The sequence below is a fragment of the Lysinibacillus sp. CNPSo 3705 genome (genome assembly GCF_028674935.1).
Classification (GTDB): domain Bacteria; phylum Bacillota; class Bacilli; order Bacillales_A; family Planococcaceae; genus Lysinibacillus.
In genome coordinates, this window is sequence record NZ_JAQZSD010000004.1 from 57,672 (window position 1) to 115,342 (window position 57,671).

Annotated in this window: 49 protein-coding genes, 2 pseudogenes and 2 riboswitches (2 of these 53 cut by a window edge); of the genes and pseudogenes, 34 read left to right on the plus strand and 17 right to left on the minus strand. The window is 36.4% G+C overall.

Annotated elements, in window-relative coordinates; all coding sequences use genetic code 11:
- The 4 genes from PVA17_RS02600 to panF form a co-directional block, all read left to right on the plus strand.
- Positions 1-202, plus strand: the 3' portion of a protein-coding gene (locus PVA17_RS02600) for a hypothetical protein (protein WP_132360696.1). Its footprint begins 164 nt before the window's first position; the window shows 202 of its 366 coding nt (coding positions 165-366); its start codon lies off the left edge, out of view; its stop codon occupies positions 200-202.
- A 345-nt stretch (positions 203-547) separates the two neighbouring features.
- Positions 548-2,242 (plus strand): methyl-accepting chemotaxis protein, encoded by a 1,695-nt coding sequence (locus tag PVA17_RS02605; protein WP_132360694.1) that lies wholly within the window; start codon positions 548-550, stop codon positions 2,240-2,242.
- Positions 2,243-2,836: 594 nt separating this feature from the next.
- The gene (locus PVA17_RS02610) at positions 2,837-3,100 is read left to right on the plus strand and encodes a YhdT family protein (RefSeq protein WP_132360692.1); all 264 of its coding nucleotides are present in this window, start codon (positions 2,837-2,839) and stop codon (positions 3,098-3,100) included.
- Positions 3,100-4,545 carry a sodium/pantothenate symporter gene (panF, locus tag PVA17_RS02615; protein WP_132360690.1) on the plus strand — a complete coding sequence of 482 codons (1,446 nt, stop codon included), beginning with the start codon at positions 3,100-3,102 and terminating at the stop codon, positions 4,543-4,545. The genes PVA17_RS02610 and panF overlap by 1 nt, the downstream gene beginning before the upstream one ends.
- Positions 4,546-5,143: 598 nt before the next feature.
- On the opposite strand, the gene PVA17_RS02620 is transcribed toward panF, so the two are convergent.
- Positions 5,144-5,926, minus strand: a complete 783-nt coding sequence (locus PVA17_RS02620; RefSeq protein ID WP_274066796.1) for a TSUP family transporter — start codon at positions 5,924-5,926, stop codon at positions 5,144-5,146.
- 124 nt (positions 5,927-6,050) lie between these two features.
- Between PVA17_RS02620 and PVA17_RS02625 the strand changes: the two genes are divergently transcribed.
- Positions 6,051-6,833, plus strand: coding sequence for a TrmB family transcriptional regulator (locus PVA17_RS02625; RefSeq protein WP_274066797.1), 783 nt, complete (start codon positions 6,051-6,053; stop codon positions 6,831-6,833).
- Between the two features lie 73 nt (positions 6,834-6,906).
- Here PVA17_RS02625 and PVA17_RS02630 read toward each other — a convergent pair whose 3' ends face one another.
- Positions 6,907-7,278, minus strand: a complete 372-nt coding sequence (locus tag PVA17_RS02630) for a nucleotide excision repair endonuclease (protein WP_142510422.1) — start codon at positions 7,276-7,278, stop codon at positions 6,907-6,909.
- A 195-nt stretch (positions 7,279-7,473) separates the two neighbouring features.
- Positions 7,474-7,584, plus strand: a riboswitch (SAM riboswitch).
- A gap of 139 nt (positions 7,585-7,723) precedes the next feature.
- Between PVA17_RS02630 and metA the strand changes: the two genes are divergently transcribed.
- The 7 genes from metA to PVA17_RS02665 all read left to right on the plus strand — a co-directional run bounded on the left by metA (position 7,724) and on the right by PVA17_RS02665 (position 13,864).
- Positions 7,724-8,659, plus strand: a complete 936-nt coding sequence (gene metA, locus PVA17_RS02635) for a homoserine O-acetyltransferase MetA (protein ID WP_132360682.1) — start codon at positions 7,724-7,726, stop codon at positions 8,657-8,659.
- Between the two features lie 401 nt (positions 8,660-9,060).
- The gene (locus tag PVA17_RS02640) at positions 9,061-9,192 is read left to right on the plus strand and encodes a catalase-related domain-containing protein (protein ID WP_419150251.1); all 132 of its coding nucleotides are present in this window, start codon (positions 9,061-9,063) and stop codon (positions 9,190-9,192) included.
- Positions 9,193-9,567: 375 nt separating this feature from the next.
- Positions 9,568-10,407: an alpha/beta fold hydrolase gene (locus tag PVA17_RS02645; protein WP_132361102.1), complete on the plus strand. Its 840-nt coding sequence runs from the start codon at positions 9,568-9,570 to the stop codon at positions 10,405-10,407.
- A 207-nt stretch (positions 10,408-10,614) separates the two neighbouring features.
- Entirely contained in the window at positions 10,615-11,331 is a 717-nt protein-coding gene (locus tag PVA17_RS02650) for a carboxymuconolactone decarboxylase family protein (protein ID WP_132360680.1), read from the plus strand.
- 10 nt (positions 11,332-11,341) lie between these two features.
- The gene (locus tag PVA17_RS02655; protein ID WP_132360678.1) at positions 11,342-12,031 is read left to right on the plus strand and encodes a CoA transferase subunit A; all 690 of its coding nucleotides are present in this window, start codon (positions 11,342-11,344) and stop codon (positions 12,029-12,031) included.
- Complete coding sequence (locus tag PVA17_RS02660; RefSeq protein ID WP_132360676.1) at positions 12,024-12,659, plus strand: 3-oxoacid CoA-transferase subunit B; 636 nt, start codon at positions 12,024-12,026, stop codon at positions 12,657-12,659. Before PVA17_RS02655 ends, PVA17_RS02660 begins: the two co-directional genes overlap by 8 nt.
- An 11-nt stretch (positions 12,660-12,670) precedes the next feature.
- Positions 12,671-13,864 (plus strand): thiolase family protein, encoded by a 1,194-nt coding sequence (locus tag PVA17_RS02665; protein WP_132360674.1) that lies wholly within the window; start codon positions 12,671-12,673, stop codon positions 13,862-13,864.
- 39 nt (positions 13,865-13,903) lie between these two features.
- Here the strand turns inward: PVA17_RS02665 and PVA17_RS02670 are convergent, their stop codons facing one another.
- Positions 13,904-14,230, minus strand: a complete 327-nt coding sequence (locus PVA17_RS02670; RefSeq protein ID WP_132360672.1) for a DUF3870 domain-containing protein — start codon at positions 14,228-14,230, stop codon at positions 13,904-13,906.
- Between the two features lie 109 nt (positions 14,231-14,339).
- On the opposite strand from PVA17_RS02670, the gene PVA17_RS02675 reads away from it, so the two are divergent.
- Positions 14,340-15,671 (plus strand): short-chain fatty acid transporter, encoded by a 1,332-nt coding sequence (locus PVA17_RS02675; protein WP_274066799.1) that lies wholly within the window; start codon positions 14,340-14,342, stop codon positions 15,669-15,671.
- Between the two features lie 719 nt (positions 15,672-16,390).
- On the opposite strand, the gene PVA17_RS02680 is transcribed toward PVA17_RS02675, so the two are convergent.
- From PVA17_RS02680 to plsY, 6 genes are all read right to left on the minus strand, one after another.
- A complete protein-coding gene (locus tag PVA17_RS02680) occupies positions 16,391-18,094 on the minus strand; it encodes a GerAB/ArcD/ProY family transporter (RefSeq protein WP_274066800.1) in 1,704 nt (567 codons plus the stop codon).
- Between the two features lie 36 nt (positions 18,095-18,130).
- Complete coding sequence (locus PVA17_RS02685) at positions 18,131-18,364, minus strand: hypothetical protein (RefSeq protein ID WP_274066801.1); 234 nt, start codon at positions 18,362-18,364, stop codon at positions 18,131-18,133.
- A 3-nt stretch (positions 18,365-18,367) separates the two neighbouring features.
- Positions 18,368-19,567, minus strand: a complete 1,200-nt coding sequence (locus PVA17_RS02690) for a Ger(x)C family spore germination protein (RefSeq protein WP_274066802.1) — start codon at positions 19,565-19,567, stop codon at positions 18,368-18,370.
- 14 nt (positions 19,568-19,581) lie between these two features.
- The gene (locus PVA17_RS02695) at positions 19,582-21,129 is read right to left on the minus strand and encodes a spore germination protein (protein ID WP_274066803.1); all 1,548 of its coding nucleotides are present in this window, start codon (positions 21,127-21,129) and stop codon (positions 19,582-19,584) included.
- A gap of 129 nt (positions 21,130-21,258) precedes the next feature.
- The gene (locus tag PVA17_RS02700) at positions 21,259-21,549 is read right to left on the minus strand and encodes a HesB/YadR/YfhF family protein (RefSeq protein ID WP_132360662.1); all 291 of its coding nucleotides are present in this window, start codon (positions 21,547-21,549) and stop codon (positions 21,259-21,261) included.
- 19 nt (positions 21,550-21,568) lie between these two features.
- Positions 21,569-22,171 carry a glycerol-3-phosphate 1-O-acyltransferase PlsY gene (plsY, locus tag PVA17_RS02705; RefSeq protein WP_132360660.1) on the minus strand — a complete coding sequence of 201 codons (603 nt, stop codon included), beginning with the start codon at positions 22,169-22,171 and terminating at the stop codon, positions 21,569-21,571.
- 665 nt (positions 22,172-22,836) lie between these two features.
- Here plsY and parE point away from each other — a divergent pair.
- The 7 genes from parE to PVA17_RS02740 all read left to right on the plus strand — a co-directional run bounded on the left by parE (position 22,837) and on the right by PVA17_RS02740 (position 31,347).
- Positions 22,837-24,813 carry a DNA topoisomerase IV subunit B gene (parE, locus tag PVA17_RS02710; RefSeq protein ID WP_248716018.1) on the plus strand — a complete coding sequence of 659 codons (1,977 nt, stop codon included), beginning with the start codon at positions 22,837-22,839 and terminating at the stop codon, positions 24,811-24,813.
- A complete protein-coding gene (parC, locus tag PVA17_RS02715) occupies positions 24,810-27,242 on the plus strand; it encodes a DNA topoisomerase IV subunit A (RefSeq protein ID WP_274066804.1) in 2,433 nt (810 codons plus the stop codon). The genes parE and parC overlap by 4 nt, the downstream gene beginning before the upstream one ends.
- 320 nt (positions 27,243-27,562) lie before the next feature.
- Positions 27,563-27,672, plus strand: a riboswitch (TPP riboswitch).
- A 151-nt stretch (positions 27,673-27,823) separates the two neighbouring features.
- Positions 27,824-28,819 (plus strand): ABC transporter substrate-binding protein, encoded by a 996-nt coding sequence (locus PVA17_RS02720; RefSeq protein WP_274066805.1) that lies wholly within the window; start codon positions 27,824-27,826, stop codon positions 28,817-28,819.
- Between the two features lies 1 nt (position 28,820).
- Complete coding sequence (locus PVA17_RS02725) at positions 28,821-29,111, plus strand: thiamine-binding protein (protein ID WP_274066806.1); 291 nt, start codon at positions 28,821-28,823, stop codon at positions 29,109-29,111.
- Positions 29,111-29,881, plus strand: a complete 771-nt coding sequence (locus PVA17_RS02730; protein WP_274066807.1) for an ABC transporter permease — start codon at positions 29,111-29,113, stop codon at positions 29,879-29,881. The genes PVA17_RS02725 and PVA17_RS02730 overlap by 1 nt, the downstream gene beginning before the upstream one ends.
- On the plus strand, positions 29,859-30,608 hold the full coding sequence (locus tag PVA17_RS02735) for an ABC transporter ATP-binding protein (protein WP_274066808.1): 750 nt from the start codon (positions 29,859-29,861) through the stop codon (positions 30,606-30,608). The genes PVA17_RS02730 and PVA17_RS02735 overlap by 23 nt, the downstream gene beginning before the upstream one ends.
- Positions 30,598-31,347: a TatD family hydrolase gene (locus tag PVA17_RS02740; protein WP_274066809.1), complete on the plus strand. Its 750-nt coding sequence runs from the start codon at positions 30,598-30,600 to the stop codon at positions 31,345-31,347. The genes PVA17_RS02735 and PVA17_RS02740 overlap by 11 nt, the downstream gene beginning before the upstream one ends.
- A gap of 491 nt (positions 31,348-31,838) precedes the next feature.
- On the opposite strand, the gene PVA17_RS02745 is transcribed toward PVA17_RS02740, so the two are convergent.
- The gene (locus PVA17_RS02745) at positions 31,839-32,027 is read right to left on the minus strand and encodes a hypothetical protein (RefSeq protein ID WP_274066810.1); all 189 of its coding nucleotides are present in this window, start codon (positions 32,025-32,027) and stop codon (positions 31,839-31,841) included.
- A gap of 149 nt (positions 32,028-32,176) precedes the next feature.
- Positions 32,177-33,595, minus strand: a complete 1,419-nt coding sequence (locus PVA17_RS02750) for an aminotransferase-like domain-containing protein (RefSeq protein ID WP_132360642.1) — start codon at positions 33,593-33,595, stop codon at positions 32,177-32,179.
- A 112-nt stretch (positions 33,596-33,707) separates the two neighbouring features.
- Here PVA17_RS02750 and PVA17_RS02755 point away from each other — a divergent pair, with 112 nt between their 5' ends.
- The 3 genes and pseudogenes from PVA17_RS02755 to PVA17_RS25510 form a co-directional block, all read left to right on the plus strand.
- Positions 33,708-34,631 carry a DMT family transporter gene (locus PVA17_RS02755; RefSeq protein ID WP_274066811.1) on the plus strand — a complete coding sequence of 308 codons (924 nt, stop codon included), beginning with the start codon at positions 33,708-33,710 and terminating at the stop codon, positions 34,629-34,631.
- Between the two features lie 246 nt (positions 34,632-34,877).
- On the plus strand, positions 34,878-35,540 hold the full coding sequence (locus PVA17_RS02760) for an MBL fold metallo-hydrolase (RefSeq protein ID WP_274066812.1): 663 nt from the start codon (positions 34,878-34,880) through the stop codon (positions 35,538-35,540).
- A 106-nt stretch (positions 35,541-35,646) separates the two neighbouring features.
- A pseudogene (locus tag PVA17_RS25510) lies at positions 35,647-35,832 on the plus strand (DUF5360 family protein); the annotation flags it as partial.
- On the opposite strand, the gene PVA17_RS02770 reads toward PVA17_RS25510, so the two are convergent.
- The 5 genes from PVA17_RS02770 to PVA17_RS02790 form a co-directional block, all read right to left on the minus strand.
- Positions 35,829-36,011, minus strand: coding sequence for a hypothetical protein (locus PVA17_RS02770; protein WP_274066813.1), 183 nt, complete (start codon positions 36,009-36,011; stop codon positions 35,829-35,831). The pseudogene PVA17_RS25510 and the gene PVA17_RS02770 sit on opposite strands and share 4 nt — an antisense overlap.
- A gap of 544 nt (positions 36,012-36,555) precedes the next feature.
- Positions 36,556-38,100: a solute symporter family protein gene (locus tag PVA17_RS02775; protein WP_132362445.1), complete on the minus strand. Its 1,545-nt coding sequence runs from the start codon at positions 38,098-38,100 to the stop codon at positions 36,556-36,558.
- A gap of 8 nt (positions 38,101-38,108) precedes the next feature.
- The gene (locus tag PVA17_RS02780; protein WP_132362119.1) at positions 38,109-38,447 is read right to left on the minus strand and encodes a DUF485 domain-containing protein; all 339 of its coding nucleotides are present in this window, start codon (positions 38,445-38,447) and stop codon (positions 38,109-38,111) included.
- A gap of 489 nt (positions 38,448-38,936) precedes the next feature.
- A complete protein-coding gene (locus PVA17_RS02785) occupies positions 38,937-40,490 on the minus strand; it encodes a solute symporter family protein (RefSeq protein WP_132362121.1) in 1,554 nt (517 codons plus the stop codon).
- Positions 40,491-40,826: a DUF485 domain-containing protein gene (locus PVA17_RS02790; RefSeq protein WP_274066814.1), complete on the minus strand. Its 336-nt coding sequence runs from the start codon at positions 40,824-40,826 to the stop codon at positions 40,491-40,493.
- 588 nt (positions 40,827-41,414) lie between these two features.
- Between PVA17_RS02790 and PVA17_RS02795 the strand changes: the two genes are divergently transcribed.
- The 7 genes and pseudogenes from PVA17_RS02795 to PVA17_RS02825 all read left to right on the plus strand — a co-directional run bounded on the left by PVA17_RS02795 (position 41,415) and on the right by PVA17_RS02825 (position 50,062).
- Complete coding sequence (locus PVA17_RS02795) at positions 41,415-42,002, plus strand: SCO family protein (RefSeq protein WP_132362126.1); 588 nt, start codon at positions 41,415-41,417, stop codon at positions 42,000-42,002.
- Between the two features lie 272 nt (positions 42,003-42,274).
- A pseudogene (locus tag PVA17_RS02800) lies at positions 42,275-42,694 on the plus strand (2-thiouracil desulfurase family protein).
- A gap of 851 nt (positions 42,695-43,545) precedes the next feature.
- On the plus strand, positions 43,546-44,250 hold the full coding sequence (locus PVA17_RS02805) for an ABC transporter ATP-binding protein (RefSeq protein ID WP_132362128.1): 705 nt from the start codon (positions 43,546-43,548) through the stop codon (positions 44,248-44,250).
- Positions 44,251-44,252: 2 nt separating this feature from the next.
- Positions 44,253-46,577 carry an ABC transporter permease gene (locus PVA17_RS02810; protein WP_274066815.1) on the plus strand — a complete coding sequence of 775 codons (2,325 nt, stop codon included), beginning with the start codon at positions 44,253-44,255 and terminating at the stop codon, positions 46,575-46,577.
- A gap of 391 nt (positions 46,578-46,968) precedes the next feature.
- The gene (locus PVA17_RS02815; protein WP_132362132.1) at positions 46,969-47,928 is read left to right on the plus strand and encodes a 2-hydroxyacid dehydrogenase; all 960 of its coding nucleotides are present in this window, start codon (positions 46,969-46,971) and stop codon (positions 47,926-47,928) included.
- A gap of 42 nt (positions 47,929-47,970) precedes the next feature.
- Positions 47,971-48,354 carry a cupin domain-containing protein gene (locus PVA17_RS02820; protein ID WP_132362134.1) on the plus strand — a complete coding sequence of 128 codons (384 nt, stop codon included), beginning with the start codon at positions 47,971-47,973 and terminating at the stop codon, positions 48,352-48,354.
- Between the two features lie 454 nt (positions 48,355-48,808).
- The gene (locus PVA17_RS02825; RefSeq protein ID WP_132362136.1) at positions 48,809-50,062 is read left to right on the plus strand and encodes an MFS transporter; all 1,254 of its coding nucleotides are present in this window, start codon (positions 48,809-48,811) and stop codon (positions 50,060-50,062) included.
- 181 nt (positions 50,063-50,243) lie between these two features.
- On the opposite strand, the gene PVA17_RS02830 is transcribed toward PVA17_RS02825, so the two are convergent.
- Positions 50,244-51,857, minus strand: coding sequence for a PucR family transcriptional regulator (locus PVA17_RS02830; protein ID WP_248716000.1), 1,614 nt, complete (start codon positions 51,855-51,857; stop codon positions 50,244-50,246).
- A 149-nt stretch (positions 51,858-52,006) separates the two neighbouring features.
- On the opposite strand from PVA17_RS02830, the gene allW reads away from it, so the two are divergent.
- The 4 genes from allW to allC form a co-directional block, all read left to right on the plus strand.
- Positions 52,007-53,452 carry an allantoin permease gene (allW, locus tag PVA17_RS02835; RefSeq protein ID WP_274066816.1) on the plus strand — a complete coding sequence of 482 codons (1,446 nt, stop codon included), beginning with the start codon at positions 52,007-52,009 and terminating at the stop codon, positions 53,450-53,452.
- Positions 53,453-53,467: 15 nt separating this feature from the next.
- Positions 53,468-54,847, plus strand: a complete 1,380-nt coding sequence (gene allB, locus PVA17_RS02840; protein ID WP_274066817.1) for an allantoinase AllB — start codon at positions 53,468-53,470, stop codon at positions 54,845-54,847.
- A 428-nt stretch (positions 54,848-55,275) separates the two neighbouring features.
- The gene (locus tag PVA17_RS02845) at positions 55,276-56,901 is read left to right on the plus strand and encodes a lactate permease LctP family transporter (RefSeq protein WP_274066818.1); all 1,626 of its coding nucleotides are present in this window, start codon (positions 55,276-55,278) and stop codon (positions 56,899-56,901) included.
- A gap of 362 nt (positions 56,902-57,263) precedes the next feature.
- Positions 57,264-57,671: the start of an allantoate deiminase gene (allC, locus tag PVA17_RS02850; RefSeq protein WP_274066819.1), read on the plus strand. 822 nt of this gene lie beyond the right edge of the window; only the first 408 of its 1,230 coding nucleotides appear in the window; its start codon is at positions 57,264-57,266; its stop codon lies beyond the right edge, outside the window.

Below are 57,671 nucleotides of genomic sequence, written 5' to 3' on the forward strand. Positions count from 1 at the left end.
AAACGTTTGGCATCAAAGCCCCCATCATTACTCCCAGGAAGAATTAGCAGAGGCTCGCAATGTTCTTACTAGTTTATTTCCATCAATTGAGAAAGTATATGTAAAGTCAAAGGCTGGTAGTCCCCAAAAAACGCTTTTAGAAAGAAGAATTAAAGCGTTGGAACTAGCTGTTCTAGCGATTGATGAACTTTCCAATAAATAACTTATTCAATGGCCGCTTCTCCAATATATGGGTAAATAATTTAAACTTCCCCAAAAAATACTAGTGAGGATTGATGACAGTGGAGGCTGGACTTCTGCTTAAGGATTAGCGTCACAAATGAGAACTTACAGCGAAGTGAAGCGGCTCATTGTACCCTCTCAAGAATGCGCACAGTCGGAACAAAATCAACCTCACATTTCTCGAAACACCCTATAATGATTAAAAATGTTAATTTATTGATAATATATTGAAACTATTTATAGAATCATGTTTAATATAAATGGTTTACGTTTACATTTTATACATAATATTCCTAATTAATATGAGGAAGGAGAGACAAATTATTTGCGCACTTTTAAAATTAGCACAAAATTTAATTTGCTTTTAGTGGGGGTTATTCTTTTTTTAAGCATTATGATTGGAATTGTATCCCATATACAAGTGAAACAAATTATGCTTAATAATTTTGAGCAGAGTGTAACCCATATTTCAAAGGTCGGCTATGCACTTCTAGAAGAACGATTTAAGGGAGATTGGGCTATACAAGATGGGGAACTTTACAAAGGGGATACAAAAATCGTTAATCAGGAAGCCTTTGTAGATGAGGTAGGAGAAAGCATCGATGGCGGTGTAACCATTTTTCAAGGGTCAAAAGGACTGATCACCAACCTAAAGCTAAATGGAGAACGTTTAGTGGGCAAAGATGCTGATCCAAAAGTCGTTGAAAATGTCATGAACAAAGGGGAAACCTTTATAGGTGAAGCTGATGTAGTAGGAACGAAATATTTAACACTCTATGCACCGATTAAAGATGCAAATGGAGACATCATTGGCATGTGGTTTGTCGGTGAAACAATAGATGGGGTTAATACAATTATTTTTGCCTTTATCGGTAAGCTTCTCATTGTATTGTTCATCGGAGCAATCATAGCTGTATTAGGTAGCTTCCTTTTCACAAGAGCATTTGTGAAACCGCTTCATGAAATAAACAATCAACTACGAGATATTGCGGATGGAGAAGGAGATTTAACAAAACAGTTACAAATTAATTCCAAGGATGAAGCAGGGGAGCTAGCGCAATCTTTTAACAAAATGCTGACAAGCTTAAAAATATTAATGCAACAAATAGCACAATCGTCTAAACAAGTTGATGTATCTTCTGATGGCTTAACAACTAAATCGCAGCAAACAGCAGCTATGACGAGACAGCTAACGTCAACATTAGAAGATATAGCGGATGGTTCAAAAACGACATTACAAAGCACAAGTGATAGCCTAACTGCCATGCAGGAAATGGCCATAGGCATCCAACAAGTTGCTGAAACCGCTTCAATTGTTTCAGATGCTGCTGATTTAATGAGTGATGAGGCTACACAAGGCAATGATTCTTTGAATCGTGTATTGAATCAAATGACAATTATTAATGAATCATCTGGCAATGTAGAGGCACAGGTCCGTATATTAGGTGATCAGTCACAGCAAATTGGCAATATCGTTGATGTGATTACAAACATCGCCGACCAAACAAATTTGCTGGCCTTAAATGCAGCTATTGAAGCGGCTCGTGCTGGTGAACAAGGAAAAGGCTTTGCTGTCGTTGCTGATGAAGTTCGCAAATTAGCAGAACAATCAAAGGAATCAGCTGACCAAATAGCAACACTTATTCATTCCATTCAAAATGATACAGCCAATGTAATTTCGGCTATTTCTAGTAACTCGAAGGAAGCAGCATCAGGTATGGATGTTGTAGATGATACAAAACTGGCCTTCCACAAAATTATGCAGTCGATTAAAGGGGTTAGCACGCAGTTACATGACATCTCGGCCGTGACGGAGCAAATGTCCGCAAGTGTTGAAGAAGTTACTGCCTCAACAGAAGCAATGGCACGCATTGCGAGCAAGGCAACCGAAAGTACGGAGCACGTGACGCTAACAGCGAAGGAGCAATTAGCTTTCATAGACAATATGGCCTCTTCAGCCAAAGAGCTGGCACAACAGGCACACGAGCTTCAAAGCTTATTAAAAAAATTTCAATATTAAGGAACGTTGAAAAATGCTTGGATATCCAGGCGTTTTTCAATTTTTATAGGAAAAAGAGGGTTATTTATTTTATTGGAAAAAATGTAAAATGACAGAATTTTGCAGCGCATAGGGATTAAAGAAATTGAGGAGTTAAAACTAGTAGGTTTCGGGTTTTATGTCCTGTTGATGCAGTTCACAAAACGAGTTGAAAATTTTCACAGCAAGTAGGTGCTTTTTGGTAGATCATGATTTTGAGAAGAGGATTACTAGGTTTTGTTGAAGTGAAAAAGAACAATAATATTCCAGATGATATGGTAACGCTAATAATTTTAGACCTAAACGGGCCAATTATAAAATAATGAATATAAAACCTACAGATGGGGATTGAAGCGAATAAATAGGTTTCATAGCTGGGGATAGAGCGAAAATTTAGAAGTAGAGCTATTGGATACCATTGAATGAAAAAATCTAATGTTAAACACGAAATAAGGGGGAAATCTCTGTTAATCGTTATTTAAAAAAATAGCTTGAGCTATTCATATTTATTTTTTCATAAAGGTTCCCATAATACGAACATATCAGTAAAATAGAGTAGGTTAGGGGGACTGTATTTTGAAAGATCAACGCTTTAAAATTGCGCATCGAGAGGCGCTTATCGGTATCGGGCTTGTTATCGTTAACTTTGCGATTTGGTTTGGCTTTGCCTATGGACTTGGCTCTGGTGATCCAACAAGCTATACGTATGTATTCGGTTTCCCTGCATGGTTTTTCTATAGCTGTATTGCAGGGACAGGTTTTATGATTATATTAATCTGGGTCGTCATGAAACTCTTTTTCAAAGAAGTACCATTTGATGATGAGGAGGTGGATCAATAATGCATTGGCAAGTTATTTTTCCACTGCTATTATTTCTAGTCATCATCTTTGGTATTGGGATCTGGTCAAATAAGTATGTACGCTCTTCCAATTCATTTTTACAGGAATACTTCCTCGGTGGTCGTGAAATGGGGGGCTTTATCCTTGCTATGACAATGATTGCTACGTACGGTAGTGCAAGTAGCTTTATAGGTGGACCAGGCGTTGCATACACGAAAGGGCTTGGCTGGGTTTTGCTGGCGATGGCGCAGCTACCTGCAGGTTATTTCGTCTTAATGATTTTAGGGAAGAAATTTGCTATTATCGCAAGACGTTATCAAGCCATCACGTTAATAGATTTTTTACGAGAACGCTATAAGAGTCATGCTATTGTTATCCTATCTGCCATTAGTATTATCATCTTTTTATTTTCTGCAATGATGGCCCAATGGGTAGGTGGTGCTCGATTAATAGAATCATTAACTGGCTTAAATTATACAACTGCACTCTTTATATTTGCGATTTCGGTATTAGTGTATGTGATTATTGGGGGCTTCCGTGCTGTTGCACTAACGGATACGGTGCAAGGCTCTATTATGGTTATCGGAACCATTATTTTATTAATTGGGACAATCATCGCTGGTGGAGGAATCGATAATATTATGGCCTCACTTGTCGCTGAGAATCCGAATTTTGTGTCTCCATTTGGAGCAGAAGGTGAGTTAACGCCATTATACGTATCTACATTTTGGATTTTGATTGGTGTTGGAGTTGTGGGACTTCCACAAATCGCAGTTCGTGCTATGAGCTATAAAGATTCTAAAAGTATGCATTTAGCTATTATCATTGGCACTATTGCCATTGGGACAATTATGTTTGGAATGCATCTAATCGGTGTTTTAGCACGACCAGTGATACCGGGTATTGAAATTGGTGATAAAGTTATGCCGATGCTAACATTAAAGGTTTTACCACCATTTTTAGCTGGCATTGTTTTAGCGGCACCGATGGCAGCAACGATGTCTACAGTCAACGCATTACTAATGCTTGTAAGCTCCACAGTAGTAAAAGATATTTACTTAAATTATATAAAACCAACAGCGAATGATACAGAAATTAAGCGTGCAAGTTTTATTGTTACGACAGTGATCGGTTTAGCCGTTGTTATTTTTGCACTAAATCCACCAGATTTATTAGTATGGCTAAATTTATTCGCTTTTGGCGGACTTGAGGCAGTCTTTATTTGGACCGTCGTATTAGGACTATATTGGAAAAAAGCTAATAAGTATGGTGCTATCGCGTCAATGATTTCGGGTATGATACTTTATATAATCATTGATCGTTTTTATCCTTCTGTCTTTGGTATGCATACCGTGACAATTCCAATCGTCGCTTCCTTAGTGATATTTGTTATTGTTAGCTTATTAACAAGTCATAAATTTAAAAATGAAAAGTTGTTTATTTAAATTAGAAAACGCCGTAGTGATAGAATATCTACGGCGTTTTACATTGCAGATAATAAATGATGGATAGAATGTCCAAAATCGTGGATAGAATCTCTGGATTGATGGATGAAAGTTCGAAATGATGGTAAGAACCTCTGGAGCAAAGGAAAGAATTACTGAAGAGACGGAAAGAACCTCCGGAGCGAAGGAAAGAATCAGTGAAGCGACGGATAGACCTCCGAAGAGACGGAAAGAACCCCTGGAGTGACGGAAAGAACTACTGAAGAGACGGAAAGAACCACTGAAGCAACGGATAGACCCTCCAAATGATGGATAGAATCACCCAAAACGTGGATAGAACATTCGAAATCGTGGATAGAATCTCTGGATTGATGGATAGAAAGTTCAAAGTGACGGAAAGTCCCTATGAAGCGACGGAAAAACCTTCTCAAACGACGGAAAGCCTCTCCTGAGCAACGGATAAGACCCTCCCAAGTGACGAATAGCCTCTACTGAGCGAAGGATAGAACCCAAAAAAATCCCTCCGAAATGACAAAAGCCTCTCCAAATTAAAGAAACAGAACGCCAAAGATTGTCGACAAGCTAAGACACCGTAGAGCTAGATATCTACGGCGTTTTTTATGTAATCATAAGCATTTTTTGTTAACAACGTAATCGTTACGATAATAAATAATACGCGGACAAAGCCGCTACCTTTTTTAATCGCCATACGTGAGCCTACAAATGCACCGGCAATTTGAGCGATGCCCATTAGTAAACCATAGGCATAATGAATCTGACCTAAGTAGGCGAACATTAAAAGGCCGGCAAAATTACTTGCTAAGTTTAAAAATTTCGCGTTTCCTGCTGCCTTTAAGAAATCGAAGCCGACTAATAAAAAGCTGAAGATTAAAAATGAGCCAGTTCCTGGACCAAGAAAACCATCATAAAACCCAATTGTAAATAACAACAGCATGAATAGGACTAAGTGCGTAAACTTTAAATTTTTGACTGCAGCTACTGAACCCCAATCTTTTTTAAAGATCGTATAGACGGCAACAGCAGCAAGCATTATGAGCATAAGTGGTTTTAGTAATTCGGGATTAATCAAATGAACGGTCCATGCACCAAAAAGTGATCCCACAAAGGCTAGGGGAAAGTATTTAATAACCGAACGAATTTCTAGCTGACCAGATCGATAAAAAGAAATGGTTGATGTTAAAGAACCCATGGTGCCGGCAAGTTTATTAGTGGCTACTGCCGCTGCTGGATTTAAACCAGCAAACATAAGGGCAGGTAACGCAATTAAGCCTCCACCTCCAACGACTGCATCCACAAAGGCGGCTAAAAAACCAAAAGATATTAATAATATAACTACATTTACATCTACTTCAAATAGCATGTTTACACCTCTTTTGATAGTTACTACTGAAATAGTAACTAAATTTCACTTTGCTGTAAAGAATTATTTTTTATTGGCTTATCTTCATAGCCTTAACTTATAATAAAGGAAATGGAGGGATCGAATGGTTGAATTAATCGCGCAATTAAAAGAACTAGGATTCACAGAATATGAAGCGAAGGCCTATATTGCACTCGTACAAAATAGTCATGTTAGTGCCTATCAAGTAAGTAAAAACTCCGGTATCCCTCGTGCAAGAATATACGACATACTTGATGTACTTGTTGAAAAAGGGTTAGTACTGAAAGAAGAAACGGCAGATCAAACGATATACTCTTCCATTCCCGTCGCTGTGTTTTTACAGCAAATTCAGCAACGTTGGCAATCGAATTTCACATCGATTAGTGATCAATTAGAAAAATTAGAAGTAAAAGAGCAGGAAGCGGAGCATAAAGTTGTCACGATAAAAGGAAAAGAGGCAATCGTCAATTATTGTCAGTCATTATTAAAAAAAGCGGAGAAAAAAGTCATATTATCGATGTGGGAAGATATGTATGGGGAATTACGAGAAGCTATACAAGAGGTCCCACAGCATATTCCGATTCATGGTATTACATTAAATGTGGATGAAAATGTTTCACCCTTAGATCAGCATCGAACTACACAATATACGAGAAAAACTTCTACGCCACATTGGTTTATTTTGTCTGTAGATGGTCAAGAGATGATTTATGGTCACTCTCCGGCAAAACACGAAACGGCTTTTATTACCAATGATCCTGTTCATATTTATTTATTAGAGGATTATATATGGCATGACGTGCTTATTAATCGCCTTTTAAAGCGCGATGATACGGAGCTTGAGGAATGGATTACGAAAGAACGTAAAGCATTTTTCTTAGAATGAAAGTATTGAAAAAGAATCTGCAAGCCGTCATGTACATTACATAAGGCGAGCAGATTCTTTTTTTCGTTAAATATTAATAAAATACTTTATCAACATTGTATTTAGCGCGGAATGAATTGATCGCGTACGTTTCATAAATTTCACGTTCCATTGGATCTTCCACTTCATACACTTCAATTTTGAAAATTTCATCACGATGATTTTTCATCGGTGACACATTGTCCTCAAAATGCTTTTTAATACGTTGACGAATTTTACGTGCTTTACCTACAAATAAAAGTTCGTTCTCTTCATTGTAGAATAAGAAAATACCACCGTTTTCACGAGTGATTTTATGGAAGTCGATAAAACCATGGTATGGTGTGATTGGTACATCTCCTGGCTTTAAATCTTGTTCGCGTTGGCGAATTACTAAATCTGGTTTTGGAAAATCAATTTTAATCAAACTATTCACGTTCCTCTCTGTTACTAAAGGTATATGTTAACATAAGTACAGCATGTTTACCATCAAATAATGAATGTCAACATTCAAGTTTAGTGTTAAACAAATGACATCATGACATGCATGGTTAATAACAAAATATTCTATGTATTATTGATATTCTTAATTGTTCATGTTACAATTCTTTTTAATTAAATATTCTTATCATGAGAAGTTGAGGGATTTGGCCCGATGACGCTTCAGCAACCTCTAACGAAAGTTAGAAAGGTGCTAATTCCAGCAAAGGATTTTTCCTTTGAGAGATAAGAGTGGACGTGGAAAAATCCTTCTCATTCTATCTCATATGGAATGAGGGGGATTTTTTAATTTTTCATCATTTGATATTTGAGCTTTGCGCAGGGCCCGTGCATTGATGTTACAAAAGAAATAAAAGAGAGGGGAATGCAAGATGCCAATTAATATTCCGAAAAACTTACCAGCTGGAGAACATTTACGTGAGGAAAAAATCTTCGTTATGGAAGAGGACAGAGCGAAGACGCAACAAATTCGTCCGTTAAATATATTAATTTTGAACTTAATGCCAGAAAAAGAAAAAACAGAGCTGCAATTACTTCGTTTATTGGGGAATACACCGTTACAAGTAAATATTACATTTTTAAATACAGCTACGCATGAATCGAAAAATGTCAGTAAATCACATTTACAGTTATTTTACACGACCTTCAATCAAATCCGTCATCGCCGTTATGATGGTATGATCATTACAGGTGCACCAGTAGAAAAAATGGAATTTGAAGAAGTGAACTACTGGCAGGAAATTTCAGAAATTATGGATTGGTCTAAGACAAACGTAACATCGATTTTACATATATGTTGGGGTGCACAGGCGGCGTTATACCATCATTACGGTATCGGTAAAATTGGACTTCCTGCTAAATGCTCAGGTGTATATTCTCATGTCATTACGGATTTAACAGTGGATTTAGTACGTGGCTTTAGTGATTCATTTACGGCACCACATTCACGATATACATCCGTATCAATTGATGAAGTACTTAGCCATCCTGATTTACGATTACTCTCTTATTCTGAAGATGCTGGTGTTTTTATTGTGCAATCTAAGGATAATAAAAACATTATGATTACGGGCCATCTTGAATATGATGCAACGACTTTAGCTGATGAGTATAGTCGAGATGTTGCGAAAGGATTAGATATTGAGGTACCAGTGAATTACTTCCCACATGATAATCCTGCAAATGAACCGATTAATACGTGGCGTGCCCACACACATTTATTATTCTCAAATTGGTTGAACTACTACGTTTACCAAGAAACACCATATGAATGGGATTTCGTCGATCAAATTGAATATCATATTTAATGCCATTTAATAGCAATAAAAAATGATGACCTTGATAGGAGAAGGTCATCATTTTTTAACTATCTATTATGCTAGATACTTTAATCACCGGGGAGTCCCCTAGTCTCCATTTCATGGAATCAAATGATTTCACAGAGTGTCAAAACCCTTGATATAGGGTTTTGGCACTTTTTTAATTTCATCCAATTTCACCGGTTTTCATTCAAATCTAGTCATTTCTAGTCAAAACTAAGTCAAAAACTTAACCTTCTTATAGTGTAAACAAAATGCCGTATGGTTTCCTTGTTTATTAGTTTGATGGATGGTGAAAAAAGTGGATAAATGGATGGTGATAGAATCCTAAGACCTATTATAATAAAAGTGTTTTTATTGTAATAGGACTTATATAGGTTGAAAGATAATTGCAACAACGTCTATTTGATAATACTGCTGCGGATATGGCATCTGTTGAAGAGTTCATCAAACGTCGTCATATCCTTCACTGCTATTTAGCTGACCCAGCATATGGTGAAGGATTTTTTGAAGCAGGATGAACAACAATCGGGCGCAATTCTTGAAGATGAATTGTGCCTTTTTCAGCAATAGGGCCATATTCTTAAATAACCAATTAGACTTTATACCAAAGATATTATGAATAAATGTACTTAAGCTAACGATGCAGATTTAATAAAGACTGATACATTTCAAATAAAATAAATATTTTTCTTTTCATTATGACCTTATCTTCGCCTTTTTAAATAGTGTATTGTATATTTTGGTAATTCGAGGGGTTAATTTTATTATATTTAAATAATTATTTTTGGGATAAAAAACCAATTATAGAAATTATGTAAATCTGAAAAAAGAAAAAAATTTGACTATTTTTTGTTTAGGGTGTAAAACTAGCTTTAACTTTTACATGGAGGATGATGGCAGTGAAGTACCAAACAATGAATATTAATGGCAGTGAATTACATTTTGCAGATTACCCAGGTGAGAAAGGTACTATTTTAGCGGTACATGGATTGACTGGGAATCATCTGCAAATGCATTATTATGCGGAGCTATTAAAAGGTGAATATCGTTTTATCTCAGTAGATTTAAAAGGCCGTGGCAATAGTGGACCTGCTTCAGAAAATACTGGAATAGAGTTACATACTCAGGATATTTTAGCCTTGATTGATACATTGAATATTAATCAACCAATTTTAATGGGTTATTCAATGGGGGCGTTTATTATGGCGAATGTTGCTAGTAAACGCAGTGATGTCAAAGGGGTTATATTGCTTGATGGAGCTGCAACTTGTACAGATCACCAACGTCAAATCGTCGAGCCTTCACTTGGACGTATTAGTAAGCAGTACGAAACAGCTGAATCTTACATCCAAGAAATTAAAGGGATTTATGGACGTCTTGGGGTCGAGTGGACTGAACATTTAGCGAATGTAGGAAACTATGAGATTGTGAAAAAAGGTGAGCATTGGGAAAATAAATCTAATGAAGAGGAAATACGTCAAGACTTCCAAAGTTTTTATGACTATAAACCTGAAAAAATCTTTAAAAATGTGGAATGCCCAATCCTTTTAATTCATTCAACTGGTGAAATTGGAGCTATGCCTGCATTATTTTTAGCTGAGTCTTATGCTGAAGCACTAAAAAACGCCAAAAATATCTGGAAGTATACATCTAACAGTAATCATTACACATTGGTTTTCGAAGAAAGAAAAGATGTTAACCCAGTGATTCAACGTTTTTTAGAGAGATTATAAAAAAATAGTTGCAAATTTTATAATTTTGTGTAAATAATAAATTAACCAAAATTAAGTGCCTATCGAGCAGTCGTAGAAAAATGACCTTTTTTTACTTTCCCTGCTTGACTGTTGGCTACACTTTTTCTAACGTACGGTAAAACCCGTGCTTTAGGGGAGGTGTGGCCTTTTTTAATTCAATTTTATACAAAAAAGGGGAGTTTCTAAATGGTAACAGGCTTAGAGTATTTCAAAAAAGTTTATGATGTTGTACCAGGATGGGTGCAGAAAATGCACGACAATCATCCTGAAATGCTAGATCATTATACAGCGCTTCGAGGTGCAGCAATGGCACCGGGAGTACTGTCTGTGAAAGAAAAAGACATACTGTTAGTCGGTATGAATGCGGCAAGATATTATGCACGTAGTATGGTGTACCACACGAAAGGAGCTATAGATGGTGGTGCCACACTAGAAGAATTAATTGAATACTTACTTGTAGCATTTAACTACGGTGGAGAAAAAGCGCTACAAATTGGCTTGCAGTCATTTGAATATGCCTTAGAGTTAATGAATACTGATGTTGATAAAATTTCACATGAAGCGTCAATATTCGATATTGTGAAGTACTACAGTACATTTGCTTCGACAGAGAAAAGTAAAGCATATTTTGAAAAATTACTTTCTCTTTTGGTAGCAAAAGATGAAAACGCTTTAAAGACGGAGTTACTTAACGGTAATGTAGTGTCCACACAAATGAAATATATCCTTATGACAGGAATTTATACAACAGTTTTAAAAAATAAAGAAACAGATTATTGGGCTAAAAAATCGCGAGAAGTAGGTGTAGTGGAAGAGAAACTAGCAGAGCTTGGCTATATTTGCTTACTAACAGCAGGTATTCCTGCTTGGTTTGAAATAAGTGACGCCCTGATTAAAAAATAACGGAGTGAGTATGATGAAAATTTATGAATCTGTAGAGCATGCATTATCATGCGTAGAAAGCGGACAAACAATTATGGTTGGTGGATTTGGTTTAGTTGGTGGTCCATTAACTTTAATTGATGCCCTTGTTGAACTAGACGTAAATAATTTAACGATTATTAGTAATAATCTGGGGGAAAAAGGAAAAGGCCTTGGGAAATTACTAGAACAAAAGAAAGTAAAAAAGGCGATTGGCTCATATTTTACTGGAAACCGGGATGTAGGTGAGGCATTTCAACGCGGTGAAATTGAGATTGATTTATTGCCTCAAGGTACTTTAGCTGAATCCATTCGAGCAGGAGGTGCAGGGATTGGTGGTTATTATACAAAAACATCTGTAGGTACAGATTTAGCAAGGGGCAAAGAAACAAAGATCATAGATGGTGAGAAATATGTGTTTGAGAAGGCGCTGAAGGCGGATGTTGCTATTATTCGAGCATACAAGGCTGATACGCTCGGTAATTTAGTGTATTACAAAACAGCTCGTAACTTTAATCCTTTAATGGCGACAGCGGCCAAAACAGTAATAGTTGAGGTGGATGAGGTTGTAGAAGCAGGTGAATTAAAAAGTGATGAGATCATTACCCCGCATCTATTCATAGATCGAATTATTGTAGCGAAGAAGATTTTAACGAGGGAGGGCGTAATAGAGCATGGTTAATGCAATTCAAGAGCTAATAGCGGAAAGAGCTGCAAAAGAAGTACAAGATGGACAAATTATTAATTTAGGAATTGGTATTCCGACACTGGTAGCAAAGTATGTTGACAATGACAATGTCTACTTCCACACAGAAAATGGCATGCTCGGAGTGGTAGGGGTTGATGAAAAGGATATTGACCCAAATGTAGTAAACGCTGGGAAGATGCCAGTTGGAGAAGCCATTGGTTCATCCTTTTTCAATAGTGCAGAATCATTTAGTATGATACGCGGTGGCCATGTAGATGTGGCAATCTTAGGTGTGCTTCAAGTAGATGAGCATGCACGTATCGCAAACTGGGCAGTTCCAGGGAAAAATATTATTGGTGTTGGCGGTGCAATGGATTTATTAATTGGAGCAAAAAAGGTCATTGTCACAATGTCGCATACTTCAAAGGACGGAAGAAGCAAGATTTTAAAGGATTGTACATTCCCGATTACGTCAACAAGAAGTGTGGATACGATTATTACAGAGTTAGCCGTTTTCAATTACCTCGATGGACAATTATATTTAGTCGAATTAATGCCAGGAGCTACATTAGAACAAGTAGAGACAAGTACGGAAGCGAGTTTCGTTAATATGTTGAAATAGGAGGGAAAATCATGAGAGAAGTTGTTATTGTAGATGGTGTTCGTACTGCAATTGGTAAATTAAGTGGTTCATTAAGGAATGAGACAGCAGATTTTCTTGGTGAGAAAGTTATCCGTGCGCTTCTAGAACGAACAAAGTTAGATTCAGGACTAGTTGATGAGGTGATTTTAGGACAAGCAAAACAAAGTGCGGATCAATCAAATGTTGCACGTCTATCCTCATTACGAGCAGGGTTACCGATTTCTGTGCCTGGTTATACGGTACATCGCCAATGTGGCTCAGGTCTACAGTCCATAAATAATGCAGCACAACAGATAGCACTTGGCTACAGCGAAATTATTATTGCTGGCGGGACAGAATCTATGAGTACAGCACCTTATTATTTGCGAAACGCTCGCTATGGATATGGTGTTGGAAATGCTTCTATTTTAGATCCGAATACAGAAAGTCAGCCAGGGTCTCAACCCTTTGAAGTATATGGTATTTCCACAATGGGGGAGACAGCGGAAAATTTAGCAGAGAAATATTCGATTGCACGTGAAGAGCAGGATGCCTTTGCACATCGAAGCCAAGAGCGTACAACATATGCAATACGGGAAGGGTACTTTGCCCAACAAATTGTACCTTATGAAGTGAAAAAACGAAAAGAAGTGGAGATTTTTAAAATAGATGAGCATCCATTTTTAACGAGTGAGGAAAGGTTAGGAACGTTAAAGCCTGTTTTCCGTAAAGGTGGTTCAGTCACAGCTGGGAATAGCAGTGGTCGTAATGACGGCGCATCTGCATTGTTGCTAATGTCGAAAGAAAAGGCAGAAGAACTTGGTTATAGACCAAAAGTAAAAATACTAGCACAAGCGGCAGCGGGGGTAGATCCATCAATTATGGGAATTGGCCCAGTACCCGCTACATTGAAAGCCTTACAACAGGTAAATTTATCGATTGATGACATTGATGTAATCGAACTAAATGAAGCATTTGCAGCACAATCAATCGCAGTAATAAAGGAGCTTAATTTAGATATAAGTCGAGTAAATCCAAATGGTGGTGCTATTGCAATGGGGCACCCTATTGGCGCAACAGGTGCCATTTTAATGACAAAGCTTATCCACGAGCTAGAACGAACAGGAAAACGTTATGGGTTAGTGACATTATGCATAGCAGGGGGGCTTGGTATTACTACCGTCGTTGAAAATTGCCACGCATAACTATGCACCGAGTAGTTTGTTAAACTCGGTGCTGAAAAATTAATAATCCTTTTGGATTTTTTCTAAATAACGTTTTTGCGCAGATTTTAAAGCAACTACCACTGAGCCACTTGAAGGCGCATAGTAGTGCTCATCAACACGTTTGATTAATTCATCAATGTTGGCTGTAAGATCAAAGCCAACTAGCATACGCTTAAAAAAATCTTGCGCAAGACCTGTGATAAATGTGAATTCTGCATCAATAATTTGATGGGTCTCTTTATCAATTTCTAACACAATGCCAGCATGTTTGTACATTTCGTACATGGATGTGCCTTGGGGTGCTTTTGCATAAGCGGTCACTAATATACTAGTTAATTTTTGCAAGGAAAAGACCTCCGAAATCTATAGATTGTGATTATATTTTATCATGTTTTATCGCTTTAGGGATACTTCCCAAAAATTTCTTAGTCGTAAACATCAAGGGGGATATAGTATGGAAAAGTTAACGAATTTTTTCACAGAAATAATGAAAAAGTATTTACCAGATCCATTTGTCTTTGCAATTGGACTTACATTATTGACATTTGTTTTAGCTCTAGTTGTTGAAGATGTTAGCTTTGTAGATTTAACTACAGCATGGGGTAGCAGTTTTTGGGATCTCTTAGCATTTACAACACAAATGGCTGTTATCCTTGCTATGGGCTATGTACTAGCAACAGCGCCCATTACTGATAAATTTTTAAATAAACTTGCAAGTATGGTTCATACACCAAAAATGGCAGTAATTGTGGCGACGCTTGTCGGTGGTATTGGTAGTTATTTAAACTGGGGCTTTGGTTTAGTAGTTGGTGGAATTATAGCGAAAAAACTAGCTTTAAAGGTTAAAGGGGTCCACTATCCGTTAATTATTGCAGCAGCTTATTCTGGCTTTACTTTTTATGGTTTAGGTTTGTCGGCTTCTATTCCGATTTTGATTTCAACACCTGGTCACTTTTTAGAGGATGCAATGGGCTTGGTTTCACTTTCTGACACAATCTTTAGTGTACCAATGATTTTAACAACAGTTGTACTTTTAATCACATTGCCTTTATTTAATGCGATGTTACATCCAAAAAATCCAAGCAATATTGTTGAGATTGATCCGGCATTATATGCAGATCAGCCAAAAGCGAAACTAAACTTATTAGAAGAAAATACACTAGCGAACAAATTGAATAATAGCCGTATTTTAGCCTATACAATTGGTGTGTTAGGGTTAGTTTATATTGTCATTTATTTCACAAATGGTAATTCGTTAAACTTAAATATTTTAAACTTCATTATTTTATTCTTAGGAATTATTTTATTAGGAACGCCTGCACGTTATGTTGAGCATTTAGCAGATGGTATTAAAACTATTTCAGGGATATTACTTCAATTCCCGTTCTATGCAGGTATTATGGCGATAATGGCTGCATCGGGATTAGTGGACACAATTGCCAAAATCTTTGTAGATTTATCCACTGAACATACACTACCGTTTTGGGGGTTAATAAGTTCCTTCTTTATTAATTTCTTTGCACCTTCTGCTGGTGGACACTGGACTGTTCAAGGTCCATTTATGATTGAGGCAGCTAAGGAGTTAGGGGCATCTTTATCAGAAACATCAATGTCTGTTATGTTAGGGAATGCATGGAATGATTTAGTTCAGCCATTTTGGATTTTACCAGCGTTGGCCTTATCTCGCTTAAAGTTAAAAGATATTATGGGTTTCCTTGTTATGATTATGTTCTTTGTAGGCGTTATTTACATTATTGCAACTTTAGTCTGGTCATATTTATTTTAATAGTTAGAAGTTCTAATTGGATTAAATACTAACAGTTCTAGTTTAGTCTAGGGGGAATATGAATGTCCAATATGTTTCAAGCACTATTAAAAAATGGCCAATTAGGTAGTGACTGAACTGAACCTTGAATAGTGGACACTTAAAAAAAAGTGCCTCTATTCGGGGTTTTTGTGTTTTTTAAACTGAAAATCTCATTATATTAAACTTTACAAATAAAGAACGGGGTAACATCATGAGTAAAATTATTTTTAATGAACATCAAAGAAAACAATTTGAGGCGAATCCCAAATGTGGTATCCGTTTCAGATCGTTCCATTCAATATCAACCAGCATTTAAAATCAATGCGGTCAAAGAAAATTTAGCTGTAAGGGGCCAGCACCAATTTTTACGGAAAGTGGCTTTATTTTAAAATTGGAGAACAAGGCTCTTTAGAAGAACGTCGGGATAAGAACGGCAGATTGTCCCACTTCTAACCCGCTTTCAGCTGGTAAAAGAATTGAAAAGGCACAAGCACGTATCAAATTATTTAGAGGCGGAATTAGTGCTTTTAAAAAGCTAGACGAGCCCGGGAGGCGGCGAGGAAAAATTCTAGCACTATAATCTATGCCCCCCGCAGCCTTGATATAATAACATTCTGAGATGGTTGGTTCGACTCCCGTCGTCTCCACTCCAATCAACAAATGCCGCCCACATTTTTTGATGATGAACCACTATGCTTTTAATTGTCTGTTGATTTCCCGTTCGTATCACTGTTTGGGGTATTGCCAATATCACTATTACTTTGACTCTGAGTAGAATTATCGCTATTGCTGTTGCTTTGATTCTGAGTAGAATTATCGCCATTGTTGTTGCTTTGATTCTGGGTAGAATTATCGCCATTGCTGTTGCTTTGATTCTGAGTAGAATTATCGCCACTGCTGTTGCTTTGATTCTGAGTAGAATTATCGCTATTGCTACTGTTTTGACTCTGAGTAGAATTATCGCCACTGCTGTTGCTTTGATTCTGAGTAGAATTATCGCCACTGCTGTTGCTTTGATTCTGAGTAGAATTATCGCCACTGCTGTTGCTTTGATTCTGAGTATAATTATCGCTATTGCTATTGTTTTGACTCTGAGTAGAGTTATCGCCATTGCTGTTGCTTTGATTCTGGGTAGAATTATCGCCATTGCTGTTGCTTTGATTCTGAGTAGAATTATCGCTATTGCTGTTGCTTTGACTCTGAGTGGTGTTTTCGTTATTGTTGCTACTCCCATTTTGAGAAGAATTTCCGTTATTACTACCACTTTCACTCTGTGTACTGCTATCACTTTGTGTAGTATTTCCTTGATTACCATTAATTTTGCGAATCATTGTGACTAGTAATAAAACCAATGGTAATAAAATCATTAAAATAAAGGAGAATATAGGCCAGATATCTCTATTGTAAATATCTGAATGAATAATATTAGGATGAACAATTTGTGAAAGTCCAAGGATAATCATGCCGAGTGGAAAAATGAGCGGTCGATGATTTTTAATGTTAAATATTTGTGCGATACCAATCACCGAAGCATAAAAATACATAAAAGTTCTAATATAAATAGATATTACCCACATGGTAGCCATAATCACTTCAATACGCTGCAGAAAATCCCCAATCGAAATTCTTTGAGCTAAAGAATAACTAGGAAATGTCCTAGAAGCAGTATTTGCCGGACCTAGGACAAGGATAGATAGTGTGATGATCGTAATTAAGACAATCCCTCCCAAAATTGCGCCAATGTAAAATCCTTTTTGTGCAGATTTTTGGACGTTTACTGCGGAAGGGAAAATCATTAATAATACAACAAGCGGGAATGAAAAAAGACTTATAAATCGAATCATACTAAAGAATAATGATCTTTTTGGTGTTTCCATTATTGGCTGTATATTTTCTATCTGGATGGATGGTGCAATACAAATGACAAAGAAAATAAAAATTAAAATAAAAATGGGACATAGTATTTCTGCAGAACGGGCAAATACCTCAATACCTAAAAATGCAGCATATATAATGATAATGCTGAACATAAATGCAAATGCCATCGTAGGTGTTTCTGGCATAATTTCCGTTTTCATGAAAATCCCAATGAAATATAATAATTCACCGGCAGAAAGTAAACATATAATAATAAAGCCAATTGCAGTGAATTTTCCAAAAAAACGACCTAATATCTTTTCATTAGCCTCTACAAATGTAAGGGTAGGTGTTCTATTTCCTAAAGCAACGAAAAGTTTTACTATGGGCAAACTTAAAACGACACCAATGATTGCTGCAATCCATGCATCTTGCTTTGCTTCGCTTGTTACACTTGCAGGGATAATTAAAATGGCTGTGCCAATTGAAAAGAGAAGGGTAATGATCATAAATTGTCTTGAACTAATTATTTCTTTTTCCATCATGAACGATACCCCTTTCTTTAACATAAAGTTGCCTTATTACTTTGTTAGGGAAATGAATAAATCCTTTATTGGTGAAAAAATAAAGGTAATTAAATCTATTGGGCTCGGTATTTTGAACCTTAATAAGACCGCAACATTTAATGCAGCACCTAGCATTAAAAAAATCGAAAAAATAACGATTGTTTTCGTTTCTTTATTTTTGTTTAATTTTGGAATGAAGACAAAGGCTATAACAGCTGTAATTAATAGTATAAAAAACGTCATAATCATAGATTATTCTCCCTTCGGCTTCTTCACTAATGAGTTTTCCATCGTCCCTAATCCTTGTGTGTTCACATGTACTTCAACTTTAACTGGAACCTCTTGAAATATAGTTAGCCAGTCTTTTTTTATTTTTTTCCACTCTTTCGGATTTGTGCGATGAAGTTCTGAACCAAATCCAAAAATATCGACCCGATAATTTTGCTGAACTGTTTTAATTGTTTCTTCGATTCGTTTTTTAATAAGCTCTTCTGTTTTTTTATTGATGTAGTGAATCGATTTTTGTTTAGTAAGGTCTATAGTACATTCAACTTCTCCGACATTTTGGCTAACATCTATAAAAACATTGATTTTTGGTGCTCCATTTTCAAATTTACCTTTTATTTTCGTCTTTGAGTGCGTAATCTCTGTTGATACAGTACCTTCCTTAGGGCAAGCAAGAATTTCAATTGTACTGTCTATTTTGTCCTTTAAAAAACCTAGACTTCTACTATCTTCTTCTGATAAAACCCCAATGAATTTATCTTCTTTAAAAACCCCTAAGCCCGCATACTTCAATACTACAGAAGACTTCGATTTTCTAACATTCGATGGATCCTTTCCCGCACTTTTATCTCCATGTATTTCAATGGCAGACATGACTACACTTGTTTCTTTGTTATTTAAAATATTGATTAATTCATCAATTTTAATGGATTGTGTTGTACCCCAAGTTTTCTCTGACGTTTTAAGAGAATTTAGTAATTTGTTAGCTGGAACTTTTTCGATAGGTGTTAATACGTTTAAAACTTCGTCGGCAGTCGCGTCATGAGCAACAATGACGTCGAAGTCATTTCTGAATTCATGATCTCTTGATACTAAATCTAAAGGTTCGGCCATTCCCTCTTTTGCCAATTCATCACCGAGTACAACGATTTGAAGGTGAGCGAAATAAAGTTTTCTAGCTGTTACTGTTGTCATTTTTCTAATGGCCTCAAAGACCGTTTTTCCTTTTGAATGATAGGTAATAACGGGGGACCGTCCTGAAGTAGGCTGTTTGGAGGAGATTTCACCAGGATCTACAACTTGAACAGTTATTTCATACTCATTATCTACCTTATCTATTCCTAATGCGGCGACAATGGCTAATTCATTGAGTTCTCGCTTACTCCAGCAACCACTTAAAAGTAAAGTAAGAATCATTAGTAAACATATTGCCTTATATTTTGACATGGTTTATTCCTCGTTTACACATTCTTTTGATTCCTTTTTTTTGTATTAAAATATTTATGACCTCTGACAGTATTTTTTTGACTAATTAAGCGTGGTCGAGTCAATAATGCTCTTCGTGGGAACAACACAAGGGCATCTTTTTGATCGTCTACAATTAATGGCCCGAATGGACTTAAATATGGAACACCGAAAGTTCGTAAACTGCATAAGTGTAGAAGAATGATCATCAGGCCAAACATCACACCAAACAATCCAACAATTGCTGCTAAAATCATTAATGGGAAACGAAGCGCACGGACTGTATTGGATAAGCCATAAGCAGGGAATAAAAAGCTACAAATGGCTGTTAATGCCACAATAATGACCATTACAGCTGAGACAATTCCTGCTTCTACAGCAGCTTGCCCGATTACTAATGTTCCAACAATGGATACGGCTGGTCCAATCGTTCTTGGCATTCGAAGACCTGCTTCTCTTAACACCTCAAAGGCAACCTCCATGATGAGTGCCTCTACAACGGCAGGGAAGGGGACGCCTTCTCGTTGAGATGCAATACTTATTAGCATAGGAGTTGGTAGCATTTCTTGATGGAAGGTGGTGATCGCTACGTAAAGTGATGGCGCTACCAAGGCTAGGCTAATTCCAAAAAATCTCAATAAACGTACAAGAGTACTAATCATCCAATGCTGATAATAATCTTCAGCAGATTGTAAAAAGGATGTAAATAGAGCTGGGACAACTAGGACAAACGGTGAACCGTCCACTAAAATTGCAATTTTTCCGTCTAATATTTCACCAGCAATAACATCAGGTCGTTCAGAATTATAAACTGTAGGGAATATGGTCGTTTTAGAATCTTGAATAAAATCTTCAATGTAGCCGCTTTCTAAAATACCATCAATGTTAATTCGATCTAATCGGGAAAGAACCTCCGCTACTATTTTGTCATTCGCAATGTCATTTAAATACATAACAGCAACATCCGTTTTTGTTACTTCACCGACAATACGGGACTTGATCCAGAGATTCGGACTTTTAATTTTCCGACGGATCAGAGCCGTATTCGTACGCAATGTTTCCGTAAAGGCTTCCCTTGGACCTCTAATGACCGACTCTGTTGAAGGCTCCATAACAGCCCTATCTTTTGCACCTTTTGTACTTGTTACAATTCCAGTTGAAGATTCATCTAATAAAATGACCGTATCACCATTCAATATCGAATTGTACAGTGTTGAAAAATTGAAAATATCATTAACATCGCCGACTGTTAAACAAGAATCTCTTAAATAGCGAATAATCTTGTCTATTTCTGTCTCATCACTTGCCTCAATATCAAGCTTTAGTTTATCAATTACAGCATTAGAAATGGTTATTTTATCGGATAAGCCATCTACATAAATGATTGCTAACGTATATTGTTCAGCTTTTCCAATGGTAACTTCTCGTATGACAAGGTCATTACTATTTCCAAGTGTATTTTTAATTATTTTCAAATTTTGTGAAAGAGAACTATACAATTGGTCATTGTTTTGGGAGGTATCCGTAATTTTAGAAATAGACATTTTCATTTCCTCCTCAAGATTTTACATAACTATAGAATGTACAACTTTGAAAGAAGATAAACTAAGGTTGGAATAGATTCAAAAAAAAAACAGTGTTCCCTTCGTTTTCAAACGAAAGGGAACACTGCTTTATTTTTTATACTCATATTTTAATTCGTCATTTGTAATATCCACATCTACATATAAACTGTGATTATTGAAAAACCATAAATCTTTTTCATCTATATAGTAAGTAACATCGTCAATAACTTTCTTAACACCAATGTTGAATGGTTCTTCGCGTGTCATACCTAGGGAAAAGCCTTCGTGAAAAGGACTGGAACCACCATATCTAGCATAAAAACGAATCGTATCTCCGGAATCTACTTCCATCTCTTGTTTGAACCATTGTAGGGCCTCATCTGTTAGTACAATATTCATTAGAATGCTCCTCTCTATATTACAACCATTTCACTTTTGGTTCAGTACCATTTTTAATGCGTGCAATATTTGCTCGGTGACGGTAAATGATAAAGGTAAATAAACAAGCTATTAAAATACCTAACGCAAAGTCGCCTGTAACAAAATAATAACCGATTGAATAAATAAGTGCTACTAAAGCGGCAATCATGGAAGTTAAACTTACAATCTTTGTAATTTTTAATGTTACAATAAAAACAATAAATAATAAGACAAAAAGAGGCCATGAATATCCTAAGAGAACGCCAGCTGATGTTGCTACCGCTTTCCCTCCGCGGAAACCTGCAAAGATTGGGAACATATGACCAATAACGGCTACTAGTCCAAGTATTAGCGAATGGATAGTGACATCAGAGAATAGCGGAAGAGCTACAAGTAATACGGCTGTTGTACCTTTTAAGACATCCATAATCGTTACGATGATTCCTGCTTTTTTTCCTAAAATACGAAAAGTATTTGTCGCACCTAAATTACCACTTCCATGTTGACGAATATCAGTTTTATAAAAAATTTTGCCTATCCATAACCCAGAGGGGATCGAGCCGATTAAATAAGCACATAAAATAATAAGTCCATTTAGCATATTTGGACTCCTTTCATTCATTGATTAACACTTGGTACTAATAATATGTAATAAATATTCTACACTTTTTCTCTATAATCTACAATGACATGAAGGAGATTTCTTCGTGTATCTTGAATTCATTACAAAAGATAACTATTTTACAAGGATTTTTATATGTATATGACTTTAGGTTAGTCTTTTAGACATGATTCATATAGGCAGCATGAAAGCCCTTTCTAAAAATATAGGTAAAAAGGCAATTTTGTCAATCACCCATTCCTTTGGTAGAATAGAAGTCTATCTTTAATTTCTAGAGTAAACTAGTACGAATTTCTTTAGACAGAAGAAACCCATTTATTACTGTACCTGTATATTTTTCAGAGAAAAGTCAAATGCTTTTGAATGAAAGTCAAAGCCCTCAGCGATTCGTAGCGTTTTGAAAAAAAGTAATGATCAGTGCAACTAAAACTTACTGCCCTGCGTCAAAGGAAGAGAAGAGTTCTTAATACATATTGGAGCAATTATTGCAAATTTTTCTTCCGGTAAAACAGATCAAAACGATGAAGCTGTGAGGATTTTTAAAAATTTTTTGGGCCTGTCACTAGATATTGTTAGGAAATGCTATTATTATTAGGAAGAGAATATAAATAGAACATGCGTTTGTTTTTTGGAGGGGAAATTTTTTGGCGAATAAACAGTCACCAAGCGTCTATAATGATGACGCCATTCAAGTATTAGAAGGATTAGAAGCGGTACGAAAACGACCCGGCATGTATATCGGTTCTACGGATGGCCGTGGACTTCATCACCTAGTATATGAAATCGTTGATAATGCGGTGGATGAAGCTCTGGCTGGCTTTGGTTCTCATATCATTGTCACTATTCATAAAGATCAAAGTATCAGCGTTCGAGACTTCGGCCGGGGAATGCCAACAGGTATGCATAAGATGGGGAAACCGACTCCTGAGATTATCTTCACTGTCTTACATGCCGGTGGTAAATTCGGACAAGGCGGCTATAAAACAAGTGGTGGCTTACATGGCGTAGGTTCGTCTGTTGTTAATGCTTTATCCACTTTTTTAGAAGTTACGATTCACCGCGATGGTAAAAAATATCGTCAACGTTTTGAAAACGGTGGCCATCCTGTGACGACATTAGAAGAAATTGGACAAACAAAGCAGACTGGAACGCTTGTTCATTTTTTACCAGATGACACGATTTTTTCTGTAACAAAATACAATTATGATACGCTTGCAGAACGTTTACGTGAGTCAGCGTTTTTATTAAAAGGCTTAAAAATTGAGTTAATCGATGAACGCGAGGAAGGCAAAGGTGATGTTTTCTTTTATGAGAACGGCATTGAAGCTTTCGTTGCGTATTTGAATGAGGAGAAAGACGTCCTTCATCCTGTTAAGTACGTGGAAGGGATCCAAGACGAAATTGAAGTTGAATTCGCCTTTCAATACAACGATGGGTACTCCGAAACAATCCTTTCATTTGTTAACAATGTGCGTACACGAGATGGTGGAACACATGAAACAGGTGCCAAGGCAGCATTAACACGTGTTTTTAATGAATATGCACGAAAAATTGGCCTGTTAAAAGATAAAGATAAAAATCTTGAAGGGACAGACATCCGAGAAGGCTTAGCGGCGATTGTTTCTGTTCGTATACCAGAGCATTTACTACAATTTGAGGGTCAGACGAAGGGCAAGCTTGGTACGAGTGAGGCACGCTCGGCAGTAGATAGTGTTGTTTCGGAGCAAATTTTATATGTGCTTGAGGAAAACGCAGAATTGTCTGCATCTCTTGTTCGTAAAGCTATTCGTGCGCAGCAAGTACGTGAAGCGGCTCGTAAAGCACGTGAAGATGCACGAAACGGCAAGAAGAGCAAAAAAGCCAGTACTATTCTTTCTGGAAAATTAACGCCTGCACAATCTCGAAATGCAGCGAAAAACGAGCTGTATTTAGTCGAAGGTGACTCTGCAGGTGGCTCTGCAAAACAAGGGCGAGATCGTACGTTCCAAGCGATTTTACCTTTGCGTGGTAAAGTTATTAATACAGAAAAAGCCAAGCTGCAGGATATTATGAAAAATGAAGAGATTTCAACGATTATCCATGCAATAGGTGCTGGTGTTGGAACAGATTTCTCTGTCGAGGATTCAGCGTATGACAAAGTCGTTATTATGACCGATGCTGATACGGACGGAGCGCATATTCAAGTACTGCTGTTAACGTTCTTCTATCGTTATATGCGACCATTGATTGAAGCTGGAAAGGTATTTATCGCCTTACCACCACTTTATAAAATATCAAGAGGCACTGGTAAAAAAGAAGTGACTGAATATGCTTGGACTGAAAATGACTTACAAGCGGCCATTAAAAAAGTTGGAAAGGGTTACATATTACAACGTTATAAAGGGCTTGGTGAGATGAATGCTGACCAGCTGTGGGATACGACAATGAACCCTGAAACACGTACGTTAATACGTGTGACGATCGAGGATGGTGCACGTGCTGAAAGACGTGTGACCACTTTAATGGGCGATAAAGTAGAGCCGCGCCGTAAATGGATCGAAGCTAATGTAGACTTCGGTATGGAGGATGATTCAAATATTTTAGACAATGAATTCATCCAACAAGAGGAGGACCAAGCATGAGTAGTACGGAAAAATTTCAAGATTTACCTTTAGAAGAAGTTATGGGTGACCGTTTTGGTCGCTATAGTAAATATATTATTCAAGACCGCGCGTTGCCTGATGCACGTGACGGTCTTAAGCCTGTACAGCGACGTATTTTATATGCGATGTTTACAGAGGGCAATACGAACGATAAACCATTCCGTAAATCAGCAAAAACTGTCGGTAATGTTATCGGTAACTATCATCCACATGGTGATAGTTCAGTATATGAAGCAATGGTGCGTATGAGTCAGGATTGGAAAGCGCGTCATATGCTCATTGAAATGCATGGGAATAACGGTTCTGTTGATGGTGACCCACCGGCAGCGATGCGTTATACCGAGGCAAGACTTTCTGCTATTGCAGCGGAGATGCTACGCGATATAGGCAAGAAAACAGTTGAATTTATACCGAACTTCGATGATCAAGATATGGAGCCAACTGTTTTACCAGCTCGTTTCCCGAACTTACTAGTCAACGGCTCAACTGGTATTTCGGCCGGTTATGCAACAGATATCCCTCCTCATGCACTTGATGAGGTGCTAGACGGTGTTCTTATGCGTTTAGATAACCCAAATACGACTGTCGATGATTTAATGACCGTTATTAAAGGGCCTGATTTCCCAACAGGTGGGATCATTCAAGGTGTCGATGGCATTAAAAAAGCATACGAAACAGGACGCGGTAAAATCATTGTGCGTGCGCAAGCAGTCGTTGAGCCAATTAAAGGCGGCAAAGAGCAAATTGTTATTACGGAATTACCGTACGATGTAAATAAAGCAAATCTTGTGAAGAAAATCGATGAGCAACGTGTCGATAAACGACTTGAAGGAATTGCGGAAATTCGTGATGAATCGGATCGTACAGGCCTACGTGTTGTCATTGAACTGAAAAAAGATGTTCCTGGACAAGGAATTTTAAACTATTTGTTCAAAACAACCGATTTACAAGTAGCTTATAATTTTAATATGATTGCTATTCATAATCGTCGTCCGACAATGATGACATTACCATTGTTACTGGATTCTTATATTGCCCATCAAAAGGAAGTCGTGACGAACCGCTCCATTTATGATTTGCAAAAGGCAAAAGATCGTTCGCATATTGTTGATGGCTTGATCAAGGCACTGTCCATTTTAGATGAAGTCATTGCAACCATTCGTTCTTCTAATGATAAACGAGATGCGAAAACGAATTTACAGGAGAAGTTTGACTTTACCGAAGTGCAATCAGAGGCAATCGTTAGCCTGCAATTATACCGTTTAACAAATACAGATATTACCGAATTACGAGCTGAACAGGAAGAATTAAATAAATTGATTGCTAAGCTTGAAGGTATTCTTAATAGTGAAGCAAAGCTTGTACGTGTTATTAAACAGGAACTACTTGACATTAAAAAACGCTTTGCAGAGCCTCGTCGTTCAAAAATCGAACAAGAAATTGAAGAAATCAAAATTACGTTAGATGTCCTTGTCCCAAGTGAAGAGGTTGTAGTGACGGTCACAAAGGATGGCTATATTAAGCGTACATCTACACGTTCACATGCAGCTTCGAATGGTCAGGATTTTGCGATGAAGGATTCCGATTATTTATTATATGAAGCAAATTTAAATACACAGCATCATCTACTGTTATTCACAAATCGAGGCAATTATATTTATCAACCTGTCCATGAACTACCTGATATTCGCTGGAAAGATCTTGGTCAGCATATTTCAAGTATTGTACCGACAGGGGAAGATGAATCTATTATTGCTGTATACGGTTTTGAAACATTCGAACAAGCAAATACGTATATTTTAACAGCTACGAAAGATGGACAAATTAAACGCTCACCTTTAGCTGATTATGCTGTTACACGTTATTCAAAGCCGATCAAAACGATGAATGTTAAGTCTGGCGATGAAATGATTTTTGCAGACATCGTGACAGACGAAGCAGAATTAATGTTAACGACAGATACTGCCTATGCTATTCGTTTCCCAATAGAGGAATTGCCAGTAACGGGTGTTAAAACAGGCGGTGTGAAAGGGATTACGCTGAAAGACGGCGAAGCATTAGTTGGCATCAATGTTTTACCGCCAAATGCCACGGCATATGTTGCAATTGTGACACATCGCGGTGCGGTGAAAAAAATGAATGTTGCTGAGGTAGAGATGACGAGTCGTGCAAAACGCGGCTTAAAAGTGTTAACAGAATTAAAAGCGAACCCACATCGTATCGTGGCTGTAGTAAAGGTTACAGATGAGGAACAACTAACAATCGAGACGGAAAAGGGTGTGCAAGAGATTCTTGATGTACAAGCATTAACTCGTGCAGATCGCCACTCCAACGGTTCCTTTAAAGTAGACATTGCTACTGACGGTGCCATTTCACATGTCTTCACGATCAAAAAAGAAGAGAAATAAGTTTTAGTTTTCTAGCCCAGTTCCTTGTGAGAGCTGGGCTTTTTTTACCTAATTGAAACTATTGAGCTCGGATTGTATGATGCGCTTTATATAATGATAAAGTCGGTTGAAATTAGGGTTGGTCGATGCTCAATTAATTGCGTCGTTTAGAATGCTAGATCTTTTTTTTGCTATTTTTCATCATTTAGGTGATTTTTACAAAGAAAAGGACGGAATTGAAGAGATAGAGCTTTAAAATTATATGAGCAGTGCTTTTACGCAAATAGATCCTTGTCATTTCCGGATAGATATGGGTATAATAATCACGAAAAGTTCATATGGAAAGAATGTAGGGGGGCTGGTGTTGCCAGCTGAGATTGTGTCCGATAGACACTGACCCTTTGAACCTGATTTGGCTCGTACCAGCGTAGGGAACATCTATTCAAAAAGAAAATTTTTGATATTGATAGTAAAACGTCTGGGAGGAATCCTAGGCGTTTTTTGTTTTCAGATTTTTGTTGTATACACAGACCGTGAACGCTTTCTTCTGGTAAAAACATTCATTCATGAACATTTCACACTACTTACTTGGAGGATTAAGCATGAAAAAATGGTTATTGGTCCTAATGGCTGCACTTTTCACATTAGTGGGCTGTAGCGAAAAAGAGGTTAAAAAGGATGCTAAAGGATTAACAAAAGTATCGGTTGTTCTAGATTGGACACCGAACACAAATCATACCGGTTTATATGTAGCGGAAAAACTTGGCTTCTTTAAGGAACAGGGTTTAGATGTAGATATAATATTACCCGGCGAAGCGGGAGCAGATCAGCTTGTGGCGTCTGGCAAGGCTCAGTTTGGCGTAAGTTATCAGGAAGGGATTACACAGGCACGTGTACAAGATGTACCTTTAGTATCGATCGCGGCGATTATTCAACATAATACTTCTGGCTTCGCATCCATTGCATCAAAAGGCATTACGTCACCAAAGGATTTTGAAGGTAAAACATACGGTGGCTGGGGGGCACCACTTGAAAAGGCTGTACTGCAATCACTAATGCAAACAAAAAATGCAGATATTAATAAATTAGATATTGTCAATGCAGGCGATATAGATTTCTTCACAATGATGAAAAAAGATATTGATTTTGCGTGGATTTATTATGCATGGACAGGTATTGAAGCAGAGCTGCGTGGCGAAAAACTAAACATGCTATATTTAACTGATTATAGTGATCAGTTAGATTACTACACACCTGTACTTGCTACAAATGAAAAAATGATTAAGGATGATCCTGAGACGGTAAAAGCATTTGTCGCTGCTGCAGCAAAAGGCTATGAATATGCAATCAATCATCCAACTGAAGCAGCTGTTATTTTACTAGAAGCGGTACCTGATTTAGATAAAAACCTTGTGCATAAAAGTCAGGAATGGCTAGCAGATAAGTATCAAGGCGACGCAGCACAATGGGGCGAGCAAAAGCTAGCTGTCTGGGAAAATTACGCGAAATGGATGGCGGACAATAAAGTTTTAGAGGGCGAATTTAACGCAAAACAAGCATTTACAAACGACTTTTTACCGAAAAAGGAGACAAAGTAATATGGCAAACTCATTAATAAGTGTACAAATTATCCCGAAAACTAAAAAATATGAAGATGTGATCCCGTTTGTCGATGCAGCGATTGCGGTTATCGACGCATCAGGGGTGAAATATGAAGTTCATCCATTAGAAACGACCATGGAAGGTGAGCTAACGACTTTACTACAAATTATTGAAAAAATGAATGACAAGATGATTGAGCTTGGCGCTATTAATGTCATTACGCAAGTGAAAATTTTATATCAGCCATCTGGTATTACAATGAATACACTTACGGAGAAATACAAGTAATGAGGCGGGCTTTCAAACAAGGAAGGACGATAATTTTTATCGCCTTCCTCTTATTCATATGGGAACTTATTGTCCGTTTTGCAGACGTGCCACATTGGCTATTACCCACACCAAGTGCCATTTTGAAAGAAGGCTTTCAATCGTATAAGACGTTTGTGCCACATGCTATAGCGACTGTTCAATTAGCACTACTAGGCCTTGCCATTGGAATAGTGTGTGGGCTAACGGTTGCTGTGCTATTACATCGTTTTACGTTTGTGCGGGAGCTATTTTATCCTATTCTTATTATGTCACAAAATGTCCCAGTGCTCGTTCTAGCACCGCTCTTAATCATTTGGTTTGGCTTTGGTTTATTGCCAAAGCTCATTATTATTTGTCTTGTGTGCTTTTTCCCCATTGTTATTTCCGCAATGGATGGCTTCCGTCAAACCTCACCTGAGCTGAAGCATTATTTTGAAATGATTGGGGCAACGAAATCACAAACCTTTTGGAAGCTTGAATGGCCATATGCGTACCCGTCGATTTTTTCAGGCATTAAGATTGCAGCGACGTATAGTGTGATGGGAGCTGTCATTGCAGAATGGCTAGGTGCGAAAATGGGGATTGGCGTCTATATGACATTAGCCCAATCTTCATTTCGAACGGATCGCGTGTTTGTAGCGATTTTTGCCATCATTTTGTTAAGTTTATTATTATTTAGTGCGATTCGGTTATTAGAAAAACTTGTTGTGAAGGGGAGAGGAATTCATGCTAAGCATTCAAAACATTGATAAATCCTTTAATGCTCTTCCTGTTATTCGCGATTTATCATTTGAGGTCAAGGACGGGGAATTTGTGGCGATTATCGGACCGTCAGGCAGTGGTAAAAGCACACTCTTTCAATTAATTGGTGGTGTCTCTTCTATTGATAAGGGAGCTATTTTATTAAACGGTACAGATATCCAACAAAAAAGAGGAACGATCGGCTATATGCCTCAGCAGCCATGCTTACTACCATGGCGTACGATAGTAGAAAACGTCACGATGGTCGAGGAGCTTCATGGAAAACCAAATATGAACGTAGCCAAGGAATGGTTAGACAAAGTAGGGCTTACGGCGTTTGAAAATGCATATCCTAATGAGCTGTCGGGTGGTATGCAACAGCGGGTATCTTTTATTCGCGCAATTGTCAGTAATAAGCCCATTTTATGCTTAGATGAGCCGTTTTCTGCACTTGATGAGTTTACAAGGCTTGAAATGCAGGCTTGGCTTTTATCGATTTGGGAGAAAGATCGAAAATCGATATTGTTCGTAACACACAGTATCGAGGAAGCTCTCTTTTTAGCGGATCGTATCATTGTGCTCACGAAACGGCCAGCGACGATTAAAAAGGAAATAATCGTACCTTTTGCAAGGCCACGCCAAGAAGAAATTCGCCATTCCGCTACATTTACGGCTTTGAAACAACAGCTATTCACGTATTTAAAAGAAGAAAAGGATGAGGCGAATGTTAATTGATGCACATATTCATTTAGATCAGTATAAGGAACACGACATTCCAACTTTGCTAGAAGAAGCTGAACATGTCATTGCCGTTAGCATGAATCTTTCATCGTGCGAGAAGACGTGGAAGCTGGCGAAAACCTATACAAAAGTAAAAGCAGCATTCGGTTTTCATCCGGAACAACCGTTACCAAGTGAAGCGGAGGAAGAGGCATTATTCGAGTGGATACGCCAACATGCTCATGAAATGGTCGCAATCGGCGAGGTAGGGTTGCCTTATTATTTGAGGCAGGACAAGGCGATAAATGAGCGTCCGTATGTGGCATTATTAGAACGGTTTATCGTATTGGCGAAGGATTTAAACAAACCGATTGTATTACATGCGGTTTACGAGGATGCGGCGATTGTTTGTGATTTATTAGAAAAACACCAAGTAACGAAAGCGCATTTTCATTGGTTTAAAGGCGATGAGGAAGTAATTGAACGGATGATTTTTAATGGATATTTCATTTCTGTCACGCCTGATTGTACGTATGAGGCTGAGATTCAACAGTTAATCAAAAAATACCCAATCGAGCTGATGATGGTAGAAACAGATGGACCATGGCCGTTCGAAGGTCAATTTGACAATAAACGAACATCGCCTTGGATGTTGGATCATTCCATCGAGGTTATCGCTGCGATAAAAGGTCTTACAACTGAGGAAGCGGCGCATATCATTACAAAAAATACGACAACATTTTATAATTTATAGCAAATAACGCAGCTGTTCTTTTAAAGAGCAGCTGTGTTTTTGTTAAAAGATCAGAATCGCTGATGGAGCCTCGAATATTGCAAATAAAAGTTTTAGCGGCGTTCCTTGCTTGGTTAGCGGCGGAATTTCGCGTTTTAGCGGCGTTCTTCCTTTGGTTAGCGGCGCAACTCACACTTTTAGCGGCGAATTCCAACATAAGCTCAACAATTTGACTAAACCAAAGTCAGAGTTGAAGAATATTGTATAGAATTTTCCACAATATTAAGGACTTGACTAAAAAGAGTTAGAATCGCTGATAAAATTTCAAGTTTTAGCGGTGTTCCTTGCTTGGTTAGCGGCGGAATTTCGTGTTTTAGCGGCGTTCTTCTTTTGGTTAGCGGCGCAACTCACACTTTTAGCGGCGGATTCCAACATAAGCTCAACAATTTGACTAAACCAAAGTCAGAGTTGAAGAATATTGTATAGAATTTTCCACAATATTAAGGACTTGACTATAAAAGAGTTAGAATCGCTGATAAGAGAGCTAGAATCGCTGATAAAACCTCGAACATCGCTGATAAAAGAACTAGAATCGCTGATAAAACCTCAAACATCGCTGATAAGAGAGCTAGAATCGCTGATAAAGTCTCGAACATCGCTGATAAAAAGTCGAACATAGCTGATAAAAATAACTGAATCACTAACTTTGGTTACGAAGGTGCTTTTAGGAACGGCCACTTTTAAGCCAAAACTTTAATAAGGGATCTATTTATTAACTTAACTTTTGCAGAGCAAAATAGGAATGCGGGCATGATCTAGCTTTGCAAACCTTTTATCCAAGCCCTTCGCATCACTTAGAAAGAGATTGTGCCACTGCAACAAACCTCTTTACCCCTTCTCGTAGTTGTTTTTCATTTACATAAGAATAGCTTAAACGTATCCAGGATGATAGTTGTTTTAATGGATCACAAACTTGACCTGGCACAAAGGATATAGATTGTTCGATACATTTGGTTAATAATACTTCAGTTGGAATATTATCTGGGAGTTGTACCCATACATTAAGACCGCCTTTTGGACTGATCCATTTCCAATCTGTTACTGCTAGCTCTTCCTCCATGATTTCCTTTCGAATCTGTAGGGCGATCCGGATTTTCTCCAAGTGCTGCTGCAATCTTAGGGAAGTAAAGTAATGGAGGAAAATTTTTTGATTGAGAAGTGGTGAGCCATTATCAGCTAACGATTTTACTGTTAGTAGTGAATTCATTAATGATGATTGACAAATAACAGCCCCAATTCTCAAACCGGGTGAGATATATTTGCAAAAGCTTCTGATATAAATGACTGTACCAGCAGTATCATATGTGTAAATTGGTGATGGCGGGGCATGATCAAAATATATGTCGTGATAGGCATCGTCCTCAATTAATAGACATCGATATTGTTCAGCTAATTCTACTATTTTTTTCCGCTGCTCAGCTGAAACAGTATAGCCAGTCGGGTTATGGAATGTTGGGTTAAGATAAAATAGGCGTGGTTTATATTGTTTCATATATAATTCTACCTGCTTTAAATCGTACCCGTCTGGATGGATATTAACCGTTACAATTTGAGCTCCTTGTGCTCTGAAAATATCTATCGCAGCACTATAGCTTGGACGTTCAAATAAAACGACGTCTCTTGGCTTAATGAAAGTTTGAGCGATTAAGTGAATCGCTTGTTGTGAGCCAGAAGTGATTAACAGATTATCTGCATCGAGATGAGTTTTATACTGATTAATAAAATATTGAGTGAGTGTTTCACGAAGCTCTAAATCACCTTGCACAGTTGAATAAGTTGCAAGTACTTTCGGATAAAGGTCAAACACTTTCTTCACGTAATCTGAAAAATAATGATTAGGTAAAAGATTTGGATCAATTAACGCCTGAGAAAAATGATAGGAAACAGGTGTTTGATGGATTTCAGATAAATGATTTTTTTGCACGTATGCAGAAACAATTGGATTGTCCAGATCTAGATTTTCAAGATTTTTTGTCACTTTTGATTGGACAAAATAGCCTGCTTTATCTTTTACATAAAGTTTGTCATGCTGTTTCAATAATTGATAAGCCTTTAATACAGTTAATCGATGAACATTCATTTCAGATGCTAACTGGCGGACGGAGGGAATCTTTTCATGTTCTTTCCATTCTTTACGTTCTATTCTGTGCAATACATAATCATATACTTTCTTAAAAAGATAGTCTCCATTTTGAATCGCTTTGCTCACATCGATTCCTCCTATTCAAGACGATTGTACCACGATCCAATTTAATCTGTTCTATCTTTTTCAATCTGTTCTATAGTCTTTCTTTTATGATTGAAAAAGAGGAGGAGTTTTAATGGTTATTATTAATTATTTCTTTATGTGTTTGATTTTTGGAACGACATTTTTAGCGATTAAAATTGGTGTTGATGCAGGATTGCCCCCATTTTTATCAGCTGGACTTCGTTTTTTCATTGCTGGTTTTCTGCTATTTAGTTTTATGATTTGGAGAGAAAAAACGACAATATGGTTATTATTTCGGAAAGAGATGTTTTTTATAGGAGTAGGTTTAACCTTTGGGACGTTCGCTGCTTTATACTGGGCGGAACAGTATGTGACATCTGGGATTGCAGCTGTCTTATCTGCTACAGGTCCAATGATAATCCTTGTTATTCAGACATTCATATTGAAACAAAAAGGGAATTGGAAACCATTTATTGGTTGTGTCGTCGGAGTCATTGGTGTCATGCTCTTGATTTTACCTAGTTTTTCAATTGAGATTAGTCCTTACTGGATGGTTGGTTGTTTCGCCATTATATTGGGTGAAATTTTTTACGCATCTGGAACGATTTATTCGAAGCATGTCAGCCTAAAATTTGAAACGACATCACCTATCGCTTTAAATGCAGCACAAATGATGCATGGTGGGATTTTATTAATCATTTTGTCATTTTTTACAGAGAACATTCAGCTTGATTTTCTTTTAAGCCCAGCGTCAATTGGCTCTTTTCTTTATTTAACTATTTTTGGCTCAATGATTGGCCATAGTATTTATTATTGGCTTGTTTCACGGACAAATCCTGTTTTTCCTTCTACATGGCTGTATATCTCACCATTAATTGCCGTTATGCTAGGTGCTACCTTTTATCATGAATATATTTCTTGGATAACAGTTATAGGAACTTTGACGATTATTGTTGGAACGGTTTTAGTCAATTTCGAAACATTACGGAAGCTGCTTTGGGGGAAGAGGACTGTTCTTCAGGATGTTAAAAATTAACCTCTTTCCATGATTGGGCTTGATTGTTGAGCAAATATATGCCGAAATATAGCCAGAGTGTTGAAGAACACAAGGAGCTTTTTGAAGAAAATTGGAAATCAATAGTTTTGTGTTATTCAATTAAGTTAGTGAATAAGTAATGCTTCGTAATAGAGTATATTAAGTACAATTTAGCTTTATTATTTCGACGTTCTTATGTAACTAAACCCATTTATAAAATCTAAATTTATAAAGGAGCCTAAAATTATGGAATTTTTTAAGGGGGTAGAAATGCTCCAGCTTGAATTTCATGGAAATATAATTCATCCAACTCTTTTATGGGATCAAGAAATGGCTGTTTTAATTGACACTGGGTTCACCGGACAAATTGAAGATTTACAAGTGGCAATGAAAAAGGTAGGAGTGTCGTTCGACAAACTAAAAGTTATCATTTTAACGCATCAGGATATTGATCATATAGGTAGTCTTCCTGAGATATTACAGGAGTGTGGAAGTAATATTAAAGTTTATGCTCACGAACTAGATAAGCCTTATATCCAGGGAGATTTACCTCTTTTGAAAGGTGGGCAAATAGAGAATCCACCGAAGGGGAAAGTGAATGAAACCTTGATTGACAATCAAGAACTGTTATATTGTGGCGGGATTCGTGTAATTCATACTCCTGGGCATACTCCTGGTCATATCAGCCTATACTTGAAACAAAGTAAAACACTGATTGCCGGGGACTCGATGTACAGTGTAGACGGAGTAATTAGGGGAATTCATCTCCCAACCGTACTGGATTTAAAAGAGGCTCGACTTTCTTTGAAGAAATACCTAGACCTCGACATTGAAAATGTGGTTTGTTACCATGGGGGACTAACTACAGATAATATTAATAATCAGATACAAAAAGTAAGTTTATATTAAAATTTTTAGAACTGATTGTTGAATTATCATAATATTGACATTATCGAATATAAGGAAAATAAAATAGTTTCTCCGATTTCCGTTAGGAAGGTGAATATCTTGAAAGCTCTCTCTGGCACTAACATTTTGCTCAGGATTACAGGCGATTGCTTTTTGGACAATAAAACTTTATTTTGATCCTATGTAGTGGATACCTAACCTTTTTCTTTTATTATATCCACTGTACTTTATTCCAAAGCTTATTACAGTTAAACATCGAGATGTCTCATTACAAGCAAAACACAACCACTAATCATCCTCAGTGTGGTTGTGTTTTCTATGTTTTGTAAAATTTTGTTCAAGGCTCTCTTTTTTAGTTTTCGTTACACGTTCATGTGTACTGAAAGGGGAGAACTGACGATTTTTCTCAACGTCTTTTCCTTCCGTACGCTTAATGTACGAGCGCTTCTTTTTTGCTTTTGATTGTGTCATTGTTAATCCTCCTTTTCATTCTAACTATACCATAAAATGGGGTTTATTTCGGTTCTAACTATGCGCATTATTACTGACGCTAAGCTATCGCACAGAAGCCACTTATTGCTGAAGCTACGCTATCGCAAAGAAAACATTTGTTGCTGACGTTACGCTATCGCACAGAAGCCATTTGCTACTGACGTTACGCTATCGCAAAGAAAACGTTTGTTGCTAACGTTACGCTATCGCAAAGAAAACGTTGCTACTGACGTTACGCTATCGCAAAGAAAACGTTTGTTGCTGAAGCTAAGCTATCGCAAAGAAAACGTTTGTTGCTGACGTTATGCTATAGCACAGAAAACATTTATTGCTGCCGCTACGCTTTCGCGCACAAAAAAACAATTGTTGCTGACGCTATGCTTTCGCACAGAAAACAATTAATGCTGACGTTTCTTTTTCGCGCAGTTCAAAGCTTCATAGAGACGTTAGATAGAGCTTGGGCAACTAGTTAAGAAAAAGAAAAACCTCGTAAGTATTATTAACTTACAAGGTCATTGTTATATTAGTGAGATACGTCCTGTACAGAAATACCTGTGTTAGCTTTAACATCCACTTCACGATATTTTTTAGCATCTGCTTCCTTAGAAAGTAATGTTCCGATGAAACCACCAAGGAAGCCAAGAGGTACAGAAATTATTGCAGGGTTCGTTAACGAAATTAATGGATTCCCAACGAAAATTGCTTTTCCTTCAACTGGATTCCAAAGGTTTGGTGAAACTGCAACAAGAATTAAAGCAGAGATTAAACCTGTTAACATTGCTGTAATAGCACCTGCTGTATTAAAGCGTTTCCAGTAGATAGTATAGATGATTACAGGTAAGTTAGATGAACCTGCAATACAGAATGCAAGTGATACTAAGAACGCTACGTTTAATGTTTGTGCACCAAGTGCTAAAAGGATTGAAATAACAGCGATTGTGATAGAACCGATACGAGCTGCAAGTACTTGCTCTTTTTCCGTGATTTTGCCTTTTTTAATGATTTGACCATAAATATCATGCGAAAGGGCAGATGCACCAGAAAGTACAAGACCAGCTACTACCGCTAAGATTGTTGCGAAAGCTACCGCACATACGAATGAGAATAGTATGTCTCCACCGAGTGCTTCTGCAAGAAGTGGTGCAGCCATGTTACCAGCAGCGTTTGCAGAAATAATGGCTTCTTTACCAACGAATTTAGCTGCACCGAAGCCTAAGAAGATTGTAAGAATGTAGAAAATACCTACAATCCAAGTTGCCCAGATTACTGAGGAACGAGCAGTTTTCGCATCTTTTACTGTAAAGAAGCGCATTAGGATATGTGGAAGTCCCGCTGTACCTAATACTAAAGCGATTAACATTGAAATAGTATCAATACCATTTTGATATTTAAGACCTGGGTTCAAATAAGCTGCACCGCTATCAGTTGCAGTTTCCATTTCTTTAAACATCGTTGCAATACTAAAGCCGAATTCTTTTAATACTAAGAATGAAATAATAACTGTTCCTAACATTAAAAGACAAGCTTTAATAATTTGTACCCAAGATGTTGCAGTCATCCCACCGAATAGTACATATGTCGTCATCATAAAACCTACGATTAATACGGCTACCCAATAGTCGATCCCTAAAAGTAATTGAATAAGTGCTCCTGCACCAACTAGTTGTGCAATCATGTAGAATAATACAATTGTAATAGTGCTTAAAGCTGCTGTACCACGAACTTTAGCGCTATCAAAACGCGCTGTGATCATGTCAGCTAATGTAAATTTACCAAGATTACGTAATGGCTCAGCAACGATGTATAGAACTACTAAGTAAGCTACTAAGTATCCGATAGAGAAGAAGAATCCATCAAATCCAAATAATGCAACTGCTCCGGCGATCCCTAAGAAAGATGCTGCTGATAAGTAGTCACCTGCGATGGCTAGTCCATTTTGCCAGCCTGTTAACCCGCCGCCTGCAGTATAGAAATCACTTGCAGAAGATGTTCGTTTTGATGCCCACCATGTAATAACTAATGTTAAACCAACAATGGCTACGAAGAAGAATATGGCTGTCAAACTCATCCCGTCATTCATCGGCGGCCACCTCCGTTCTCGTATTCAGCGATAATCGCCTGTGCTTCTTTATCGAAACTATTCGCTTTTGCTACATATACGTGACATAAGCCCCAAGTCATGATGAATAATCCTGCTGAATATAGCCACACCCAAGTAATTTCCCCAATTGCCTTTTGGTGTAGTACTGTCGTGTACGAAGTAAGAATTGGTAGCAACATATAAGCTACTAAGAAAATCACAGTTATTGACCAAAGAAATGATTTCTTTCTTCGAACAAGCGCTTTAAATGATTCTTGACTTGCAATTGCATCATAGTCAATCACGACGCCCTTGCTTGCTTGATTGTTCCCCATTAACATTCCCCATTTTGTGTTTATTTTTACTGCTTAAAGACTTGAATTTGCTAGTTTAGTGAATTCACATCTTCATTTTATGAGACGGTTCACAAAATTGCAATACTTTTCAGAAAAATTATGAAAAAATAATTTTTAGAAAAATAGTCTTAAAAGAGAATATACATAACAAGTCCTAGAAATAAAAGGGTTTTGGAAAATTCTGATAAATAAATGAAGGTAGGTCAACTCTAGATTTGCGAGTGGGAAATTCGCATAAAATTTCAAAAAGAAAATGGTTTTTTATAAAAAATAAACACTATTTACTCAGTGAAAATCAATTTTTTTTGAAAGAGAATAGTATTGTTCAATAAGTAAATTGGTAAATTTTTTATAATAAAAAGTTAAAAAACCCGACAAAAAATCGAGTTTTTTAACTTGATATTTTTATTATGAATGATAGGACGATTGATATAGCCTTTTGCAATTATTTGGATTACAAAAAAGCGATCAATGAGAGATATCAGAGACGGATACACCTGTATTTGCTTTCACGCGAATTTCCTTGTAAATGCGATCTGCTTCTTCCTGTGGTACTTTGCTAGAAGATAGAACAGTGCCTAAATAACCTGCGATAAAGCCAAGTGGAATTGTAATAATCGCTGGAACTGCTAACGGTACGATAGGATTACCAACAAATATTGCCGCACCTTCAACAGGACTCCATACATTTGGCCCCATAGCACCTAAAACTAAACATGATACTAAACCAGTTACCATCGCTGTTATAGCACCTGTTGAATTGAATTTTTTCCAATAAATTGTGTACAGAATAACAGGTAAGTTTGCTGAAGCACCGATACAAAATGCGAAGGATACTAAAAACGATACATTCAAGTTTTGCGCAAATAGTGCAAGGATAATGGAAACAAAGGCAATAGAAATTGAACCAGTACGAGCTGCTACAACTTGTTGCTTTTCTGTTAATTTACCACCTTTAATAATTTCTCCATAAATATCATGGGAAATCGCAGAAGCCCCTGTTAAAACTAAGCCCGATACAACAGCTAAAATAGTTGCAAATGCTACGGCACCGATAAATGCCATTAACACATCACCGCCCAAATAATTAGCAAGAAGTGGAGCAGCCGTGTTACCAGCTTTACTTTCAGCAAGGATTTTATCGATCCCTACAAAATTTAATGCTCCGAAGCCTAAGAAAATAGTTAATGAGAAAAAAATAGCTGTAATCCAAGTCGTCCATGAAATAGAAGAACGAGCAGTTTTGGCATCTTTAACGGTGAAGAAGCGCATTAAAATATGAGGTAACCCAGATGTTCCTAAGACAAGCGCCATCATCATCGAAACCGAATCAATCGAACTTGTATATTTCATCCCTGGTACAAGGAATTTCTCGCCATGATCCACAGCGATCGTATCAAACATTTTCATTAGAGAGAAGTCGAATTTAATTAATACTAATGTAGCTAATAAGCCTGTCCCAAATAAAAGAAGGCTAGCTTTTATAATTTGCACCCAAGAAGTAGCTGTCATGCCACCGAATAATACATAAGTCGTCATCATAACACCTACGATTAAAACTGCAATCCAATACTCTATACCAAATAATAGTTTAATAAGAGCACCAGCACCTACTAATTGGGCAATCATATAAAGGATTACGATGATAATTGTTCCTGACGCAGCTACCCCGCGAATGCGTTTTTCATTAAAACGGGCAGTAAGCATATCTGCTAAAGTATAACGACCTAAATTACGCATCGGCTCCGCAATTACATAAAGAAGAACTAAGTTAGCTACTACATAGCCTACAGAGAAGAAGAAGCCATCAAAACCAGTTAAGGCAATCGCACCGGATACGCCAAGAAATGCAGCGGCAGATAAGTAGTCACCAGCGATTGCAAAACCATTTTGCCAACCTTTTAGACCACCACCAGCTGTATAAAAATCTGCCGCAGAAGACGTACGTTTCGCTGCGATATAGGTTACTACAAGAGTTAAACTAACGATCGCTAAAAAGAAACCAACGGATACTAAGTTCATTTATTTTCCACCTTTCGCCTGATACTCAGCTAGTACTGCTGCCGCAGCTTTATCGAATGAAGCAGCTTTTTTCACATACACTGTACAAAGAATGATTGTCATCATGAATAATCCTGCTGAATATACCCAAACACCTGTAATATTTCCGACGTATTTTTGTTGTAGTACAGGTTGGAAAGCAAGGATCGGTAACAAAATATAAAGGGTTAAAAATACTGCTGTAATCGAGAAAAGGAAGGCATTCTTCTTTTTTACGAACTTGTTGAACGATTCCATAGCTTCAATTGCGCTATAGTCAACTGAATCTTTATTTTTGTTTCCAGAAATGTTTACCATTATTATTCCCCCTCAAGTGATATATTTCTGTCTTAAACGACATATTTCTTTTTTTCTCGTCGTTATATTCACTTATTTTATGGGGAAGATTCTTATAATGCAATACTAAATTTTGAGTTTTTATAATTTTTAATCATTTTCAGATTATGGAAATAACATAGAAATAATAAGGATTTAATAGAAATAATCCGTATAAAAGAGAATGGAGTTTTTTTATAGAATAATATTCTTATAATAGTTTAATAATGATAATTGCGAATGTAGGAGAAAATTCGAACGCGAAAGAGAATTTTTAGGAATTTATTATTGCGTTTCCATATGTAGGATATGTTTAAAAACTAAAAAAACTTTGTTATATAACAATTATATGATGTCTTGGGAAATAAGCGAAATAGTAAAAAAACAGTTTTAAAAAATTTAAAAGAATTGTGAATTGTCTAGAAATTATAGGATATTAATATACCAAAATCATACAATATACATTGAATGGACATAAAAAAATGAAAGGTTAAGCTCATATCTTGTATTCAGTAACTATAATTTATACAATAAAAAACGATGGTAAATGAAAGGGAAGTGTGCAAATATATGAAAAAGAACAGTGTCTTACTTGTGTTGATACTAACATTAAGTAGCATTCTAACTGGTTGTGGAAGTTATAAATTTGAACCTGAAATGAACATAGAAGTACAGGATTTTTCGGTAACTAATCAAAGAAATGAAAAGGTTAGCCTTAATGATATTAAAGGCAAGCCGTCATTAGCGATGTTCATCTTTACTAATTGTAATACCATTTGTCCGCCAATGACGTATAACATGACAGAGGTACAAAAGGCACTTCAGGATAAAGGCATGGAAGATTATCAGATTTTAGCGTTTAGCGTTGATCCTCAGGTTGATAAGCCAGAAGTTTTAAAAAATTATTTAAAAACATATTCAGCACCCGATGAAAGCAAATGGCAACTATTGACTGGCTATGATCAAAAGTTTATTGAACAGTTTGCTATGAAATCGTTTAAATCACACGTGAAAAATGATCCAAATACTGACCAAGTTATACATATGGGAAGGTATTACTTAGTTAATGCTGATGGGATTGTTGTGAAAGATTATGATGCTTATACAGATGTACCAGTTGAGACGATTGTGGCAGATATGCAGGCGTTAGCTAAATAATAAAAAATAACTCAGAGGTTGGAATGTTTTATTAAACGTCAATAGTCAAAGTTATTCAGTTAATACATCAATATCCTATATACAATGTGCAACATGATAATAAGCTATAAAGCTGAACTATTTTTTTAGTTCAGCTTTTATTTATGATTATAGATGTATGGAATGCTTATAAATTTTTTTATCTGTTATTCAACGAACGAACCAGATAATGAAGTCAGAAATGATATTAATAGGGATAAACATAAAGTGAAATTTAATTTGAGGTGATTGCAATGATATTAGTAAGTTCTTGCTTAGCAGGATTAAAAGTAAGATATAACGGTACGCATAGTTAGGATAATAAGATTCGTAAACTAATAGAAGACAATAAGGCGATTGCCGTATGCCCTGAATTACTTGGTGGGTTTTCAACTCCTAGAGAACCTGAAGATGTATTAAATGGTAAAGCCAAAGTGATTGAGATATCAGGTAAAGATGTTACGAAATTGTACATAAAAGGAGCTTACGCAACATTAAAAATGGCTATTGGAGCGACAATAGTCGTTCTTAAAGAATTTAGTCCATCTTGTGGAAGTACAATGATTTATAATGGCGAATTTAAAGGTAAGAAAATGATGGGAAACGGAGTTACAACTGCTTTACTTAACAGAAATGGAATACAAGTTATATCTGAAGAGCAGTTTTTTCGATAATATCTGTTGAAATTATTAAAGATATTCAATTATAGAGCGCAATCCTGGGACAAGGATAAGCGCTCATTTTTGATTTTAGGACCATTTTATTGAATAACTTACTTTAATATTTCTATTAAATACAGCTGACATCGTGAAGAGTCAAATGTAAACTAACGGAACAGGATTATTCACGAGGATAAATTTGGTTATGATTGAAATTTATGCAATAATGGATGTACTAACACATAATTCGGGGAGGTTTTTGTGCAAATTACAATACTAGCTACTTCTATGTTTCTACTTATAGGGTTGTTTATTTTAATTCGTAGAATCCGTTCAATGTACAAATCAACCAAAGGGGGAATAATTCAACACCATGATTTTCATTTCTTTGTGAGCTAAGCCTCTAACATCTTGTCATTCATCATTCAAATCTTCAGTAAACAATAATTATATTATGTCTACTAAAAATTAATAAAAGATTTCTTTTAAAAAATGGGGAAATTTAAATGTATTTTTTACCAAACGTGTATATATTTAATTTTACCAGCTTATATATTATTAGAATGATTTAACTGCTTTTGGCCGAATCCGGACGAAAAAATACCGAGGCATTACGGCCGTCAACACATCATGGAATCTTCTTGAGGCCGTGACGCGTGATGTGGTAGAAACCTCTGCACAAGATCGGGAGAGTGAATTCCATTTTATGTCGATTAAATTTCTAACATTTTGCCGTGATTAACGGCTTCTTAATAAAGCCAAGCAACAAAAAGAGACAATTAAAAGTAACTCTAAAATATACGACAAATGTTGTTTATTTTAGAGTTACTTGCCGTTGATAAAAATTATTTGAGGAGATGAAATAAATGAAAAAGCTGATCGAATTTAAAAACGTAACGAAAGAATACAAAATAGGAGAAATCCCAATCAAAGCCCTTAATGGTGTTGATTTTTCCATAAATGAAGGGGAATTCGTCGTTATTTTAGGGGCTAGTGGTGCGGGTAAAAGTACAATTCTAAATCTTCTTGGCGGTATGGATACGGCTACCTCTGGTCAAGTCTTTGTTGGGAATCAAGAAATAACAAGATTGAACGAAAAAAAGTTAACGGAATATCGTGGTGAGAAAGTGGGCTTCGTCTTTCAATTCTATAACTTGATTCCGAATTTAAACGCTCTTGAAAATGTTGAGTTCGCTACTGAAGTATGTAAAAACAATTTGGATGCTAAAGATATTTTACATAAAGTCGGATTAGCGGATCGTATGAAAAATTTCCCTTCCCAGCTTTCTGGAGGAGAGCAACAAAGAGTAGCTATAGCTAGAGCTGTTGCGAAAAACCCTTTGCTTTTACTCTGTGATGAACCAACCGGCGCTTTGGATTATGTAACCGGCAAGTCTGTATTAAAGCTTCTGCAAGATTTAAATAGAGAAACGAAGAAATGCGTTGTTTTAGTGACACATAATTCGGCCATTGCCCCTATGGCTGACAAAATTATAAAAGTAAAAAGCGGACTGATAGAAAGTGTTACGATAAATGAGGAAAAACAAAGTGTTGAAGGGATTGAGTGGTAATCATGAAATTGCTTTTAAAATTATTGAGAGACATTAAACAGTCTATGGGGCAATTTATAGCCGTCGTGATTGTTATTGCAGTAGGTGCTTTTTTCTATGCGGGACTAGTAACCTACAGCAATAATCTTAATACGTATACGAAGGATTACTTTCAAAAACATAATTTAAGCGATTTACATGTATATTACAGTCAGCTTTCTAAAAATGATGTCACTCGGTTAAGTAAAATTGAAGGTATCAATAAAATCGAAGGACGTTATACCTTTGATGGTACGCAAACGTTTGAAGATTACAAAACAACATTAAAAATTCATTCGATCCCAGACAACAATGAAATAAATACACCTACTATAATTGATGGTAGTATCCCATTAAAAAAGGATGAGATTTTATTAGATTCTCATTATGCAAAAGAACATCAATATCGTGTTGGCGATCAAATCACGATAAATGCGAATGAAAGTAGCATTAATTTTATAATTAGTGGCTTAGGTGAGAATGTTGAACACGCAAAAAAGAATGAAATTCAAGACCATAAAGCATATGGAGTCGCTTATATTGCTGAAGAAACATTACCTGAAATTTTAAATGGCTTTTACTTTAATGAAATCATCGTGGATGCTAAAGAAGGTTACGATATTGAAAAGTTAGGCAAATCAATAGAAGAGCAGTCCAAGCAGCTTAGCTATTTAGATCAAGTAAATAAGGAACGGACGTTGAACTATTCAAAAATCAATCAAACGATTAAAAATAATAACTTAATGAGTAAAGTTATCCCTTTAGTACTTTTTTTGATTGAAGCGATTATCCTTTTTCTCGCTATGTCAAGGACTATGGATTCGCAAAGGAATCAAGTTGGTATTATGAAGGCTTTAGGTGTAAAAAACAGCAATATTATGCTTCACTATATGGGATACCCTATGCTGGCAGGTATACTAGGCTCTATTATAGGTTGTGTAATTGCCGCTTTTGTATTTATTCCTTTAGTCACTAAGTCTTGTGCAAGGGCCTACTCTTTGCCTGACATAAAATTCTCACTCTCTTTATTGTCAATCATCCCACCAATTATTTTCTCTAGTGTTTTCGGTGTTCTATCGTGTTACTTAAGTGGTAGAGCAATATTAAAGGAAAACGCGGCTCAGGCTATGCGTCCTAAACCACCAAAGAAGATGAAAAAGCTCTTGATAGAAAGAATTCCAGGTTTATGGAGTCGTATTTCCTACAGTTATAAACTCATTTTGAGAAATATATTTTTAAATAAACGAAAAGCTTTAGCAAGTTCAATTGGTGTTGTTGTAAGCACCGTGTTATTGATTACTGCTTTCGGTACCCAAGCATCCTTGCTAAAAGTAGCAGATCAAATTGAAGATGTTTATACGTATGATCTAAAAGTCGATTATACGATGGGGACAAATTTTAATACGGTAAAACTACCTTCTGAAATTAAAACTAGTTATTTGTTAGCCACTCTTCCTATTGAAATCATAAAAGATAATGACAAAGAAAGCGCCAATTTAGTAGTTACTGAACAAGAAAACAATCTCGTTCATTTTTTCGACGAAAATGACAATAGCATTTCTTTAGAAAATAACGGTGTGCTTGTCCCAAAATCTTACGCTGACAAATATCATATTTCTAAAGGGGATCGTATCACCATAAAATTTACAGCGCCAGAGCTAAAAGATACTTCTGTAGAAATGAAGGTTTTAAATATCTCTACACAGTATTCGAATCCATCATTTTATAGTACACCAGAGTACTTAAAGAGCTTTAACATAGACTACAATCCAACTTCGCTTTTAGTTCAAACAAATAACGCTACAGATGCTATGAGCGCCCGTGAATTTTTTGAAAAAGATCGCAGTGTAGAGACAATTGCTGATAAGAATGAATTAAAAAAATCGGCACAATATATTGTGAAGCAAAACAGTTTTGTATTTATCATGTTTATCACAAGCGCCATCATACTGTCCTTTGGCGCCATCTATACGATATCTTCCATCAACATATATGAAAGGAATCGTGAGCTGGCAACGCTGAAAGTATTAGGCTATCAAAAAAATAAAATAAACCGATTAATATTTTTGGAAAACATTATCCTAACAACATTTGCGGTCATTGTAGCTTTACCAATCAGTGGCTATGTCTATAAAATTATAGTAAAGGCTCTATCAAGCACCCATCAGCAAATCCCAGATAAATTAAATATGTTCATCATATTCGTCTCTATAATTGTCGCGTTCCTACTGACTATAGTGTCTAACTTACTTCTTAGAAGAAAAGTGACGAAAATAAATATGATAGAATCGCTAAAAAGTGTGGAATAGAGTTTTTATCGTAAAGGTGTAAAAGGTGACCTTCGATTGCTTAAAGAGGTCGACAAAAAACAATGTGTGGGTAAATATACGATGATAATGTAACGAATCAGCCCGATAATTTTTGGGCTGATTTTTTTATTTGCACGAAAGCTTTTGTCGAAAATATGTAATGTCGTTCGTATTTTTGTTAAAAGTGAACAATGTTTTTTAATTACTCGTATCCTACAATAAAATTAAGCTTTTAGCATGAAAAATAAGAAAAAAAAGGAGTATGAATCAATGTAAATACTAGATTTTTTGTGCGAAGTATACAAAAACAAATGAAGTGTGACTCTTTCTTTCTAACTATGGACACTAGTTAATCAACAGGCGTATCGACATAATAGGAGGAATGGATTGTATGTTAGTTAAATTATTAGAACCATTAAATGTTCCAGATTCGATCATTGAAAAGTTAGCGGAACCAATCAAACAGGGCGGTCATGAATTTGTTTATTACAATGAGAAAACGTCTGATTGGGCAGAATTAGCAAGTCGTAGTGAAGGTGCAGATGTTATTATGATTGCGAATAATCCTTATCCTACAGAAGTAATTGATCAAAATGACAAGTTAAAATTAATCAATGTGGCCTTTACAGGTGTTGATCATGTAGGGATCACGCAAGCTAAAAACCAAGATATTTTGGTATGTAATGCAGCTGGATATGCAAATCAAGCGGTTGCAGAATTAACGATTGGTTTAGTATTAGACGTGTATCGTCGTATCACTAAGGGTGATAGGGAAATTCGTGCCGATCATTTCCCAGGGGCATTCCAAGGTAGTGAAATTAAAGGTAAAACAGTTGGATTGATTGGTACAGGTAAAATTGGTTTAATGACTGCTCGATTGTTTAAAGCATTTGGTGCAAACTTAATCGCTTCAGATCAATCTAGTAGAAATCCAGAAGCTAAAGAATTAGGTATCAAGTATATGGAGTTAGATGAGTTATTAGCACAATCAGATATTGTGTCATTACATATTCCATTACTACCTAGCACGAAAGGCTTAATTTCTCGAGAAAAATTACGTTTAATGAAGGAATCAGCCATTATCATCAACTGTGCACGAGGCCCAATTGTTGACAATGATGCATTGGCGGATGCATTAAATGAAGGGCGAATTGCGGGAGCTGGTATCGACGTATTTGATATGGAACCGCCTATTCCTGGATACTATAAACTATTACACGCCAAAAATGTAATTTTAACACCACATGTAGGTTTCTTTACGGATGAAGCGATGGAACTGCGTGCTAAAATTGCATTCGATAACACTACAGCATTTTTAGACGGTAAACCCCAAAATATTGTTAAACGCTAAATAATATAGTTTTTTTGAAATTTGAAACAAGGAGAAAATACAATGACATTAAAAAAAATAGCAAGAAAAGATTTAAAAAATCGTATTTTCCATTGGCCAGATATTCAAGAGTTTAGAGAAGAAGAAGCGACAAAACATATTTTCTATGAAACACCTAATACTGTAGGAGCTGTTTGGTGTATGCATCCAGGACAAGATTTGCCAATTCACTCGCACGAGAAAGCTGATGATATTTGGATTGTTGTCGAAGGAACAGCAGATTTTTATCCAGAGTGTGGTGAAATGGTTCAAATTAAAGCTGGAGATGTTGTTGTTGCACGTGCTGGTGAAAAGCACGGAATGACGAATAATTCTGATAAAGATTTTGTAATGTTAGGGATTGCGGGGCCAACACCAATCGGCTTTATTCCGCATAAACATCATTAATTGAAATTGCACGTCTGTTGATTAGCTAGTTTTCATAGTAAAACGAAAGATTCCTCCTTGTAAATGTAATATCTACAAGGAGGAATCTTTCGTGCCAGCACTAAGGATTGTCACACCTTTAGCAAAATTTTATTTTACAAAGCAGAGCTGTTGCACTGTAGATTATGGTCGGTCCGATTACCTATAGGGTAGTCGGGCTTGTTTTTTGATTTACTTGAGCCTTCCATACTGTCCGAAGAGTTTGCGAAGATACAAAAGCACTACGCAAAAATCGGCAAGTGAGAATACCATAAGTCATACTTCATAAAAATTTCAAGCATAAGTTTTTTGTCTGAAATGTGCAATGTTGGTTCTGTTTTTGTTAAAAGTGAACAATGTTATTTACGTACTCATACCCTAAAATTTAATTAAGCACTACATAAGTAAAAAAAACGAAAAATGGGAGTGTCGTATTATGGGACAAACAGTTAAAAATGACCCGAATTATTACAAAAAAATAATTGTTGCACTGTGTTTAGGTTGGGTAGTTATTTGGATTTATCGCACAATACTTACGCCAATATATCCGCAAATTCAAGAATCGCTAGGGAATATAAGCGATACTCAAGTAGGACTTATTGCTTCAATCTATTTCTTTGCCTATACAGGTATGCAAATTCCATCAGGAATACTCGTTGATAAATTTGGTCAAAAACGAGTATTAATCCCTGCATTCATCATTTTCTCATTAGCAGCATTCGTCATTGGAACAAGCTCGTCAATCACGCAAGTGTACATCGGTGCCTTATTGGCAGGTCTTTCGACTGGCTCATACTACGGTGCAGCTTTCTCCTTATCAGCTAAATATATGCCAAAAGATAAGAAAAGTTTTTCTAATGCAATCATAAACAGTGGTTCAGCGTTAGGGATGGTTATTGGTTTAATAGGCTCATCTGTATTAGTAGGTGGTCTTGAAATTAAATGGAATTTCTTACTTTATATTATATCAATCCTCATTTTAGCTGTAACATTTGTGTTTGCTTTATTTGTTAAACAAGACAAAAAATTAGCTACAGAAGAACTAACAGAAGATAAGAAAACAACACAACATACAGATTCTAAAGTCAATTTATTCTCACCAAAACAATTAGTTGTCTATTTTGTCTATTTTGCAACATGTTATGGTTATTACATGATTGTAACATGGTTACCGTCATTCCTTGTCACAGAAAAAGGATTCGAACAAGGTTCAGTAGGCTATGTAGCTGCTTTAGTTGCAATCTCAGCAGTACCGGGTGCACTGATTTTTTCTAAATATATTGATAAAAATGCACATATGCGACTGAAATTAATTTTCTTCTTGTTAATTGGTGCAGCGCTAACAATTAGTCTAACAGTATTTTCCCCTAACCCAACAGTACTTTATGTTGCACTAATCTTATATGGTTTACTAGGCAAACTTGCAATTGATCCAGTATTAATCACGTATGTAACTGATTCAGTATCTTCAAATACAGTTGCTAAAGCATTAGGTTTCTTTAACTTCTTTGGTATGACTTCATCGGTTGTTGCGCCAACGCTTACTGGTTATATTGGTGACATTACTGGCTCGAAGGTATTAGCATTCTATATTGCAGCAATCCTTCTTGCAGCAGCAGCGATATTATTTTTCCTTGTAGTTATGTTAAGTGAAAAAAAACAGCCCCTAACTTCTGTAACTCAAGAATAAAACAAGGCTTCCATCAGTGGAGATTTTCTACATCTTCCACTGATGGTCTGCTTTTTTATATATTTAAATCAGGAATATTTTATTCATTTTTAACTGTTATAGGTAATAGAACACATTTCCATTTTCTTCACTTAAAAAATCCCGCTAAAAAGCATGCAAAATAGCTTTTTAGCGGGATTTTTTAAAATGTAATTTTTTCTGATGCAAATAAAGCTAATCTAATATCCAAGGAAGCTTCGGAAGCTTCGACAGACTGACCTAAAATTTCTTCGCATTTTTTAATACGATATTTTACTGTATTACGATGAATAAAGATATCTTCTGAAGTCTTTGTGAGGTCGCAATGGTTTGCCAAATATACTTTTAAAGTATGTTTTAGTTCTTTTTCCTTCGTTGTTTTCGGATAGGCTAATGAACCTAATGTGTACGTGATAAACGGTTTTAATTTGTTGGCTGGTATGAGTTGTAATAATTCTTCTACACTTTTGGATTTATAAAGTTCTATAAATCCTACTTCACCATTTTCAAACTTATTATCAAAAGCTTCATTTGCTTCGAAATAAGATAGTGGTAACTGTGAGAATTCAGAGACTTCATTACCAATACCAAATGATAATGAATTATTAAAAAACTTTTGATACTCTTTATTGAGATATTTGCAGTAATCTAAGTAATATTGATGTCTCGTTTGTAAAAGTATCGTAAAGCGATGCTTACCTGGAGACGTATATATACTGATAGTGGGATCAATGTCAATTAACTTATGCGTTAGCCATTCAAAAGTCATTTGATACCGCTCATTCAAATAGATATTATTTTCTACATCTTGTTCTTTATCGATCGCACAAATTATTACTTGATAGTAATTTGATGGTTGGATATGATGCTTTTTTAAAAACTCAGGGTGCTGCTTGACAGAAATAAGGTTATCAGGGTGTTCAGACATGAGTGATTCAAAAAATCTGTCCACATCCTGTTGTTCCGCTTCCTTAATTTTACTATTTTTATAGATTGCAAGACTGAGAGTGTTTACAGCCTGTTCTATAGCTAGCAAACTAAATGGATAATTGAGCGTATTGACGTTTGAAACCATAAGATAATAAGGAAAATATTTAAATGCAGGAACCTCAAATATAATATGTTCTTCCTGGAAAGCTTCTCTATTATTAGGCGTAATATGCTTGGAATTTAAACATCTTTTAAAATAATTAAGATTTTTTTGAACATTTTCAGGGTGTTGATTGAAGTGATGGCTCATTGATTTAATTTGATAAAGAGGATTTAATAGCATCACTGGAACTCTGAGGAGTCTACTCATCCGTTCAATCATCATTTCCAAACTTAACCCTCTCATAAGCATCGTATTTAATTCTTGTTGGATGTCTAATGCAAAATATAATTTTTCAGTTTCTTCATCTAAAATATATGACGAGATGTGATGAGTAATCGATCCTAGATTCCAACTATCAGGAATGCTAATAACTGGAAATTTTAATTCGTTTGCAAATTCTATGACTTCATCATCTAATTTTTTTAAAAATCGGGAAAGCTTGATACCTATGCCTGCAACTTGTATATCATTTAATTCTCTAATGAGATCAATTAATCCAGATTGATTGTCTTGATAACACATACCAGTTGTTACGATAAATGAGTGTTGTGCAGTAAAGTCTTTGATATCAGGTGTCTCTGTAATATCGACCATTTCTACCACTCTCTCTAAATCGCCTTTATCATTTAACAATGTTAAATCTGAAAATTGTTGTACAGACATTATTTCTTTTAATGTTGTCATAAGAACTCTCTCCTAATCTTTGTTTGAAAAAGCCAAAATAAAAATTAAATATGTATGATGTTACAAAGATAACCTATCACACTGATTGTATACTATTTTTGAAGGTTATTATACGTATAATCCTTTATTAATCATAAAGGAGAATCATTATGCTAAAAAAAGGTCAGGATATCCAACGACATCCTTCATTTTTTGAAAAGCGCGGTTACAACAAGGATATCATGCCAAAGTTGCCTGAACAAAGAAATTCATCCGCATTTAACTTTTTTACACTGTGGATGGGGGCAGTGCATAACATTCCTAATTATACAGCTGTCGGTGGCTTCTTATTATTAGGTTTATCACCATTTCAAGTGATGTTATCACTTGTTATAAGCTCATTTTTAATTGCCTTACTACTTGTTGTAAACGGTTACGCAGGCTCAAAATATGGTATCCCATTCGCCATGCACTTAAGGCATACATATGGTGATATAGGTGCTAAATTACCAGGTGTATTACGTGGTGTTGTAGCCGGCATTGCTTGGTTTGGTTTACAAACATTTGCTGGCTCACAAGCTTTATTGATTCTAATGAATAAAATTTTTCCGGGATTCAATGACATTGGAGATGGTACTACAATTTTAGGTATTACTATTCCCGGATTAATCGCTTTCTTGTTATTCTGGGTAATTAACTTTGCCATTGGTATTGGCGGCGGAGGAACCTTAAATAAATTTACTGCTATTTTAAACCCAATGATTTATATAGTTTTTGGTGGAATGGCAATCTGGGGCATTAAAGTTGGTGGTGGACTCAATAAAATTTTGAGCTATGAACTGAGTTCGGAGGGTAGTATCTTATATCAAACCATTTTAGCGTTTATCTTAGTGTTTAACTCATTACTTGGTGTTTGGGCTGCTCCAGGGGCAAGCGTTTCTGATTTCACACAAAATGCGAAATCAACAAGAGCACAAATTTTCGGACAAGTTTCTGGTATTGTTGTTGCACATATTTTGTTTGCATTTTCAAGTGTAACAATTTTAATTGGTGGGTCCATTTATTTTGGTCAACAAGAGTGGAATATACTAAATATTATCAATCAATGGGATAGTGTATGGGCCATCTTCTTTGCTACAGGTGTACTTCTTATGACAACAATTTCTACAAATGCAACTAGTAATATTATTCCAGCGGCCTATCAAATAAGTGCGTTATTTCCGAAGTATATAAATTATCGGCGTGGAGTATGGATTGCATCGATTGCAAGCATTATCACTATGCCATGGAAGATGATGGAGAATAGTGAAAGTATCTTCATGTTTTTAAATATGATCGGTGCCATTCTTGGTCCGGTTGCTGGTGTGATGATTGTAAAGTTCTACTTCATTTCAAAGTGTAGGATCAATATCGATGAATTATATTTTGATAGTACTAGCAACGAACGACCAAAGGTGAGAATCAATATACAAGCTTATATTGCGACAATCGTTGGAGTATTCATATCTCTATTAGGTTTTATACCGAGGTTCCATGTCATTTTGGACTTTTCGTGGTTTATCGGATTTTTCACAGCAGGTATTTTACTTTTATTATTAAACGTTTTAAAAAAATAGAGGAGGATGATTCTCATGCAATTCGATTTAATTATTAAAAGTGGATTAGTTATTCTAGAAAATGGTGAGCAAGAAGTCGAAATAGGCATAAAAAATGGTAAAATCGCCGCAATTGGTAAAGATTTAGGTGAAGATGCACAAATTATTGATGCACAAGGCTTGATCGTATCTCCAGGCATGGTAGATGCACACGTACATATCACGGAACCAGGAGGAGGCTATCGCGATGAATGGGAAGGTTATGATACAGGTACACGGGCATGTGCAAAAGGTGGGGTAACAACAATTATCGAAATGCCATTAAACCAAATACCCGCAACTATTAATGGCTCATCTATTAAAGAAAAATTTACAGCTGGAGACGGAAAATTATCCGTAGATGTTGCCAGCTATGGTGGATTAGTGCCATTTAACTTAGACGGTGGTATTCAAGAATTAGATAACAATGGTGTCGTTGCCTATAAATGTTTTGTAGCGACCTGTGGTGACCGTTCTATAGAAGGTGATTTCATGAACGTGGATGACTATACACTTTACGAAGGTATGAAACAAATTGCGAAGACAGGTAAAATCTTATCTATTCACGCTGAAAATGCTGAAATTACTGATAGGCTAGGCGAATTAGCATATAAAAATGGCGAAACATCATTACGTGCTTATGTAGATTCACGACCTGTATTTACAGAAGTGGAACCAATTCGAAAAATAATCCTCTTTGCTAAAGAAACCGGTTGTCGCGTGCACATCGTTCATGTAGCTTGTGAGGAAGGTATAGATGAAATTGTGAAAGCGCAGCAAGAAGGTGTCGATATTACATGCGAAACATGTACACACTATCTATATTTCTATAAAGAAGAATTAGATACTATCGGTCCAGTTGTAAAATGTTCGCCGCCAATCCGTGAACAATCTCGCTTGGAAGGTATGTGGAATCGTGTACTTAATGGGGATATTTCATTCGTAACATCAGATCATTCACCATGTACACCAGACTTGAAAGATAAGGACAATGCCTTTGAGGCTTGGGGAGGTATCGCAGGTGTACAAAATAACGTAGACATATTATTCGATGAAGGTGTACAAAAACGAAACATGCCATTAGCTCAATTTGCAGCGATTATTGCTACAAACCCTGCGAGACGTTTTAATCTAGAACAAAAAGGTAGCATCACAGTAGGGAAAGATGCAGACTTCGTATTTATTAAAAAAGATGCACCTTATGAATTAAAAGCCGAGGACTTAGCATACCGACACAAAATTAGTCCTTATGTTGGGCGCAAAATCGGAGCACAGATAGTGAAAACAATCCTTCGCGGTGTTGAAATCTATGACAAAGATAAAGGAATTGCAGATGAGAAAGTAGGTCGATTTATCTCTCAAGCAATAGATAATTAGCCGTGATTTATCCAAACAAGCGATATTGAATGAAATAGACTTACTACATCATGCCATTGGACGTGGAACAACACTTGCTACATTCTGGGAGAATACTTTTAAATATCTATGTTTATATTGTTTTGGACATGGCATAAAGTACTTACTCTTTAGAGTAGTAGAAAATAGGTCCTGTTGCGCTTTAAATATACTTGGAGCGGAGCATCGTAAATAACGTAGAGGACCTTAAAAAGATCTTTATAAGTATATAATGTTTCATACCTATTACTCTGAAAAAAGGTGCAATACTTATGGAATTGCGATGTATGAACGAAGAAGAACAAAAAACTCGTCTATCGTGTTTAAGCATAAATGGATATCTACAATCAAATTAGTTTAGCTCAATTCAAATTTTAAAGAAATAAACTACTTAGAAAGAAGTGACAACGATGTGGTTTCAACAATACGATCCACTTGGAAACGAAATAGTGAGTGGAATCATAGCCTTCCTTCCCATTCTTCTATTTCTACTAAGTTTAACAGTCTTTAAATTAAAAGGGGTTTATGCAGCAGCATTAACATTAGGCCTTACCCTTATTATTACCGTCGGATTCTTCGGAATGCCCATTACGAAAGCCTTAGGGGCAATTCTTCTCGGTACAGGCAAAGCGTTATGGCCAATCGGATATATCGTTATTATGGCTGTTTGGTTGTACAAGATTTCAGTTAAAGCCGGAAAATTTGAAACAGTACGTGGTAGTATTGCTAGTATTACAGAGGATCAACGTCTTCAATTATTGCTAATTGGCTTTTGCTTTAACGCTTTCTTAGAAGGCGCAGCAGGATTAGGTGTCCCAATCGCTATTTGTGCAGCATTACTTGTGACTCTTGGTTTTAAACCAATTAAAGCTGCTGGACTTTGCCTAATTGCTAATGCCTCTACAGGTGCATTCGGTACAGTTGGAATTCCAGTTATTACAGGTGCTCAAGTAGGTGGAATGGAAATTTTAGATCTTTCTAGAATGACAGCATTTATGTTACCGTTAATTTCATTTCTCGTTCCGTTTATCCTCATCTTTATTCTAGATGGGCTCAAAGGAATAAAAGAAATATTCCCAGCTATTTTAATCGTCAGTGGCGCATTTTCGGTACTTCAATTACTAACGATTACTGTTATCGGGCCGGAGCTTGCGAATATTATCCCTTCTTTAGCTAGTATGATAATTTTGGCAGTATTTTTAAGAAGATGGCAGCCTAAAACGATTTATCATGAGCCTGGTGTAGAAGCAACTGGAAATATAAAAAACTACTCTATGAGAGAAATCATGGTAGCATGGTCACCATTTTATTTACTTACTGGTGTTATAGCCATTTGGAGCCTCCCTACATTTAAAAATTTATTTGCAGCAGATGGTGCACTTAATTTTACTAACGTTGCCTTGAAAATCCCAGGATTACATGATCAAGTCATGCGTACACCGCCAATAGTAACCGAAGAAATACCTATGCCAGCAATCTTAAATCTTAACTTTGTTTCAGCAACAGGAACAGCGATTCTAGTGACAATTATTTTAACAAGTATTCTATTTCCTGCGTTAAACATAAATCAAACCGTTAATTTGCTCGGTGGCACCATTAAAGAATTGTGGTTACCAATTTTTACGATCGTTCTTGTAATGGCTTTTGCAAATCTCTCGGACTTCTCGGGTCTTAGTACTTCTTTGGGACTTGCACTTGCAAAAACGGGTGACTTCTTTCCATTTGTAAGTCCAGTATTAGGATGGATTGGTGTCTTTCTCACTGGATCTGTTGTTAATAATAACGCGTTATTTGGTAGCTTACAGGTGGTTACTGGGACGCAAGTCGGTATATCACCATCTTTGTTAATGGCAGCCAATACAGCTGGAGGTAGCGTGGCAAAATTGATTTCACCACAATCTATCGCTATTGCAGCAGCAGCCGTTAATGAGACTGGGAACGAGTCAAAAATCTTCCAATATACATTACGGTACAGCTTAGGTTTGCTACTTCTCATATGTATCATGACATTTGGCTTATCATTTATCTTAAAATAATTAAAAAATGAACTAAACCGCATGGTAAATCAGAGTTTTCACATTGATTTACTATGCGGTATTTTTTTAATAAAGATAAATTCGCTTCCTTCAGCTATTTTTGAATGCTGATGGAGTTGTATAAAAAAAGCTGGAACTTGCTCCGTACGTACGACTACTTAGTAGCCTATACATAATCGATAGCTAACTGTATTCATTTTTCGTGCTCGGCGTTTACCTCTAATCCAACTTTTGAACCTTTATCCAACATATATTTGTTGATAGTGCATAAAAAGAGCTTCCATAATTGTTTGTTCTGTCAATGAATGGTTGTGAGTATGGTCCTATAATAAAAGTGTATTAGAGGAAGGAGTGAAAGAGTAATGGATATTCAATTAACGTTTGAAGCTTTAGATAAGAAATTCACAGGTTTTGGGGGCTTAGAACAAGGTGGAATTACACGCCTTTTATATTCTCAAGAATGGAATGATGCGGTTCGTGAGCTGGAAAAAACATTCAAAGAAGAAGGATTAGAAGCAAGCTTTGACGACATCGGGAACTTATCTGGGCGTCTTGTTGGAAGTAAATATCCAAAAGAAACAATTTTGACAGGATCACACATCGACACAGTTGTTGAAGGTGGGCATCTGGATGGTCAATTCGGTATCTTATCTGCACTTGTTGCTGTGAAATATTTAAAAGAAAAATATGGTCAACCACTACGATCATTAGAAGTATTATCGCTTGCAGAAGAAGAAGGTAGTCGATTCCCTTACACATTTTGGGGTAGC

Coding starts and splice junctions, on each gene's coding strand:
- metA (WP_132360682.1), top strand. CDS start 7,724: ATGCCAATTAATATTCCGAAAAACTTACCAGCTGGAGAACATTTACGT.
- PVA17_RS02730 (WP_274066807.1), top strand. CDS start 29,111: ATGAGGCGGGCTTTCAAACAAGGAAGGACGATAATTTTTATCGCCTTC.
- PVA17_RS02825 (WP_132362136.1), top strand. CDS start 48,809: ATGGGACAAACAGTTAAAAATGACCCGAATTATTACAAAAAAATAATT.
- PVA17_RS02755 (WP_274066811.1), top strand. CDS start 33,708: ATGGTTATTATTAATTATTTCTTTATGTGTTTGATTTTTGGAACGACA.
- allW (WP_274066816.1), top strand. CDS start 52,007: ATGCTAAAAAAAGGTCAGGATATCCAACGACATCCTTCATTTTTTGAA.
- panF (WP_132360690.1), top strand. CDS start 3,100: ATGCATTGGCAAGTTATTTTTCCACTGCTATTATTTCTAGTCATCATC.
- PVA17_RS02740 (WP_274066809.1), top strand. CDS start 30,598: ATGTTAATTGATGCACATATTCATTTAGATCAGTATAAGGAACACGAC.
- PVA17_RS02720 (WP_274066805.1), top strand. CDS start 27,824: ATGAAAAAATGGTTATTGGTCCTAATGGCTGCACTTTTCACATTAGTG.
- PVA17_RS02665 (WP_132360674.1), top strand. CDS start 12,671: ATGAGAGAAGTTGTTATTGTAGATGGTGTTCGTACTGCAATTGGTAAA.
- PVA17_RS02660 (WP_132360676.1), top strand. CDS start 12,024: ATGGTTAATGCAATTCAAGAGCTAATAGCGGAAAGAGCTGCAAAAGAA.
- PVA17_RS02695 (WP_274066803.1), bottom strand. CDS start 21,129: ATGTCTATTTCTAAAATTACGGATACCTCCCAAAACAATGACCAATTG.
- PVA17_RS02770 (WP_274066813.1), bottom strand. CDS start 36,011: ATGACACAATCAAAAGCAAAAAAGAAGCGCTCGTACATTAAGCGTACG.
- PVA17_RS02655 (WP_132360678.1), top strand. CDS start 11,342: ATGATGAAAATTTATGAATCTGTAGAGCATGCATTATCATGCGTAGAA.
- PVA17_RS02760 (WP_274066812.1), top strand. CDS start 34,878: ATGGAATTTTTTAAGGGGGTAGAAATGCTCCAGCTTGAATTTCATGGA.
- PVA17_RS02775 (WP_132362445.1), bottom strand. CDS start 38,100: ATGAGTTTGACAGCCATATTCTTCTTCGTAGCCATTGTTGGTTTAACA.
- PVA17_RS02690 (WP_274066802.1), bottom strand. CDS start 19,567: ATGTCAAAATATAAGGCAATATGTTTACTAATGATTCTTACTTTACTT.
- PVA17_RS02685 (WP_274066801.1), bottom strand. CDS start 18,364: ATGATTATGACGTTTTTTATACTATTAATTACAGCTGTTATAGCCTTT.
- PVA17_RS02780 (WP_132362119.1), bottom strand. CDS start 38,447: ATGGGGAACAATCAAGCAAGCAAGGGCGTCGTGATTGACTATGATGCA.
- PVA17_RS02645 (WP_132361102.1), top strand. CDS start 9,568: ATGGCAGTGAAGTACCAAACAATGAATATTAATGGCAGTGAATTACAT.
- PVA17_RS02700 (WP_132360662.1), bottom strand. CDS start 21,549: ATGAATATTGTACTAACAGATGAGGCCCTACAATGGTTCAAACAAGAG.
- plsY (WP_132360660.1), bottom strand. CDS start 22,171: ATGCTAAATGGACTTATTATTTTATGTGCTTATTTAATCGGCTCGATC.
- PVA17_RS02790 (WP_274066814.1), bottom strand. CDS start 40,826: ATGGTAAACATTTCTGGAAACAAAAATAAAGATTCAGTTGACTATAGC.
- PVA17_RS02725 (WP_274066806.1), top strand. CDS start 28,821: ATGGCAAACTCATTAATAAGTGTACAAATTATCCCGAAAACTAAAAAA.
- PVA17_RS02830 (WP_248716000.1), bottom strand. CDS start 51,857: ATGACAACATTAAAAGAAATAATGTCTGTACAACAATTTTCAGATTTA.
- PVA17_RS02620 (WP_274066796.1), bottom strand. CDS start 5,926: ATGCTATTTGAAGTAGATGTAAATGTAGTTATATTATTAATATCTTTT.
- PVA17_RS02680 (WP_274066800.1), bottom strand. CDS start 18,094: ATGATGGAAAAAGAAATAATTAGTTCAAGACAATTTATGATCATTACC.
- PVA17_RS02810 (WP_274066815.1), top strand. CDS start 44,253: ATGAAATTGCTTTTAAAATTATTGAGAGACATTAAACAGTCTATGGGG.
- PVA17_RS02675 (WP_274066799.1), top strand. CDS start 14,340: ATGGAAAAGTTAACGAATTTTTTCACAGAAATAATGAAAAAGTATTTA.
- parC (WP_274066804.1), top strand. CDS start 24,810: ATGAGTAGTACGGAAAAATTTCAAGATTTACCTTTAGAAGAAGTTATG.
- allB (WP_274066817.1), top strand. CDS start 53,468: ATGCAATTCGATTTAATTATTAAAAGTGGATTAGTTATTCTAGAAAAT.
- PVA17_RS02735 (WP_274066808.1), top strand. CDS start 29,859: ATGCTAAGCATTCAAAACATTGATAAATCCTTTAATGCTCTTCCTGTT.
- PVA17_RS02815 (WP_132362132.1), top strand. CDS start 46,969: ATGTTAGTTAAATTATTAGAACCATTAAATGTTCCAGATTCGATCATT.
- PVA17_RS02845 (WP_274066818.1), top strand. CDS start 55,276: ATGTGGTTTCAACAATACGATCCACTTGGAAACGAAATAGTGAGTGGA.
- PVA17_RS02650 (WP_132360680.1), top strand. CDS start 10,615: ATGGTAACAGGCTTAGAGTATTTCAAAAAAGTTTATGATGTTGTACCA.
- PVA17_RS02805 (WP_132362128.1), top strand. CDS start 43,546: ATGAAAAAGCTGATCGAATTTAAAAACGTAACGAAAGAATACAAAATA.
- PVA17_RS02820 (WP_132362134.1), top strand. CDS start 47,971: ATGACATTAAAAAAAATAGCAAGAAAAGATTTAAAAAATCGTATTTTC.
- PVA17_RS02795 (WP_132362126.1), top strand. CDS start 41,415: ATGAAAAAGAACAGTGTCTTACTTGTGTTGATACTAACATTAAGTAGC.
- PVA17_RS02785 (WP_132362121.1), bottom strand. CDS start 40,490: ATGAACTTAGTATCCGTTGGTTTCTTTTTAGCGATCGTTAGTTTAACT.
- PVA17_RS02625 (WP_274066797.1), top strand. CDS start 6,051: ATGGTTGAATTAATCGCGCAATTAAAAGAACTAGGATTCACAGAATAT.